Origin of the sequence: Coleofasciculus sp. H7-2 (genome assembly GCF_042747725.1) — a bacterium.
In the GTDB taxonomy this organism is placed as follows: domain Bacteria; phylum Cyanobacteriota; class Cyanobacteriia; order Cyanobacteriales; family FACHB-T130; genus FACHB-T130.
Map to the genome: position 1 here is coordinate 171,678 of NZ_JBHZGO010000101.1, position 57,671 is coordinate 229,348.

General features: G+C 47.4%; 50 protein-coding genes, 1 tRNA gene and 2 pseudogenes (2 of these 53 cut by a window edge). 23 read left to right on the top strand and 30 right to left on the bottom strand.

Features of this window, described 5'->3' with window-relative positions:
• Window positions 1-421 carry the end of a peptidoglycan D,D-transpeptidase FtsI family protein gene (locus ACFW2W_RS20950; protein WP_378183051.1) on the top strand. The gene continues 1,235 nt to the left of window position 1, outside the view, so 421 of the gene's 1,656 nt are visible here — the last part of the coding sequence; its start codon lies off the left edge, out of view; it ends in the stop codon at window positions 419-421.
• Window positions 422-745: 324 nt separating this feature from the next.
• Window positions 746-874, top strand: a complete 129-nt coding sequence (locus tag ACFW2W_RS20955; protein ID WP_378182688.1) for a hypothetical protein — start codon at window positions 746-748, stop codon at window positions 872-874.
• A gap of 110 nt (window positions 875-984) precedes the next feature.
• On the opposite strand, the gene ACFW2W_RS20960 is transcribed toward ACFW2W_RS20955, so the two are convergent.
• The 3 genes from ACFW2W_RS20960 to ACFW2W_RS20970 all read right to left on the bottom strand — a co-directional run bounded on the left by ACFW2W_RS20960 (window position 985) and on the right by ACFW2W_RS20970 (window position 4,501).
• Window positions 985-3,051 (bottom strand): thioredoxin domain-containing protein, encoded by a 2,067-nt coding sequence (locus ACFW2W_RS20960; RefSeq protein ID WP_378182691.1) that lies wholly within the window; start codon window positions 3,049-3,051, stop codon window positions 985-987.
• A 118-nt stretch (window positions 3,052-3,169) separates the two neighbouring features.
• Window positions 3,170-3,979 carry a hypothetical protein gene (locus ACFW2W_RS20965; RefSeq protein WP_378182694.1) on the bottom strand — a complete coding sequence of 270 codons (810 nt, stop codon included), beginning with the start codon at window positions 3,977-3,979 and terminating at the stop codon, window positions 3,170-3,172.
• Between the two features lie 237 nt (window positions 3,980-4,216).
• On the bottom strand, window positions 4,217-4,501 hold the full coding sequence (locus ACFW2W_RS20970) for a hypothetical protein (protein ID WP_378182697.1): 285 nt from the start codon (window positions 4,499-4,501) through the stop codon (window positions 4,217-4,219).
• A gap of 133 nt (window positions 4,502-4,634) precedes the next feature.
• Here ACFW2W_RS20970 and clpP point away from each other — a divergent pair.
• Window positions 4,635-5,246 (top strand): annotated as a pseudogene (gene clpP / locus ACFW2W_RS20975) (ATP-dependent Clp endopeptidase proteolytic subunit ClpP); the annotation flags it as partial.
• 191 nt (window positions 5,247-5,437) lie between these two features.
• Here the strand turns inward: clpP and ACFW2W_RS20980 are convergent.
• Entirely contained in the window at window positions 5,438-6,298 is an 861-nt protein-coding gene (locus ACFW2W_RS20980) for a hypothetical protein (protein WP_378182700.1), read from the bottom strand.
• A gap of 911 nt (window positions 6,299-7,209) precedes the next feature.
• Here ACFW2W_RS20980 and ACFW2W_RS20985 point away from each other — a divergent pair.
• The 3 genes from ACFW2W_RS20985 (at window position 7,210) to ACFW2W_RS20995 (ending at window position 10,991) form a co-directional block, all read left to right on the top strand.
• Window positions 7,210-9,513: a ribonuclease R family protein gene (locus ACFW2W_RS20985; protein WP_378182703.1), complete on the top strand. Its 2,304-nt coding sequence runs from the start codon at window positions 7,210-7,212 to the stop codon at window positions 9,511-9,513.
• A gap of 75 nt (window positions 9,514-9,588) precedes the next feature.
• Window positions 9,589-10,197, top strand: coding sequence for a flavin prenyltransferase UbiX (locus ACFW2W_RS20990; RefSeq protein WP_378182705.1), 609 nt, complete (start codon window positions 9,589-9,591; stop codon window positions 10,195-10,197).
• Window positions 10,198-10,274: 77 nt separating this feature from the next.
• Window positions 10,275-10,991, top strand: coding sequence for a LapA family protein (locus ACFW2W_RS20995; protein ID WP_378182708.1), 717 nt, complete (start codon window positions 10,275-10,277; stop codon window positions 10,989-10,991).
• 111 nt (window positions 10,992-11,102) lie between these two features.
• Here the strand turns inward: ACFW2W_RS20995 and ACFW2W_RS21000 are convergent, their stop codons facing one another.
• Window positions 11,103-11,294, bottom strand: a complete 192-nt coding sequence (locus tag ACFW2W_RS21000) for a hypothetical protein (protein WP_378182711.1) — start codon at window positions 11,292-11,294, stop codon at window positions 11,103-11,105.
• A 382-nt stretch (window positions 11,295-11,676) separates the two neighbouring features.
• On the opposite strand from ACFW2W_RS21000, the gene ACFW2W_RS21005 reads away from it, so the two are divergent.
• Window positions 11,677-13,185 carry an NB-ARC domain-containing protein gene (locus tag ACFW2W_RS21005; protein WP_378182714.1) on the top strand — a complete coding sequence of 503 codons (1,509 nt, stop codon included), beginning with the start codon at window positions 11,677-11,679 and terminating at the stop codon, window positions 13,183-13,185.
• A 91-nt stretch (window positions 13,186-13,276) separates the two neighbouring features.
• Here ACFW2W_RS21005 and ACFW2W_RS21010 read toward each other — a convergent pair whose 3' ends face one another.
• Window positions 13,277-13,513, bottom strand: a complete 237-nt coding sequence (locus ACFW2W_RS21010) for a hypothetical protein (RefSeq protein WP_378182717.1) — start codon at window positions 13,511-13,513, stop codon at window positions 13,277-13,279.
• A 271-nt stretch (window positions 13,514-13,784) separates the two neighbouring features.
• On the opposite strand from ACFW2W_RS21010, the gene ACFW2W_RS21015 reads away from it, so the two are divergent.
• From ACFW2W_RS21015 to argB, 3 genes are all read left to right on the top strand, one after another.
• Entirely contained in the window at window positions 13,785-15,221 is a 1,437-nt protein-coding gene (locus ACFW2W_RS21015) for an NB-ARC domain-containing protein (RefSeq protein ID WP_378182720.1), read from the top strand.
• A gap of 327 nt (window positions 15,222-15,548) precedes the next feature.
• Window positions 15,549-16,121, top strand: coding sequence for a shikimate kinase (locus ACFW2W_RS21020; RefSeq protein WP_378182723.1), 573 nt, complete (start codon window positions 15,549-15,551; stop codon window positions 16,119-16,121).
• Window positions 16,122-16,210: 89 nt separating this feature from the next.
• Complete coding sequence (argB, locus tag ACFW2W_RS21025; protein ID WP_378182726.1) at window positions 16,211-17,116, top strand: acetylglutamate kinase; 906 nt, start codon at window positions 16,211-16,213, stop codon at window positions 17,114-17,116.
• On the opposite strand, the gene ACFW2W_RS21030 is transcribed toward argB, so the two are convergent.
• Entirely contained in the window at window positions 17,113-17,658 is a 546-nt protein-coding gene (locus ACFW2W_RS21030; protein ID WP_378182729.1) for a hypothetical protein, read from the bottom strand. The genes argB and ACFW2W_RS21030 overlap by 4 nt on opposite strands.
• 313 nt (window positions 17,659-17,971) lie before the next feature.
• Between ACFW2W_RS21030 and ACFW2W_RS21035 the strand changes: the two genes are divergently transcribed.
• On the top strand, window positions 17,972-18,496 hold the full coding sequence (locus ACFW2W_RS21035; protein ID WP_378182732.1) for a hypothetical protein: 525 nt from the start codon (window positions 17,972-17,974) through the stop codon (window positions 18,494-18,496).
• Between the two features lie 315 nt (window positions 18,497-18,811).
• On the opposite strand, the gene ACFW2W_RS21040 is transcribed toward ACFW2W_RS21035, so the two are convergent.
• From ACFW2W_RS21040 to hisF, 4 genes are all read right to left on the bottom strand, one after another.
• Entirely contained in the window at window positions 18,812-19,789 is a 978-nt protein-coding gene (locus ACFW2W_RS21040) for a DUF2382 domain-containing protein (protein WP_378182735.1), read from the bottom strand.
• 1,046 nt (window positions 19,790-20,835) lie between these two features.
• Window positions 20,836-20,908: transfer RNA gene (locus ACFW2W_RS21045), tRNA-Ala, on the bottom strand.
• A 75-nt stretch (window positions 20,909-20,983) separates the two neighbouring features.
• Window positions 20,984-21,193 (bottom strand): hypothetical protein, encoded by a 210-nt coding sequence (locus ACFW2W_RS21050; protein WP_378182738.1) that lies wholly within the window; start codon window positions 21,191-21,193, stop codon window positions 20,984-20,986.
• A 102-nt stretch (window positions 21,194-21,295) separates the two neighbouring features.
• Window positions 21,296-22,066, bottom strand: a complete 771-nt coding sequence (gene hisF / locus ACFW2W_RS21055; RefSeq protein ID WP_378182741.1) for an imidazole glycerol phosphate synthase subunit HisF — start codon at window positions 22,064-22,066, stop codon at window positions 21,296-21,298.
• Window positions 22,067-22,170: 104 nt separating this feature from the next.
• Between hisF and ruvB the strand changes: the two genes are divergently transcribed.
• On the top strand, window positions 22,171-23,274 hold the full coding sequence (gene ruvB / locus ACFW2W_RS21060) for a Holliday junction branch migration DNA helicase RuvB (protein WP_378182744.1): 1,104 nt from the start codon (window positions 22,171-22,173) through the stop codon (window positions 23,272-23,274).
• 111 nt (window positions 23,275-23,385) lie between these two features.
• Entirely contained in the window at window positions 23,386-24,207 is an 822-nt protein-coding gene (locus ACFW2W_RS21065; RefSeq protein WP_378183054.1) for a tetratricopeptide repeat protein, read from the top strand.
• A 240-nt stretch (window positions 24,208-24,447) separates the two neighbouring features.
• On the opposite strand, the gene cax is transcribed toward ACFW2W_RS21065, so the two are convergent.
• On the bottom strand, window positions 24,448-25,569 hold the full coding sequence (gene cax, locus ACFW2W_RS21070; RefSeq protein WP_378182747.1) for a calcium/proton exchanger: 1,122 nt from the start codon (window positions 25,567-25,569) through the stop codon (window positions 24,448-24,450).
• A 492-nt stretch (window positions 25,570-26,061) separates the two neighbouring features.
• On the opposite strand from cax, the gene ACFW2W_RS21075 reads away from it, so the two are divergent.
• From ACFW2W_RS21075 to ACFW2W_RS21085, 3 genes are all read left to right on the top strand, one after another.
• Window positions 26,062-28,707, top strand: coding sequence for a DUF3536 domain-containing protein (locus ACFW2W_RS21075; RefSeq protein ID WP_378182750.1), 2,646 nt, complete (start codon window positions 26,062-26,064; stop codon window positions 28,705-28,707).
• A gap of 384 nt (window positions 28,708-29,091) precedes the next feature.
• Complete coding sequence (locus ACFW2W_RS21080) at window positions 29,092-30,429, top strand: TldD/PmbA family protein (RefSeq protein ID WP_378182753.1); 1,338 nt, start codon at window positions 29,092-29,094, stop codon at window positions 30,427-30,429.
• A gap of 56 nt (window positions 30,430-30,485) precedes the next feature.
• Window positions 30,486-31,310 carry a DUF3153 domain-containing protein gene (locus ACFW2W_RS21085; RefSeq protein ID WP_378182756.1) on the top strand — a complete coding sequence of 275 codons (825 nt, stop codon included), beginning with the start codon at window positions 30,486-30,488 and terminating at the stop codon, window positions 31,308-31,310.
• A gap of 65 nt (window positions 31,311-31,375) precedes the next feature.
• Here ACFW2W_RS21085 and ACFW2W_RS21090 read toward each other — a convergent pair whose 3' ends face one another.
• The gene (locus ACFW2W_RS21090) at window positions 31,376-32,743 is read right to left on the bottom strand and encodes a mechanosensitive ion channel family protein (protein WP_378182759.1); all 1,368 of its coding nucleotides are present in this window, start codon (window positions 32,741-32,743) and stop codon (window positions 31,376-31,378) included.
• A 305-nt stretch (window positions 32,744-33,048) separates the two neighbouring features.
• Here ACFW2W_RS21090 and ACFW2W_RS21095 point away from each other — a divergent pair, with 305 nt between their 5' ends.
• The 3 genes from ACFW2W_RS21095 (at window position 33,049) to ACFW2W_RS21105 (ending at window position 37,419) form a co-directional block, all read left to right on the top strand.
• Complete coding sequence (locus ACFW2W_RS21095) at window positions 33,049-33,735, top strand: hypothetical protein (RefSeq protein ID WP_378182762.1); 687 nt, start codon at window positions 33,049-33,051, stop codon at window positions 33,733-33,735.
• A gap of 92 nt (window positions 33,736-33,827) precedes the next feature.
• On the top strand, window positions 33,828-34,730 hold the full coding sequence (locus ACFW2W_RS21100; protein ID WP_378182765.1) for an ADP-ribosylglycohydrolase family protein: 903 nt from the start codon (window positions 33,828-33,830) through the stop codon (window positions 34,728-34,730).
• 235 nt (window positions 34,731-34,965) lie between these two features.
• Window positions 34,966-37,419, top strand: coding sequence for an HD family phosphohydrolase (locus tag ACFW2W_RS21105; RefSeq protein ID WP_378182768.1), 2,454 nt, complete (start codon window positions 34,966-34,968; stop codon window positions 37,417-37,419).
• A 53-nt stretch (window positions 37,420-37,472) separates the two neighbouring features.
• Here ACFW2W_RS21105 and ACFW2W_RS21110 read toward each other — a convergent pair whose 3' ends face one another.
• Together ACFW2W_RS21110 and ACFW2W_RS21115 are read right to left on the bottom strand one after the other, a co-directional pair.
• Complete coding sequence (locus tag ACFW2W_RS21110; protein WP_378182771.1) at window positions 37,473-38,393, bottom strand: alpha/beta fold hydrolase; 921 nt, start codon at window positions 38,391-38,393, stop codon at window positions 37,473-37,475.
• Between the two features lie 113 nt (window positions 38,394-38,506).
• A complete protein-coding gene (locus tag ACFW2W_RS21115) occupies window positions 38,507-38,806 on the bottom strand; it encodes a hypothetical protein (RefSeq protein WP_378182774.1) in 300 nt (99 codons plus the stop codon).
• A gap of 107 nt (window positions 38,807-38,913) precedes the next feature.
• On the opposite strand from ACFW2W_RS21115, the pseudogene ACFW2W_RS21120 reads away from it, so the two are divergent.
• Together ACFW2W_RS21120 and ACFW2W_RS21125 are read left to right on the top strand one after the other, a co-directional pair.
• Window positions 38,914-39,689, top strand: a pseudogene (locus ACFW2W_RS21120) (Rpn family recombination-promoting nuclease/putative transposase).
• An 82-nt stretch (window positions 39,690-39,771) separates the two neighbouring features.
• Window positions 39,772-39,987 (top strand): hypothetical protein, encoded by a 216-nt coding sequence (locus ACFW2W_RS21125; RefSeq protein ID WP_378182777.1) that lies wholly within the window; start codon window positions 39,772-39,774, stop codon window positions 39,985-39,987.
• A 28-nt stretch (window positions 39,988-40,015) separates the two neighbouring features.
• Here the strand turns inward: ACFW2W_RS21125 and ACFW2W_RS21130 are convergent, their stop codons facing one another.
• The gene (locus tag ACFW2W_RS21130; protein WP_378182780.1) at window positions 40,016-40,561 is read right to left on the bottom strand and encodes an HAD-IIIA family hydrolase; all 546 of its coding nucleotides are present in this window, start codon (window positions 40,559-40,561) and stop codon (window positions 40,016-40,018) included.
• A 77-nt stretch (window positions 40,562-40,638) separates the two neighbouring features.
• Here ACFW2W_RS21130 and ACFW2W_RS21135 point away from each other — a divergent pair, with 77 nt between their 5' ends.
• Window positions 40,639-42,150 carry a CIA30 family protein gene (locus ACFW2W_RS21135; protein ID WP_378182783.1) on the top strand — a complete coding sequence of 504 codons (1,512 nt, stop codon included), beginning with the start codon at window positions 40,639-40,641 and terminating at the stop codon, window positions 42,148-42,150.
• 88 nt (window positions 42,151-42,238) lie between these two features.
• Here ACFW2W_RS21135 and ACFW2W_RS21140 read toward each other — a convergent pair whose 3' ends face one another.
• From ACFW2W_RS21140 to ACFW2W_RS21205, 14 genes are all read right to left on the bottom strand, one after another.
• Entirely contained in the window at window positions 42,239-42,895 is a 657-nt protein-coding gene (locus tag ACFW2W_RS21140) for a vancomycin high temperature exclusion protein (RefSeq protein WP_378182787.1), read from the bottom strand.
• A 296-nt stretch (window positions 42,896-43,191) separates the two neighbouring features.
• Window positions 43,192-43,494: a hypothetical protein gene (locus tag ACFW2W_RS21145; RefSeq protein WP_378182790.1), complete on the bottom strand. Its 303-nt coding sequence runs from the start codon at window positions 43,492-43,494 to the stop codon at window positions 43,192-43,194.
• Window positions 43,494-44,372 (bottom strand): carbohydrate ABC transporter permease, encoded by an 879-nt coding sequence (locus ACFW2W_RS21150; protein ID WP_378182793.1) that lies wholly within the window; start codon window positions 44,370-44,372, stop codon window positions 43,494-43,496. The genes ACFW2W_RS21145 and ACFW2W_RS21150 overlap by 1 nt, the downstream gene beginning before the upstream one ends.
• Window positions 44,373-44,615: 243 nt before the next feature.
• A complete protein-coding gene (locus tag ACFW2W_RS21155) occupies window positions 44,616-45,188 on the bottom strand; it encodes a 5-formyltetrahydrofolate cyclo-ligase (RefSeq protein WP_378182796.1) in 573 nt (190 codons plus the stop codon).
• Window positions 45,189-45,356: 168 nt separating this feature from the next.
• Window positions 45,357-46,301, bottom strand: coding sequence for a GDP-L-fucose synthase family protein (locus ACFW2W_RS21160; RefSeq protein ID WP_378182799.1), 945 nt, complete (start codon window positions 46,299-46,301; stop codon window positions 45,357-45,359).
• Window positions 46,302-46,430: 129 nt separating this feature from the next.
• A complete protein-coding gene (gene gmd, locus ACFW2W_RS21165) occupies window positions 46,431-47,510 on the bottom strand; it encodes a GDP-mannose 4,6-dehydratase (RefSeq protein WP_378182802.1) in 1,080 nt (359 codons plus the stop codon).
• 549 nt (window positions 47,511-48,059) lie between these two features.
• Window positions 48,060-48,809 (bottom strand): sugar transferase, encoded by a 750-nt coding sequence (locus tag ACFW2W_RS21170; protein ID WP_378182805.1) that lies wholly within the window; start codon window positions 48,807-48,809, stop codon window positions 48,060-48,062.
• Between the two features lie 161 nt (window positions 48,810-48,970).
• Window positions 48,971-50,137: a glycosyltransferase gene (locus ACFW2W_RS21175; protein WP_378182808.1), complete on the bottom strand. Its 1,167-nt coding sequence runs from the start codon at window positions 50,135-50,137 to the stop codon at window positions 48,971-48,973.
• A 92-nt stretch (window positions 50,138-50,229) separates the two neighbouring features.
• A complete protein-coding gene (locus ACFW2W_RS21180) occupies window positions 50,230-51,213 on the bottom strand; it encodes a prohibitin family protein (protein WP_378182811.1) in 984 nt (327 codons plus the stop codon).
• 132 nt (window positions 51,214-51,345) lie between these two features.
• Window positions 51,346-51,516: a hypothetical protein gene (locus ACFW2W_RS21185; protein WP_378182814.1), complete on the bottom strand. Its 171-nt coding sequence runs from the start codon at window positions 51,514-51,516 to the stop codon at window positions 51,346-51,348.
• Window positions 51,517-51,804: 288 nt separating this feature from the next.
• Complete coding sequence (locus ACFW2W_RS21190; protein ID WP_378182817.1) at window positions 51,805-52,245, bottom strand: hypothetical protein; 441 nt, start codon at window positions 52,243-52,245, stop codon at window positions 51,805-51,807.
• A gap of 93 nt (window positions 52,246-52,338) precedes the next feature.
• The gene (locus tag ACFW2W_RS21195) at window positions 52,339-52,740 is read right to left on the bottom strand and encodes a hypothetical protein (protein WP_378182820.1); all 402 of its coding nucleotides are present in this window, start codon (window positions 52,738-52,740) and stop codon (window positions 52,339-52,341) included.
• The gene (gene galE / locus ACFW2W_RS21200; RefSeq protein WP_378182823.1) at window positions 52,733-53,731 is read right to left on the bottom strand and encodes a UDP-glucose 4-epimerase GalE; all 999 of its coding nucleotides are present in this window, start codon (window positions 53,729-53,731) and stop codon (window positions 52,733-52,735) included. The genes ACFW2W_RS21195 and galE overlap by 8 nt, the downstream gene beginning before the upstream one ends.
• A gap of 253 nt (window positions 53,732-53,984) precedes the next feature.
• Entirely contained in the window at window positions 53,985-56,609 is a 2,625-nt protein-coding gene (locus ACFW2W_RS21205; protein WP_378182826.1) for a filamentous hemagglutinin N-terminal domain-containing protein, read from the bottom strand.
• A gap of 663 nt (window positions 56,610-57,272) precedes the next feature.
• On the opposite strand from ACFW2W_RS21205, the gene ACFW2W_RS21210 reads away from it, so the two are divergent.
• A protein-coding gene (locus ACFW2W_RS21210) for a choice-of-anchor Q domain-containing protein (protein WP_378182829.1) crosses the window boundary here: on the top strand, window positions 57,273-57,671 show its 5' end (the start). The gene runs 1,092 nt beyond the window's last position; the window shows 399 of its 1,491 coding nt (coding positions 1-399); it begins with the start codon at window positions 57,273-57,275; its stop codon lies off the right edge, out of view.

The window sequence follows — 57,671 nt, forward strand, 5'->3', positions numbered from 1 at the left end:
GGTGACTCCCCATCTCGTCCGGGGGCTAATCGACTCCCAAGGGCAGATGTACTGGCAGCCAACGCTACCCACGCCGCGCCCCGTCTTCTCTCCAGCGACTACTCAGACGGTGTTAGAAATGATGGAAACGGTAGTCACGAAGGGTACGGGGAAAGCAGCACAAATCCCAGGTTATCGAATTGGGGGGAAAACGGGCACTTCCCAGAAAGCCAGTTCTACAGGGGGATATTCTAGCTCTGCCAGAATCACTAGCTTTGTTGGCGTTTTTCCGGTGGATGCTCCCCGCTATGTCGTTCTAGCTGTTGTCGATGAACCGAAGGGAAAGGTCTATGGTTCCACCGTAGCCGCACCCCTAGTGAAATCAGTGATGGAAGCCTTAATTAGCCTTGAGAAAATTCCGCCTTCTGAAATTAAAAATTAAGTAGGTGAGTGTAAAGAAACCTATGTTGAGGCTGTCATTAGTTATTGGTAATAATTCAGGGCTAATAACTAAGAACAACCACCCGTTACGGTTAGTTCTGCAAATCTACTGGTTCTGGCATTTTTAATTATGACTGAGGACAACTGCAAGCACAGGCGATCGCGCAAAATTTATATTAAATATTACTTTCTTAATTGGGTTCTTCAAGGTATACTTAAATAATGGAAATATATCCAATAAAATTATCAAAGCCTAGTTCTTCCTTATCAAGTTCATCATAACAGAAATAAAGCAGAAAGTCTATATAGCATTCCTAAATAATTTGTGAATGCAATGCAAGATACCCGACTTCTCCTAGAAGTCGGGTATCTGAACCACTGGCATCTCACAATTAAAACAGGGGAGATGCGCTACATTAACGATCCCCGAACCGCCCCTTTTAAAGGAGGCTAAGAAGTCTATATGTTGCAAACCAAAAACAAAATGGGATAACGACGAAGGTGAAATTAAAAATTAAAAAAGAAGAACTGAATCTTACATTTTTAATTTCTAATTTGGTATTGTTAATTGCGAATTTGACTTCGCTGCACTTGTTCCCACATTTGGTCGCGGCTTTGGGGAGGTTCCAGACAAGATAGGGCTTGGCAAACTAACCCCACCGCCCCCGATGGCAGATTCGACTCTGGCATAGATACGGTTGTAGGCAGATATTGAGCAACCAAAGAAGTAAGGTGGTCAACAGTGGTGCGAACCAGCGTACAGTGATGATACCAATCCAGGGCGGTAAACAAACTGGGACAAGCTTGAGGTGACTGATGCATGACGCTGCTGAAGGCTTGCAAAGCTTGTTCGCTGCGGTCGAGATAGGTAAGATTTTCGGTGAGTAAAGCCAGACGCACCAAGTTAGCGATCGCTACCCCATTCGCCGCTGGTGTGGCATTATCCACATAGCTGCGTTCTCGCACTAACAGATCGCTACTGGCATCGCTGGCGGTGTTATAGTATCCACCCAGTTCCACACTCCAGAGGAATTCGTCAAATTCTTCTTGAAGGGCGATCGCTTTCTCCATCCAGAAACTAGCGTGAGTCACTTGGTACAAATCTAGCAGCGCTTTGATAAACAAAGCATAATCTTCCGACTGCGCCAGTACCAAAGGTTTCCCGTCGTAGTTGAGACGGTGGAAGCGCCCTTCCACCCACTGACAATCCAAAATGAAATTAGCAGCCTTTCCAGCTAAGGACAGATATTCTTCCTTCCCAAATACCCCGTAAGCTCTAGCTAAACCTGAAATCATCAGGCTATTCCAAGCCACAATCATTTTAGTATCCGTCACGGGCGGAATTCGACCCGACCAATTGCCAGTTTTTGCCTCCTGGTTATTGCGGGCAGGAGGAAAGGTTTCTAGGACAGCGGGTGGCGTACCGTAACGGGCTTCAAATAGCTTTGCGAGTGCCGTTTCCACTGTTTCGCTCAAAATCCCCGGATGGCGGCGCTGCAAGACGTTGAGACCTTCAAAGTTGCCCCCCGGCGTCACGGTAAATTGCAGTTGAATTTCCTCTAACTCTTCTGGAGTCAGCAATTCTACTACTTCAGGGTAAGTCCAGACATAAAATGCCCCTTCCTCTGGTTCTGCTTCCTCTGGATGGGTAAAATTATCCGCATCTTGGGCAGCATAGAAATAACCCTCCGGTGCCGTTATTTCTCGCTTTAGCCATTGAAATGTACCTGCGATCGCTCTTTCAAATGCCGGTTCTTGTATGCCAGCACTCCACAAATCAGCCAAATACTCGACAATCTGCCCATTGTCATAGAGCATTTTTTCAAAATGCGGCACCGTCCAGGTGGGATCGACCGTGTAGCGGTGAAAGCCGCCGCCTACATGGTCGTAAATACCGCCCAGTGCCAAATCTAAACCGCGCTGGGTACACGCCTGCTTAGCGTCGTATTTGGATTCAAAATTAAATCGAATTGCTCGCAGCGCCAACTCGGCATAGGGCATCATGGGGAAACTAGCGCCACGTTCGCTAGAAGTCACTACCCCGGTATTCATTTCTAACCCCTGCTGTAGCAAATCCTTGTTTGTCAGGGCAGGTTTTAAACCCGTCCCCAAACCAGTTTGCAGAATGGCTGCTTGCTGAAGATGACTGAGAAGTTCTTCTTTGACAGCGTCCAACTTCGTCTTGTCTGTATCGTAGTAACGACGAATCGCTTGCAGCACTTGTAAAAATCCGGGACGCCCGTAGCGCGGTTCTACCGGAAAATATGTACCGCCATAAAACGGCACCCGATCCTCAGGAGAGAGAAAGACATTCAGGGGCCAACCGCCTTGACCGACCATCATCTGTAACGCCTGCATATAAATACTATCAATGTCAGGTCGTTCTTCCCGGTCTACCTTGATCGGGATAAAGTTGGCGTTCATGTACTCTGCGATCGCCTGGTCGGAAAACGCTTCTCCTTCCATCACCGTACACCAGTGGCAGCTGGAGTAGCCAATTGATAGGAAAATTGGCTTATTGTCACGCTTGGCGGTTTCTAGGGCTTCTTCACACCAAGGCCACCAGTCGATGGGATTTTCGGCGTGTTTGCGGAGGTACAGGCTTTCAGCTTGATTCAGGCGATTGGTCATGGGGCTAATAGCAGAACTCGATATGAGTACGTTTTCACCTCTAGCAGTTTAGCGTGAGGAATAAAGCGATCGCTCCATCCGACGCTAGATTCTGGTCAATCGTGACCTAGCGACTGCATCAGTTAACCGAACCTTTGATCGAAGCGTTATTTTCTTTAATTTCTATATCGTTTATTTTTAAGCGTCCCAGTTCAAGTTCCAGTTTCAATCTTTGTTCAATCTTCTCTTTAGGAATTCCCAGTCGCTGGGAAAGTTCTGATGTCGTAAAACTCAAATTCCCCACTTTAATTTTTGTTTCTTCCTCAAGTTTTAATTGACCGTCTTCTACCCTTGGCTTACCTTCCACGCCAATATAAACTTCCTTGTCTTCTAAGAAGGGGAATGTTTCGATTACCTTTTCTAACAATTCTTTCTCTTGTTGATTCAGTTCCTCTTTTGGAACATCTGAGATATTGAAGACAAGTCCACTTTCTAAATGTCCATTTTTGATAGTTGTATTGATATTGGTAGATGCCAGTAACTTACTATTGTTTTTATCTTTAGCAATTGTTGAAATTACCAAATCATTCACTTCATTTTCGCTCAAATCAATTTCTATATTTTGACTACCTAATTCCGCTTGAGTATTTTCGGGAATTTTATCAATAGCAGTCTTCTCATCGCCTCCATTCCGCCTGCCTAATTTTGGTTGCAACCCTTGGCTAGCCTCAATACTATTTTCTATTTTGGTATCAACCTTGCTTTGCAACCTTGCTTTAACTGTTTTGACTTCAGCTTCATTGCGAAAGTCAATTTGTGTAGTTTGAGTTGTAGTTTTTTCTTTGCTAGTATACCACTCAGGAAGTTGGGTCGCCTGTTTCCAATAGTAATAAACTACTGAGAAAGATCCTAAGGCTAATAGCAAAAATAGAAAAATACTTTTTTTCATGTTAGATCAACTTTCTTTCGTCATAAAATATGACATTGATATAGCAATCCTAAATGATTCGCGAACCCCTGTAGAGACGCGATTAATCGCGTCTCTACACTAAGGCGAATACTCTCGCACAACTTAAATAGGATTGCTATATATAAAAATTATACGATCGTTCATGAAATAATCAGTTGCTCTTTTTTCTTCTTTATCTTTAAATTGCACGGTCAGATCGGGCGACTCCTTTGTTAATCAGGACGCAGTTGTGCAGAAGTCGATCCAAATCGCCTCACCATTGGTGTTGAATTTGGCTGTTGAGAGCGATCGCGCTGGCGTCTGAATTGCTGTCGGTACGCTAAGTGCTGCAAGTACATTGAGCAAAAAGGTAATCGTGACAGCTTGCAGAAGTCTTTTAGACATGACTCGGTTCCCTCCATCCCAGGATAGTTTTAACAGTACGATTTGCTGTAGCGATCGCACTTCGTCCCATTGATTCACCCAGTCGGGCGATTGTTTCCTGACGAGGACAACAAGCAATATGCGATGCTTTGCCCTTTTTCGCTGAAGAAAGTAACAAAAGAGGGCTAGGGTTTTATCGGTAGTATTTCCAGCACCCGGTACTTTCTCCTACAATCGCTAAAATTAAGAAAAATCACCCGAAAAAGCAGACTCCATGATTCCTACCGTTATCGAACAATCAGGTCGTGGCGAACGTGCCTTTGATATCTACTCCCGGCTCCTCCGGGAGCGCATCATCTTCCTGGGACAACAGGTTGATTCCGACCTTGCCAACTTAATCGTGGCTCAGCTGCTGTTTCTAGACGCCGAAGACCCGGAGAAAGACATTTACCTGTATATCAACTCTCCTGGCGGTTCCGTCACCGCAGGTATGGGCATTTTTGACACCATGAATCAAATCCGCCCCGATGTCTCCACCATCTGTGTCGGATTAGCGGCTAGTATGGGCGCTTTCCTCCTCAGCGCCGGTGCCAAAGGCAAGCGGATGAGTCTGCCCCATTCCCGGATCATGATCCACCAGCCTCTAGGCGGCGCTCAAGGTCAAGCCACCGATATTGAGATCCAAGCCAAGGAAATCCTGTACCACAAAAAACAGCTGAACGAATACCTGGCTAAACATACAGGTCAGCCCATCGAGCGGATTCAGGACGATACCGAGCGCGATTTCTTCATGTCATCAGAGGAAGCCAAGGACTACGGCTTGATCGATCAGGTGATTAAACGGAGTCCCTCAGCTATCAGCACCCCCGTCGCCGCTGTATAAATAAAAATTAACGGGATGTGCAACTTTTTGTTAGCCCCTCAATTGATAGGGGGTTGGGGGGAGCGAAATGTCAAGCAAAGTTTGCCAGATCCCCTTAGCCCCCATCAATTAGGGAAGAAATACACAAAGTTGCACATCCCATAAATAAAAAATGGAGCATTCCCCCATTTTTTATTTTCAATTTTGCCCAGTTACTTTTCTGGTGTTGGTAGAGATTCAAGATAACGCAGGAAATCCAGCAATTGTTCCTGATTCAGCTCCGAACGACCTCGCTTACCGTAGGTTCGCTTCAGATAATCTTTTCCTTGCTCGGCAGTCCAGCGCAAGCGCTTAATTTCTACCGTGGTTCTAGCCATCGCTTCCGACAAGTCCATCTCCTCGGCAGCAGAACTCGTGCCACCGATGGTCATATCCATCGGACTCGGCTGAATGACCTCTTCGCTGGCGTGATAACCAGGCGATGCGGTCATTGACTGATTGTACTGACTGCCAAAGAAGCCTCCCGATATTTCCTCTGGTGTCTCGCTTGCAGCATCGTCCCCATAAAGCTCGGTATCGGCAGGGGAATACTCCTCAGCAAACGGGACATCCTGATTCGAGGGCACGACGGGAGGTGGTGAAGCGGCTGCTTTTTGCCCCCGATCTGAGAAGGACATTTCAGCCATGTCATTGAAGCTGGCTGGATCGGAAAACATCCGATTTGAGCTTGGCTGTGGAGAGCTTTCTGACGGAATGACGGTTTCGCGTTTGGGGTTAGCGATCGCCCCCACTGGCACCTCAACCGCAACAGTCTGTGTAATCTGAGCATCAGACTGCGTGACCGGAGCGTTGCTTTGGGTAGAAATTCCTGCTGGAATTCCCAAACAGTTCAACGCTCTGGTTGTTGCCTTGTCTTCTGCCAGCTCAATCTCACCTGCCGCTGCCAAACCTGTCGCCAGGATAACACCTTCGACTTGAACAGCGGCTTTGACCACGTACTTTCCTTCATGAATGGTCAGTAACTCGGTGGTCAGGCTGCCTAAGGGATAACGAACTCGGAATTGAGAAAACATAATACTCCCACCCCCTAAACCTAGTGGGATTTTTTGGCTCCCATCAACGTTAAGTATAGTACGCTCCCTGAAAAACGATTTTAGAGAAGGTACCGCGAGAAACTAAAATAATTAGAGACTGTTCATCGGTATGGTATAAAACCATTCGCTACTGCCCGCTACGCTTGCAAGTCACCGAGTCCGTTTCACAGCGGTTGACTTGAAAAAAGGCAGTAAGACAAAGTGCTTGTCGTCAAGCACCTGAACAGAGAAAGCACTGGTTGCTGCCAGTCGCTGGTTGCATCCGGAGTTCTTGTTCGGGACATCTGCTTGATACTAGCAAAGGCGGGGTGAAGGAGGGATGGTTGCCTGACGATGTTCCCTTGACGCTCAACTGTGGACTGTGGATTCAAGACTAAAAACCGTGGACTAGAGACTCCCAAACGCAGCCGTCTGTTGTCCAAAATCTGTAAAGAGACAAAATTTTGCCTGTTTACAAAGTCTAAAATCGATAGTCCAAAATCTTCCGCTCGCGTAGCGTATGCCGCGATTATCTGCGACTCCTCGCATAGCGTATATCGCCATATGTGTCTCCTCGCGTAGCGCTAAGGCTAGAGCATCGCCGTTCGGTGACGATGACAATGTTTCGCTTACTGTAGGGTGAGAAACGCGCCACCAACGTAGCAGCGAGGCAGCTCTTAAAAAGGCGGCGAATTTGGCGCTGCCACATCAGGGTAAAAATACCCATGCTTTCCGGGCATGGCGTCAGGATAACAAGGAGAAAAGTCGCTTTCAGACGTCAGCAGTCAGCAGTCAGTGGTCGGTGGCAAGAAAGAAGCAACTGTCGTAGAGACAAGGTTATCCCGTCTCTACCAACTGACAAATTTAGACAAACAGAATTGTTTTTATGGTGGAGGCAAACTCATAGCTGCATGGAATTTTCAATCGCTACACTACTTTCTAATTTCACGGATGACAAATTAGTAGCTCCCAAGGTTTTGGAAAAAAAACTGCATTGCCAGGATGAAGAGAGCTTAACTAAACTACAAATTGCCTTGGATGCCTTAGAAAAAATTGGCATTTTGGTCAAAGAGCGCGGCAAGTATCGGCGCGTCCAAGAAGAAGATGTCGTCGAAGCAAAACTGCGCTGTTCAAGTAAGGGGTTTTGCTTTGCCATTCAGGAGGTAGAGGGAGCGGAGGATATTTACGTCCGGGAGAGCCATCTAAGTACAGCCTGGAATGGCGATCGCGTTCTGGTCAAAGTCACCAAAGAAGGAAACCGCAAACGCTCTCCAGAAGGGGAAGTGCGGCTGATTCTGGAACGAGCCAATCCCTCAGTCTTGGCAAGAGTTAAGCAAGCCGAAACCGGCTTTAGAGCCGTCCCTCTAGACGATCGGCTGCTATTTGAACTGAATCTGGTGCCGAACGGTCAAAACTTGGCGGAAGCTATCGATTACCTGGTTCACGTCGAAGTTTTGCGCTATCCCCTGGCATCCCAGCCGCCGATTGGCAAAGTCGCTCGCATTCTCGGTAGCAATGCAGAAGCAGCCGCAGACACCGATATTGTCTGTTGCAAGCACGACTTGCCTCGCAACTTTCCGGCTGAGGTGCTGAGATCCGCAGAGGAATTGCCCAAACAGCCGAGTCAAAAAGATTTCAAGCACCGGCTGGATTTGCGTAATTTGTTAACCCTTGCCTTTATTCCTGAGCCTTCAGGAGCCAGAAGTGAGAACGAAACCACTCAGCACGTTACAGAAAACGCTCTGACTTTGAACAAAACACAGGCTGGACTGTGGCAGTTGGGCGTCCACATCACGGATGTTGCCCACTACGTCGAGCCTTCAGAAGCGCTGGATCGGGAAGCTCGCAAGCGAGGAAACACCGTCTATCTGGGAGACATGGTGCTGCCGATGCTGCCGGATGCCGTTGCAAGTTGCTGCTCTTTGGTACCCGGTGAAGCTCGTTTAGCGATCTCGGTACTGCTAACCCTAGATTCCGCCACCGGACAAATGGTGGAGTATGAGATTCAACCCACCGTGATTCAGGTGGATCGCCAACTGAGTTATGACGAAGCTACGGCAATTTTAGAGCGTCATCAGGATGCCGAACCGGCAGTGTTTGAAATGCTCAGTCAGTTATTTTACGAGCTGAGTCCGGCAGTAAAAGCACAGCGCTTAGGTAGGGGAGGATTTGAACTAAATCTGCCCGGTACTCAATTGCACTACAACGATGAAGGCATCCTGGGAGCGATTGTATTTTCGGGAGGAGTGCGTTCTTTAGTCATAGAGTTGATGCTCCTGGCAAATCAAGCGATCGCTACCCATTTGCAAGCGCTCTTTCTGCCTGCAACGTATCGTATTCAGCCTTCTCCAGACCCGGAGGATGTGCAGGAATTGATGAAGTTGGCGAGTAATCTGGGAATGGAACTGCGCCTAGAGCAGGAAGAAGCGGTGACATCGCGGGATTATCAACGTTTTACCCAAATGTTCGCTCAATCCCAGTCGGAGCGAGTCTTGATGTATCTGTTGCAGTCCACGCTGAGATCGTGTGCTTACAGCACGGCTCCAGGCTCTCACTTTGGTTTGGCTTTGGGGATAGGCGATGACGAAAGCCCCTACACCCACTGTTTATCCCCGCTGCGACGCTACGCAGATTTACTGATGTCGCGGGTATTGCTTGCCGTGTTTGAGAAAGGACGCGATCGCCGGACTACTCGTACCAAAGAAAGTGTGAATCTGCGTCATAGTTCCTCCCACGGAAATATCAACTGGAATGTCTTGCCGCCAGACGTGCAAGAAGATTTAGAAAGCCAGCTACTGGGTATCGTTGTGCATCTCAACGAGCGTGAAAAGCTGACCTCAGATGCACAAGCGGATCTGGAAGGACTCAAAAAAGCCGAGCTAATGAAGGAGCGCACGGGGGAAGTCTTCCAGGGGTTAATTACCGGCGTCCAGTCTTACGGTTTCTTTGTGGAAATTGAGGACTTGCTAGTGGAAGGACTGGTACACGTCAGCTCTCTTAAAGATGACTGGTACGAGTTTCGCTCCCGTCATGCTTGCTTGGTAGGACGGAAAAGCCGCGTTTCCTATCGTCTAGGCGATCGCGTGGAAGTCCAAGTCAAGAGCGTTGATTACTACCGTCAGCAAATTGACTTGGTCATTGTCGGTGGTGGTAGCGAAGCTAGCAATGAGGATATAGAGGCAGATCCTTCTGTTGATACTGAATTGGATGACTAGCTAATGATTAATGGCGAATGGCTCTTGAACAATTCGCCATTAATCATTAGCCAATTACCCATTACCCATTACCTAATGACCAAACCCCTTATCCTCGGCATCACGGGTGCCTCCGGCTTAATTTACGCCGTGCGTGCCTTAAAATTTCTGCTCCAAGCTGAGTACAGCGTCGAACTGGTTGCCTCCAAATCTACTTATATGGTTTGGCAGGCAGAGCAGAATATCCGGATGCCTGTAGAAGCAGTGGCACAGGAACTATTTTGGCGACAGCAAGCTGGAGTGGAAACGAAGGGTAAACTTTACTGCCATCCTTGGGGCGATGTGGGAGCCAATATTGCCAGTGGTTCCTTCCGCACCCTAGGGATGGTAATTATTCCCTGTAGTATGAGTACCGTGGCGAAGCTGGCAGCTGGCTTAAGTTCCGACCTTTTGGAGCGGGCAGCAGATGTACAACTCAAGGAAGGGCGTAAACTGGTTATCGTGCCCCGCGAGACACCCTTCAGTTTGATTCACCTGCGTAACCTGACCGCTTTGGCAGAAGCCGGTGCCAGAATTGTCCCAGCAATTCCCGCCTGGTACCACAATCCCCAAACAATTGAAGACTTAGTGGACTTTGTGGTGGCGCGTGCCTTAGATCAGCTGGATATTGACTGTGTCCCGATTAACCGATGGGAAGGAAAATGAAAAATTAAAAATGTAAAATTAAAAATACAAGCAGAAATTCTGCATTTTTAAGCTTTAATTTTTAATTTTTAATTGATATGCCTGCGATTCGGATTTTACTGCTGATGTTGGTGCTAGGCTCCGTAGCACTACTTGCTTTACAAAATTTGTCGCCGGTGCTAGCGCTGGTGTTTTTGGGCGCGAAGACGCAAGCGCTGCCTGTAGGGGTTTGGATTTTGGCAGCGATCGCAACGGGTGCCCTGACTGGCAGTTTCTGGCAATTGTTGAGCTATCTGCAAAGGCGTCCCTTGCAAGCACGCATCCGCAAACTAGAAGCCGCAGCGCCTCGTTCTAGCCAGTCGCGGCGTGAAACTGCCCAATCTACCTCTACCACTCAACAAACCAGTTACACACCTCCCCCGCCGCCGGAGACAACTAATACCGATGCGGATGGAGATGACTGGGAAGAGGAGGTTGCGGACGACGATGACTGGGATGAATCGGAGGAACCACGCGATCGCACTCCGAGTCCGCAACCGTTGGGAAAAGAATTTGTAGAAGAAAATCGTACAACCTACGAGCGTCAGCAAGAACCGAAAAGCGCCTCTCGATCGGGTTCCGTTTATTCTTACAGCTACCGGGAACCGCGCAATTCTGGGGTTGGAAAAACTGAAGCGGTTTATGATGCCAGTTACCGGGTGATTACACCGCCCTATCAGGAACCTGAACCTGTACGGAAAACCAATCAGGATGAGGACGACTGGGGATTTGAAGACGAGGACGACGAGTTTGACAAGGATTGGAAAGAGCAATAAGCCTAGAGAGTGACTTTTTTTGCTAGGATTTGCCTCAACCCCGCTCCTCAGAACCATTCACACTCTTAATTGTCAAGTCATTGACTCTAAAAATTAACCCCGAACCACTGCTTATAACCGCATCAGTTCGCGCGATTGCTGCTTGACACGACCTGCCATTGCGGCTTGCTGCAAGGTCATGAAGGCATTAAAATCCTCGTGGTCATACTTTTTTCTTAATAACTGTCGCAGTTGATCTTCAGCTTCAACTGTTAAATATCCGATAGTAAGTGCTTGTTCGACAAGTTCGCGGATCAACATCATAATTTTTTATCAACTCGCTCAACGGCAGGAGAAACCATTAGGTTTTGAAATACGGAAATCACTTCAGTTTATTTACGGATGCCTTCTCTGAGGGCAGGGCAATATAATTAAGCCGCAGGGTAGGCAGATGCCGTTAAAACCTTGGAAAACCATTGCTTCACCTTCTTTTCCCTCCAAAAAAACTGTGAAATTTTAATGAAATTTAGATGAAAGTTTCATGAAGTCTTCCTAAAATTTAAGGATAGCCAAAATATTCAGAAAAATTCGCCTAACAATCGTTATTAAATTCGTTATAACTTCATCGTAACTTCGTTAGTATTTCATAATTAATCCGTTAGAATCAGGCGTTGATAGCCTTTATTAGGGATAGCAATGCAAGGGAATGGCATCAACTGTTGAGCGGCAGGACGACGAGTTTGCAGAAGCAGCAAATAATTGGCATTTAGAGAAGCTTTACATAGATTTGGGATCTGCCAAAGGAAGGAGTCTGACACCTGTTGAGAAGAAATTCTTAAGAGGATTGCTGTGTGGCTACAGTCCAGCAGAAATAGCAGACACTGTCTACAAAAGTCGCACTAGCAGTGCCGTTAGAGTTTACTTATCTAATGGGCTGTACAAATACATTCAAGAACTCCTGATTCGCCAGACGGGTGACGTAATAAAAATAAAGAACTGGAGCCGCGTCACCAACTTGCTCTCAAAAGCTGGATATAAAAAAGATTCCGCTAACTTACCCGAAGAAAGTCAAGCTGAGACATCTGCCATCGGGGCAGCGATCGCTTCCCAAGATTGGGAAGAAGTGATTGATGTAGCAGCTTTCTACGGCGGCGAGGAAGAACTGGCAACCTTAGAGCAGTGGATTGTCCACGACAGCTGCCGCTTAGTGGCATTGTTGGGGATGGGGGGAATCGGAAAAACTGCTCTCGCCGTGAAGCTGGCAGAACAGATTCAGCAAGATTTTGAGTTTGTCATCTGGCGATCGCTACGTCATGCTCCATCAGTTCAAGATTTGGTGGCAAACTTGGTTCACTTTCTGTCTCAAGGGCAGGAAATAATCGGCGACGCCACCGCAGATGAGGGAATTTCCCAACTGATGGCTTATCTGCGATCGCACCGCTGTCTGATCATCCTAGATCGAGCTGAGGAAGTTTTGTCCCCCATCCAACACGCTGGGTACTATCGTCCCGAATATGAGGGATATGGGGAACTGTTCCGGCGTCTGGGAGAAGAACGCCATCCCAGCTGCCTGGTTCTCACCAGTCGGGAGAAACCGAAAGAAATTGCCTCCCTGGAAGGAGAAAACTTACCCATTCGTTCCCTAGAACTGAGGGGGTTATCAGCATCCGATGGACAAGAGTTACTGCAACTCAAAGGTTTAGTTGGCTCAGCCGAAGAATGTAGAGTCCTGATCAACCGCTATGCCGGAAATCCGTTAGTTCTGAAAATCGTGGCAACGACGATTCAAGATGTCTTTGACGGGAATATTACCGACTTTTTAGCAGAAGGTCTGGTTGTTTTCGGGGATATCCGCGACCTATTAGATGGGCAGTTCAATCGCCTCTCGGATTTAGAAAAAAAAGTCATGTACTGGCTGGCAATTCGTCACAAGTTAGTTCCCATCCGTTCCTTGCCAGACGAGGGGGTACCGGGAGTATCGAAACGACAGCAGCTAGAAGCAATGGAATCTTTGCGACGGCGATCGCTGATTGAAAAAACCTCGACTAATTTCACCCTGCCGCCTGTCGTCAGGGCATATCTCGCTGACAAATTAGTTGAGCAGATTTGTGAAGAAATGACTACCAAAGACGTGGCTCTTCTATTAAGCTTGGGGCTAATTAACGCTCCATCTGGGAGATACGAAACAAGCCGTCGTCTGAGCTTACCGGGTTAACAGGGGCTGGAAAGGACGATTTTTCGCTGACGCTTGGCTTAGCCGCTAGCATCACGGCTTTTCGCATTCCTGTCCGGAGTAGGCAGCTATATTATAGGGAACTGAAACTCCCACAGGAAAGCCGCTGGGAAAGGGCGAGTTCGCGAGACTCTTGCCTCACTTGGCCCAGCATTGCCGCTTGCTGCAACTGCATAAAGGCCTTGAAGTCTTCCATTCCATACTTAGTTGTTAAAAATCCCCGTAGCTGCTCTTCTGCGGCAACAGTTAGGTAGCCTGTACTCAAAGCTTGTTGGACGACTTCGCGGATATTGCTGAGGTTATTTTTCATGGTAGAACACCCAACCTTGATAAACCTAAGTGAAATTACCCGTGCTTTACAATTTAACCTTATTAGGCAACCGTAGCATTACTGAAATTGAAATAAAGCAATTCTAAGGTAATTTCAAAGTAATTCAAAGCCAATTTGGCCGCTCAAATCAGCAGTTGGCAGGAATTTTTGACCACAAAACTCCAAATTTGGTCTGAAATAAGCAAAAAGGTCTATCGGTATCTATATGGCTGGTGGATTTGAACTCAGAAGAAATAACAGTAACGTTTTTTTGCCCGCAAGCTTAAAGAAAAAGCTACATGAAGAATTCAACAGAAAGTACAAGCCTGAAGGCAAACGTGCCCTAATGCAAGACTTTTTGAGCGCGTGGCGTAAACAACTCCATACACTTGAACCCTCACGCCAAGCTTTACAAGCGATTTTGAACTTGGATAGCCGCCAAACCTGCGAGTATCGGATTGCTAACGGCTTATGTCATCTGTTACTGAACTGTTCCTATGATGAATGGAGCGAGTTTTCCAAGAATGCTCCAGACACTTCTCAGGACTTGCTGTCCTGTCCAACTGTCGGGGAAGGGGTTGTTACTCAAGACTGCTTGTCTACCACTCTTGTCGGATGCTGGGAGGCGAATCAAACCCTCAGCGCCCCAGCCGATGCGCCACCAGATCGGGACGAAAAACGCCATCGGGGCTTATTTATCCCGAATCCTCGCTGTCGGATGGTGTGGGGGCGAGAAAGCTTCATTCAAGAAGTATTGAACCGTCTGGACGATCCCGCCGAACTTTCTATTTTTTCCCTCAGCGGCACTCCGGGGTATGGGAAATCCGAAGCTGCAAGCCAAATCGCTAAACAAGCACTTGACAGAAATCTGTTCGCGGATGTGCTGTGGGTGACAGCGAGGCAAAGCGAGTGGGTGGATGGTTACATCAGCCAGGAAAAGCAGTTTGAGGCGCTGACGTGGAAGAAATTTTTAAATGAAATCGCCCATCAACTGGATTGTCCCCCTGAGCGAGTTCACCAGCGTTTGAGAGCAGAAAAACTGCTCGTCGTCTTAGACAATGCCGAAACTGCACAAGTTGAAGATATTCTGGCGAACCTCGTCAAAATGCTCAACCCCAGTCGGGCGCTGATTACCAGCCGACACCGCACCAAACCTCCCTATGTGGGATTAATTGAAATCCCAGGACTCGAAGCAAGATGGTCGTCTAAATTGTTGGATGACGAGGCAAAATACAACAACATTTCGGTACTAAGACAGGCAAGCAACGAACAGCTCTATCAAATGCATCAATTATCTCGCGGCGCACCCTTAGCACTGCATTTCCTGGCTGGGCGGGTATTCCACGATCAAGCACTTGAGCCAATTTTGTCGGAATTAACGCTTGCCAGCCGACAAGTTGAGACATTCTACCGCTTCTGTCTGGAGGCAGCGTGGCAGCGAATCGATGTGGCAGCACAAAGTATACTGCGTTACATGGGTGGGGTGGATGCAACGATTAGCAGAGCCGAGTTGTCTAAAGTTGGGAAATTGCTAGATTCAGACTTGGACGCAGCACTGGCGGATCTGAGACGATGGTATTTGATTGAAGACGTACAAGATGAGCTAGGCAATCCACGCTACGATCTGCATCCTTGGGTGAGAAGCAGCGTGCGCGGGGGATTGGTGGAGAAGTGGCAATCGTCGCTTGAAGACCTGGAAAAGATATAGCAATCCTATTTAAGTTGTGCGCGAGTATTCGCCTTAGTGTAGACACAAGGGTTATCGCGTCTCTACAAGGGTTCGCGAATCATTTAGGATTGCTATAGCTACCTGGAAATTTGATATCTAGGTAAAGAGTCAATTTCTTCAGTTGATGGCTAAACTAGGACGAATGACACTGACTTAACGAGAATTCAATTCTATTCTTTGGTTGGGTTAAGGTCACGAAATCCAACCAAAACAAGGAAATCGTTGGGTTTCGCTTCACTCAACCCAACCTACAAGTCTTCAGTTGATGGCTAAACTAGGACAGCGATCGCTCCTGCAACTGTAAATATGGAAAATAGCAATCAGAACGTGCGCGACCGACTCAAGGGCATCAATGTTTATCTGATTGGCATGATGGGTGCTGGGAAGACAAGCGTGGGAAGCTTATTGGCACAGCATCTAGATTATCGTTTTTTTGATACCGATGCTGTCATTGAGCAAGTTGCCAAAAAATCGATTAATGATATTTTTGCTAGTGACGGCGAAGAAAGCTTTCGGAAGTTGGAAAGCCAAGTGCTGTCGGAATTGTCGGCTTATACGAAGTTAGCGATCGCTACTGGCGGCGGTATTATCCTGAAGCGAGAAAATTGGAGCTATCTACAAAACGGTCTAGTTGTATGGCTGGATGTGCCGGTGGAACTTTTAGTCGCCCGTTTGCAACACGATACCACCCGACCTCTGTTAAAAAACTCTGACATAGCTACCGAATTCCCAAAGCGTTTTGACCAACGGAAGCCACTTTACGCCCAAGCCGATTTGCACATCACCGTTAGCGAGGGACAAACTCCCGAACAAATTGCTACGCAAGTAATCGAAGCAATTCCCACAGTTCTGAAGTCACGAGGCAATAACGGTCAGTGAATCTTAAAACAGTCGCCGCCAATCGTGCCACAGATGCCAGTATGCACTAAACTTCTAGAAAACCATAACTGGCACCATTCTGCTAAGTAATGTTCAACGATAGCGAATACCTCAAGAAAGCTGAAGCAACTCGCGTTCGAGTGCTAAGCGAAGCACTACCCTACATCCAGCACTTTGCCGGTCGCACCGTTGTCGTCAAATACGGCGGCGCGGCGATGAAAGACGCTTCGCTCAAAGATAAGGTAATGCGCGACATTGTATTCTTATCCTGTGTAGGCTTGCGTCCCATCGTGGTACATGGTGGTGGCCCAGAAATTAACTCTTGGCTGGCTAAACTAGGAATCGAACCACAATTTAAAAACGGCCTGCGCGTGACCGATGCCGCCACGATGGAGGTGGTGGAAATGGTTTTAGTGGGTCGGGTGAATAAAGAAATTGTCTCCTTAATTAACCGTGCAGGCGGTTCCGCCGTGGGACTTTGCGGCACAGACGGCAATTTGATCAAAGCCCGCCCAGAAGGGGCTGAGGGCATTGGGTTTGTGGGGGAAGTCAACAGTATTGATATCAAGCTTTTGCAGTCGCTGGTCAGTAGTGGATACATCCCCGTGGTGTCTAGCGTGGCAACAGACGAAACAGGACAAGCTTATAACATCAATGCTGATACTGTAGCTGGGGAACTCGCGGCGGCTTTGGGGGCAGAAAAGTTGATTTTGCTTACGGATACGCCAGGGATCTTACAGGATTACAAAGATCCATCCACTCTGATTGCCAAGGTCGATATCGCAGAAGCACGGCATCTGATTGAGAAGGGTGTAGTGGGCGGTGGGATGATTCCCAAGGTGAAATGTTGCGTGCGATCGCTTGCCCAAGGCGTTCGGGCTACTCATATTATTGACGGTCGCATTCCCCACGCACTGCTATTAGAGATTTTCACCGACGCCGGTATCGGCTCGATGATTATCGCCTCCGAATATGACTTAGGCGTGCGCCTTTAGCGAATAATAATCCGCCTTGGCTGGTTGAAGTGTCTGCGATACCCTTGCGGTCTCACAATCACTGGATTAATCAGGATGGAATCCCGAATCTGGGGATTGATCAGGGTGGGGTTGATCAGTGTCGAATTGTTTACTCTCCTGTTCGATCCTATCGGGTAGCTGGGATAACTGGGATAGGAGTTGGGATAACCCTGGTAGTAGTCAGGATAACTAGGATAGGAGTTGGGATAACCCTGGTAGTAGTCAGGATAACTGGGATAGGGGTTGGGATTAAGTCGATAGTAATTGCTCGATCCGCGATCGCTCATCCCCGTCGTTGGGTTTATCGGAATCGGACTGGGAATCGGACTGCCATAAATAAAGCTACCCACTGACTGCTGGGGAACTCCATAAGTAGGCACGCCTTGCTGAATGATTAATTGTGCCTTGGCTGGGGAAATCGCCCCAGTTAGTACCGTAACGCCCAGCGTCAAGGGTGCTAAGGCGGTGGCAAGGCAAAACCGCTGAAAACGATGCAGCGACAGAGGTAGTGTTTTGAGCATAGTTTTACATCCTGATATTTTGGATGGTACTAAGTATGAAATTTTGAATTACTTCTTAAGGTAAGCCCTGGCAAAGCGAGGAGAATTCCCCTCGTTGATTCACCTGAAAGGGTGATGTTGAAACAACGAAACCGAAAAAACCCTTTACTGACTGCTGACAACTTCTGTCTTCAGATGCTCGCTAAAACCCTGGAAAAAGCAATTTATCTCAGCCGTCTTGATTTCAGGATAATCCGCTTCGCTAAAATTTAAAAGGGCTGTCGGTGTTGACGTACAGAGCGAAAAAAAGTTCTCTTTAAATTCGATTGGCAAAGTGAATTCAGAAACCCACGACATTATTAAAACCGAGTACCAGACTGGCAAAGCGGCATTTGAGCGTGGAGATTACCGCCAGTCAGTGCAGCATTTAGAGAAGGCGAGTAGCTTGGTTACTCGTAACTCCCGATTGGGAGGAGAAATACAGATTTGGCTGGTGACGGCTTACGAAGCAGCAGGACAAACAACAGAAGCGATCGCTCTGTGTAAACAGCTGCGGCGTCATCCCGATCCAGAAACCAGCAAGCAAAGCCGTCGCTTACTCTACATTATGGAAGCCCCGCAACTCAGCAGGCGTCCAGAATGGCTGACTGAAATTCCCGATCTCACAACTCTCGCTGACAGCGAAGCTGAATTTCGCCGGGGTAGCAATGTTAAGAGTGCCACGAAAACTCCTCAAAAGCGTCCAGAACCGGAACCTATCGATCTGGGCCAAGTAAATACCAAGGACAATTTGTTTATTTGGGTTGCCTTGATTGCCATTGGTTTGACACTAGGCGGATTGGCTTGGTTTAATTTTTGAACGCCTAATTTTATACTTGATTTGGTTTTTGTTTGGCTTCTCGTCAGCCTTTTCTCTATGACCAATATGGCGTGACTGGATGAGCTTTTCTGGCTCGGTTCTTCATGTTGCGTTTAGTGCTGCCAGATTAGAAAACACTTGATGTCTTGGGATGCGACGATTGTGGCGAACCTTGAGGCTAGTGGCATCTTAAATTAGTTGCAGATCAAATATTCAGGGGTAGGCACAAGACCTACCCCTGAATATTTGTAGCGTTTCACCCATTATTTCAGATTTAGAAAGGGTGGGCAATGTCCACCCTTTGTCTAAACGTGGTTAGATGCGATCGCGATCGCTGCGGATATTTTGATCCTGAATTGGAAGATCGTTGTTCTTCACATCCAGCTCTTCTCGACGAAGCTGTTCTTCGGCATTAACCGTGTCACGATCTACTTCTTTTCTGATTCTGACTTCCTCACGCACAAAGGCTTCCTTTTGAATGTTAGGAGTCTCTTCGTAGATTTCCATCCGTGCAGCTTCCCCTTGCTGGAAAGCAGCCTCGCCAGGAGCAACTGCTCTTCCTGCGTCTGTTGGAGTCACGCGCTCAACAATCACTCGCTCCTTTTCAATGGGAACTGAAACTCGTGCCGTTTCAGTTTCAACGCGCTTGCCAACCGCTACCTCACCAGTTTTCTTGCGAGTTTTATTGGCAATCAACCGTTCTTCGTACAATTTCAGGGTTTGATGATCCCGATCGTTCATATCGTACAAAGATGGCTCTTGCTGATAATTGTAGCGATCGCGATCGTAAGCTGCATAGTTATCCTCAGCCGGTACAGCGCCTGTCATCGGAGCCGCGTAACTAGGTTCCACAGCAGGTGCCCCTAAAGGTGCAGATGCGTCCAAAGGTGTTGCTGTGTTGATAGGTGCCGATGTTTCCACAGATGGCTCTACCGCCGAGTTGCGATAAACTCCCCTTACCTGCTCTTCGTAATCGTAATCAACCTTCAGGTCGTCGCCAAACTCCGGTAAATTTTCTACTTGCTCTTTGCTAAGTCCGATAGCGGAAACACGCCGATTGTCATAGTCGATTCGAGAACGACCCACTGGTAGCAATACTTGCTTACCAAAAACCCAGAAGCCCGTATCCACAACCAGATACCGGAAATTTCCGGCTTCATCAACTAAGATATTTTTGACGCTGCCAACCTTGTCATCACTTGTATCTGAATAAACATCAAATCCTTTGATGTCTTCACCGCCAAAAGTGTCCTGATAGTCTGTGTCAAAATCCTCAAGCTTGTAAAGAACCATGTTTTTCTTTTCCTCCAATATTCCTTGCATCTCTTACTATCTACGCTAAAAATCTCTACGTTCGCTCCATCTAGCTAGCGACTGAGTTCAATGAATTAAATACATAACTCCTAAAGAGGATGCAAAATAATGGAGCATTTCCTCAAACTCTGTAAATTAATTGTAAATGTTGATAAAAATAAGTTTTTTGTAACTGATAACCAATAATTCTTGTATATCTGCTATAGCAATCCTATTTAAGTTGTGCGCGAGTATTCGCCTTAGTGTAGAAGACTTGCGGTTATCGCGTCTCTACAGGGAGAGTGCAAATCATTTAGGATTGCTATAGATGTGTAGGCTCTCTTTGAGTTCACGTTCCCCAGCACTGGTAGAGTTTGTCCTAGTTACTCTCCCTTGAAGGCTAAAGCCTTACGGCATGAACGCGCCTACGCTTCCGCTCTACCATTCCCTACGATTTTGCAAGGGTTTCAGGAGTTTTGGATAGTCTTTCAGCTGATAACCAATGATTCTTCTATATCTGCTAGTAAAAACAGCAACTTTTAATTTTTTCTTTCTTCAGATAGGCATTTATATATTTCAAGGGATAGATGTTAAATTTTACAATGAACAACTCATAAATTTAAATTCTTCTTAACCTAAGACTAGCGTCTAAAATTTGTTGAATGAATTACTCTGAGCAATCTTAAATAAGTTGTGAAACCAACAAACTGCTTCTTATCTTTCCTGGAAACTATTTGCGTCTAAAACGAAGATCGCGTATGGCAACGCTTACGCGGTTTTTTGAATTTCACAAGTCGAATAGAATTGCTATCAAGACTTACGCAAATATCACCACATAGTAAGGGCAACCACAGGGGGATTGAACCCGAAAAAACGCTATATGTATAAGCTTTGCGTAAGTCCTGACAATGTTCGTTGTTTGTTCCATGATTCCTTTCTCCAGCCAGAGCGCGATCGCTTCCACTTTATCGCCAAAAAATGCGATCGCTAGACTCTTTCGCCCCTCTCCGTTGACGGACAGGGGTTAGACTTTAGGTTTATGTTTATGGAGTTAAGCGGATTCGAACCGCTGACCCCCTCAATGCCATTGAGGTGCTCTACCAACTGAGCTATAACCCCTTACGGTGCTTTATGATTATGCCTTAAAAATTCGCAACTCGTCAAGTAGAATTTCAGCAAAGCAACTTTAAATTATTAAAACGAGCAGGGGTGTTGAGCAAGATGGCTGATATAACCCATGTAGCTGTTCATCAGGAAATATACGACTAACATGGCAGCTGCCGATAGCGCTACTAGGGTGCCAGCGAGCATTAAGGAAAACTCCTGTTGGTCGAACGCTTCCTGCATCAGGTGCAGCGACCAAGCCACCAGAGCCACATCAAAAATTAAAATACTAACTAACATAATTTACGATTTGTAACACTTCATTTATTCTAATATATACAACCGAACAGATTGATGCTACAAAGCCAAAGCCGCTTCTTCCAGAAGGAAGAAGTTGCCCCTTTACAAGAGCCGTACTGGTACTTGATGCTCTACGAGATAGTTTTTAATTTCTGATACAGTGAGTTCTCCGTAATGCAGGAGGGAAGCCAACAGGGCGGCTTCCGCTTTGCCTTCCGTTAAGGCGTCATAAATGTGACTCGTGTTGCCAGCACCACCGGAGGCAATCACGGGAATTTGTACCTGTTCCGCTATGGTGCGTATAAGCTCTAAGTCGTAGCCTGCCTTGGTTCCATCGGCATCCATACTGGTGACGAGCAATTCGCCCGCGCCGCGTTGCTCGACTTCTTGTGCCCAATTAATCGCATCGATGCCTGTGTTTTCCCGCCCGCCCCGCACGTAAACATCCCAACCAGGATTGCTGGGATCTTGGCGTTTGCGTGCATCAATTGCTACAACGATACACTGATTCCCGAAGCGATCGCTCGCCCGATTTATCAGCTCTGGATCGCGTACCGCCGCCGAGTTAATGCTAACTTTGTCTGCGCCAGCCCTTAACAATTGTTTAATATTTTCTAAGGATTGAATTCCCCCGCCCACGGTTAGGGGAATAAACACCTGCTCAGCCGTGCGGTATACCACATCCAGAATGATGCCCCGGTCTTCGTGAGTGGCAGTAATATCCAGAAACACCAACTCATCCGCACCCGCCTGATTATAAGCTTGTGCCAGTTCCACCGGATCGCCAGCATCCTGAAGATTGACAAAGTTAACCCCTTTGACAACTCGCCCCGCTTTTACATCTAAGCAAGGCAGTATTCTTTTTGCAAGCATGACAATCCTCTAAGTTAGCGATGTAATGATAATGAGAGCCTATACACTCTAAACCTTCTGTGTCTTCCTGCCATAGTGGTTTTTATTAAAATAAATTTTTAATCATGGCAATAATTTCTTCTAAACAACAGCCTCAAGAACCCAACAAGCAACCTCAGGAACGCCGAAAGCCAGCGGGACGCCGCAAGTCTCAGCCAGAAGAGACGGTTGAAGAATTGTTGCAGCCAACTGTGGCGATGGATGAAACCGACAAGCAGGAAGAAGGTCTTCGACCCCAGCGACTGGCTGACTATATCGGGCAAAAAGACCTCAAGGGCGTTCTAGAAATTGCTATTCAAGCAGCAAAAGGCAGAGGCGAGACGATGGATCACTTGCTGCTGTATGGCCCGCCAGGTTTGGGAAAAACCACGATGTCGCTGATTTTGGCGACGGAGATGGGAACTGCTTGTAAAATTACCTCTGCACCAGCTTTGGAGCGTCCCCGCGATATTGTGGGGATACTGATGAGTTTAAAGCCTGGAGATATTATATTTATTGACGAAATCCACCGCTTGGGTCGGATGACAGAGGAATTGCTTTATCCGGCAATGGAGGACTTTCGCTTAGATATTACGATTGGTAAGGGTCAAAGTGCTAAAACTCGCAGTTTGCCGCTACCGCCGTTTACTCTGGTGGGAGCAACGACGCGGGTAGGTTCGCTGTCGTCACCGTTGCGCGATCGCTTTGGTTTAATTCAACGGTTACGCTTTTATGAGTTGGATGAACTGATTTTGATTGTGCAGCGGACTGCTGAAGTTATCCAAGCCCCGGTTACGCCTGATGGTGCTGAAGAAATTGCCCGTCGTTCCCGTGGAACTCCCCGAATCGCCAATCGCCTTTTAAAACGGGTGCGAGATTTTGCTCAGGTAAAAAAGGTTGGGGAAATTACCCAACCTGTGGCGGTGGAAGCTTTAGAAGTCTTCGGTGTAGATCCGATGGGTTTAGATTGGGCAGATCGTTTGATGCTGAGTGTCATGATAGAGCAATTTAATGGGGGACCTGTGGGTTTGGAAGCGATCGCCGCAGCGACTGGGGAAGATGCCCAAACGATTGAAGATGTTTATGAGCCGTATTTATTGCAGATTGCCTATTTGCACCGAACGCCTCGCGGTCGCATTGCTACTCCAGCAGCCCGAAAGCATTTAGGATATGACTCCTCATTATTCTAAGGACAATGAGCTAAAGACGAATGACGAATACAGCAGTAGGATGGGCATTGCCACAGATTAGCTTTCTGCTGGACAGCGCCGATGCTACCAAATTCTAAAAGCCAAAATAATATGATTCGTTGGATTCTGACTTTACTGAGTGTTCTGCTTATTACTGTTTCAACTGGGTTCGTGAATGTGCCGCCAGCGATCGCCCAACAACAACCTTCCACTTACACTGAAGCTGAGTTGCAGCAAGGAGATGAACTAGCGGCTAAAGCGTTTACCGCTACGAATGCCGGTGATTTTGTCACGGCTGAAGGGTTTTGGACTCAGCTGATTGAGCGATTTCCTAGTAATCCGGCTATTTGGAGCAATCGGGGAAATTCTAAGGTAAGCCAAAATAAATTGTCAGATGCGATCGCCGACTTTAATAAATCCATTGAACTTGCCCCGAACGCCACCGATCCCTATCTGAATCGCGGTACTGCATTAGAAGGACAGGGGAAATATTTGGAAGCGATCGCCGATTACAATCGGGTGCTAGAAATCGATCCCCAGGATGCAATGGCTTACAACAACCGGGGGAATGCCAAAGCGGGATTGGGAGAGTGGGAGGACGCGATCGCTGACTACAAAAAAGCAGCCGATCTGGCTCCCAATTTTGCGTTTGCCAGAGCCAATTGGGCGATCGCCCTGTATCAAACGGGTGAGCAAAAAGAAGCGATTCGCAATATGAAGAATATTGTTCGCAAATACCCCCAGTTTCCTGATATGCGGGCTGCCCTAACCGCTGCTCTTTGGGAACAGGGAAAGCGGGGTGAAGCCGAAAGTAACTGGGTTGCCGTTGTCGGAATGGATCGCCGCTATAAAGATATTAACTGGGTAAAAAATGTCCGTCGTTGGCCTCCAGTCATGGTTGCCGCCTTAGAGAAATTTCTGAGTTTACAATAAAGGCGATGGCAATTAGCGCCAAGGTTTGTGCAACAAAAATCAGAAACCCACGCTTCCCCCTCGCTAGCGCCAGGTTAAAAGGAATCACCCATTCAGGTTATCGATCGTGGAGCGATCGCATATTTTCTGCACAATCTTAGAAGCAGTAGATGCGATCGCCTTTTTTAACAGTCGATAGACGCCGGAGGAATCATCAGAAAACTCAAAAGCTCAAAGAAAGAACTTTTACCTTTTGTCTTTCTACCCGATCCCCGCCATGACTGGGTGGAAGTAGAAAGCCAACCCCAAAATTGCATAAGCAGCCAATAGCAGCGTGCCTTCTAACCAGTTCGACTTGCCATCAGAACTAATCGAATTGGCAATTAATACTGACACTGCCACTGCCACCAATTCAAAGGGGTTGAAGTCCAAATCCATTGGTTTATGCAGCACCCAACCTGTCAGAACTAGAACCGGAGCCACAAATAAGGCAATTTGCAAGCTAGAACCCACCGCCACCGAGATAGAAAGATCCATCTTATTTTTCATCGCCACGCTGACAGCGGTGGCGTGTTCGGCAGCATTGCCAATAATCGGCACCAGGATCACCCCCGTAAACAGTGTCGTCAGACCCAGTTGGGAGGTGGCTTCTTCCAGCGAGGCAACCAATAGTTCCGACTCCGCCGCAACCAGTAGCGTTGCGCCTAATAGCACCCCAATCCATAAGGGCAGGTTAACTTTGTGTTCGGGATCTTCTGGAGCGAGATTCGACTCAGCTAACTCAGTGAGTACCTCCTGTTCTGCCACACCTGCATCGTAGAGATAGCTGTGGGTCTTCATAGAAAATAGCAGCGTCAACCCATAGACTCCGATTAACACTACGGCAACGGCGACCGAAAGTTGCTGGACTACAGCTTCGTCGATCCCAGTGGAGGTATAGTCCATCGCAGTTGGTAGCAGCATCGCAATCACTGCTAGATTCATTGCAGAGGCATTTACCCCGGCTATCATTGGCTGAAATTGCTGCTCTTTGTAGCGCAAGCCCCCCAACAGCATGGAAAAGCCCATGACCAGCAGTAAGTTGCTGATAATAGAGCCGGTGATACTCGCTTTGACGACATCCACCAGCCCCGCGTTGAGGGCGACTAGGGAGATAATTAGTTCGGTTGCGTTGCCAAAGGTGGCATTCAGCAATCCTCCCAAGGAGGGACCAAGAACAACCGCGATTTCCTCCGTAGCGGTGCCCATCCAAGCGGCAAGAGGAATGATCCCCAGACAAGCGGTGATGAAGACAACTGACGATCCCCATTCCAGAAAATGGGCCGTAATGGAAATGGGGATAAACAACAAAAGAATGGAAAAAAACGTGTTTAGAGACAGCATCCAAATTTTTCGTATTTAGCTCGTGTCTAGGATAGCCGCTTGTTGGGTGTTCTGACTTCTTTCAGTTTTTGAGTATGTAACGGAATATTTCTTTAGATGCAGGATTCCTTAAGCAAAGTTAATTTACTATTCATTTGCATGAAGTTAGTGTTCCAAGCATGGGAGCATTGCGCTTGAATCATGTAAGTAACAAGTAACTATCCTGGCTTTTCAATTTTGTTCATTGACCGTCACCTGCATGGGGCACAGGCTGTTGCTCATCGGTACGGGCAAAATATTTGGATGTTAAACTGATTGCTTTGATCCCCCAATTCAAGGAGAGAAGGCTTCGCCCCCAAGAGTCTTTGCCATGTTTGGGTGGCTAGTCTTCGCCTTCTCCAGATGGACTGAGTTAACCTGCTTTTTCCCTGGCGTCAAAGTAAACGCTGGGATGTTCAGTCTGGCTGGATAAGTTATTGACCCTAATTTTTTACTAATTTTGGATGCGATCCTATGACTTCTGCTGCTGATAGACCGGCTTCACAGTATTCTGGTGAGGGAACAGCAAACACCAGTGTGGCGACCGATCCCCTGCAAACGGCTACCGGCGTTTATGTCACCGTTCACGGTCATTTTTACCAACCGCCCCGCGAAAACCCTTATCTAGATGCGATTGAACGCCAGCCGAGTGCGTCTCCGTTCCATGACTGGAATGAACGGATTTACCATGAATGCTATCGCCCGAATGCCTTTGCCAGAGTGCTAAATGACCGGGGCGAGGTTGTGGGAATCGTGAATAACTATGAGTATTTCAGCTTTAATATTGGTCCCACATTGATGTCGTGGCTGGAACGCTACGACGTGGAGGTATATCAGCGAATTCTGGAAGCAGATCGTAAAAGTAGCGATCGCCTGAACGGACACGGCAATGCGATCGCGCAAGTTTACAATCACATCATCATGCCGCTTGCCAACGAGCGGGATAAATACACCCAAATCCGCTGGGGCAAAGAAGACTTCCGCTCCCGATTTGGACGCGATCCCGAAGGAATGTGGCTGGCTGAAACTGCCGTAGACTATGCAACCTTAGAAGCATTGGTTGCAGAAGGAATTAAGTTTATTGTTTTAGCACCTTCTCAAGCTGAACGTTGCCGACCGCTCCCCACAGACGAGCAGCCAGTGACTCAGTGGTTGGAAGTGGGCGGTTCTCAGATCGATCCTACCCGTCCCTATCGCTGTTATCTGAAACCCACACTCAGCAATCCAGATTCACCCCTCAGCACTGAGTATTCATTCCCCACCAACCAAACCCCAGATAGCCCTTACATCGATATCTTTTTCTACGATGGCCCCATCTCGCGGGACATGGGATTTAACGATGTACTGGGCTGGGCGGGTACGCTGGCTGGGCGCATCGGTTCAGCAGTGCGCGGCGATCGCCGGACTTCGCAGCTGATCTCCGTTGGCACTGATGGCGAAACCTTTGGACACCACAAAAGCGGTACAGAGAAAACCTTAGCCTTCGCCTTTGTGGAAGAGTTTCCCCGGCGCGGCTGGACTGTCACCAACTATGCCCATTACCTGAGTCTGAATCTTCCCACCTGGGAAGTGGAACTGAAGCCTGTCACCGCTTGGAGTTGCGCTCACGGGGTGAATCGATGGCAGGATGATTGCGGCTGTGGTGGCGAAGGTGGAGTTTGGCACCAGCAATGGCGGCGTCCGCTGCGGAATGCCCTGGATTGGTTGCGGGATCAGTTAAGCAAAGTCTATGAGGAAACGGGACGCCAGTTTTTCCGCGATCCTTGGGCTACACGGGATGAATATATCCAGGTGATTCGCGATCGCTCTCCTGCCAATGTAGAGCGCTTCCTTGCCCGCCATCGCACCCGCAAACTAACACCATCGGAACAGGTAGACGCCCTGCGCCTATTGGAAATGCAGCGCCATAGTCTGCTGATGTACACCAGTTGCGGTTGGTTCTTTGAAGAACTCTCAAGACCCGAAGGAACGCAGATTCTCCGCTACGCCGCTAGAGCCTTGGAACTTGCCGGTGATGTCTCTGGCGTGCAGTTGGAAAAAGGATTTATCAAACGCCTCTCCCAAGCTCCCAGTAATGTTGATTTATTCAAGCACGGTGCTGAGGTGTACCGGCAGCTGGTGGTAAGTGCCCAGATCGGGATGGAGCAAGTGGCAGCACACTATGCCATCAGTTCCCTATTCACCACCTATCCCCAGCAACAGCGGGTCTACTGCTACGATGCCCATCAGTTGGATTATCAGATGCAACGCATGGGGTCGCTGACTCTGGCTGTGGGGCAACTGCGACTGACTTCAGAAATTACCTGGGAAAGCAGTCATTTAGTCTTTGCCGTTCTCCATTTGGGCGGCTGGGATTTCCACTGCTGCATTCAACCGTTTGCCGGTCGCCGCACTTATAGCCATCTGAAGGAAAAGCTGTTTGCGGCGCTGCAACAGGCGAGTGCTGCTCACGCGATCCTGACGATGTCCCAACTGTTTGGGGGTACTTCATTCAATTTGCAGAAATTATTTGCTGAGGAACGGCACCGGATTATGCGGTTGCTGAGTCAGAAAACTTTAACGCGCTTAGACCAGCTTTATACACAGGTTTACCGCGATAACTACGGTATCTTGATGGCATTCCAGCGGGATGAACTGCCGGTTCCGCAAGAGTTGCAAGTAGCGGCAGAAGTGGCAATTTCTAACCGCGCCCGGATGTCTCTACGGGCACTAGAGCAAGAAAACGGCGAACCCCAGCAAGGTTTGAATCAACTGGCAGAACTGGAAGCGATCGCCAAAGAAGCGAATCAGCTGCGCTGTCAGCTGAATATCCCCGATGCCAAGCAAACTTTAGAGCAGTTGATCTTGCGATCGCTCTGGAAGCTTCTACACGACTCTAACCCAGCCACCCTAGAGGCAGATATTCAACGTTTAGAGCGGATGATTTCTGTGGGCAATCAGCTGCACCTTGGCTTATCTTTGCACCGCGCTCAAGAACTCTACTTTAGCTGCCTCCACAGCAAAATTGTGCCTCTATTGGCATCAGAAACTAACGGCAATTTATCTCAGCTACGTCAGTTGCTACTGCTGGGTCAAAAGTTAGCCGTAGATGTCAGTCCTTGGTTGAACCAACTGCCATAAAGGGAACTGGGTCATGGGTAATTGGAAATTGTCTATTGACTAATGACCAATTACCAATACCCAGAAGAAATTAACGTGAGTTCGGGCTAACTCTTTTTTCAGGACTCGCCGCACATCACCACATCTGCCACCGCTATATTCGGGAGATAATCTTCGGCAAAAAGCGCTCAGTACAATACTGGCAAATCACCAGAATTAAGCCATCAGTATCTGAAAGCGATCGCACCTTTTAAAATTTATTTCTCAAGTAGACTTGCTCAAATTTGCTTGGTTCACGGACACTAGAAAATTCCAGCATCAGTCGTAGAACAATTAGCAGCAGTTGGTAAAATTCCTATCTGTATTTACGGCGGTATTGCAACGAGTCCCTCTGGTAGCTTTAAGATGAGTATGGGTGAAGCTGGAGAACCTGAGATGGTGACTGATGCGACGCTGGAGCAGATTCTAAAATTGGCGAAGGGACGAACCGACTCCGCTGAGGTTTACTATCTATCAAGCCAAGACACACCAGTTGAGTTTGAAAACAATCGCTTAAAATCTCTGCAAACCAAAGCCCTGCAAGGAGTAGCGCTGCGAGTGCTACACGAGGGGAGGCTGGGTTTTGCCAGTTCCACTGACTTGACGCGGCTAGAAGATTTGGTGGATGCTGCCGTACAAACTTCAGAAATTGGCGACAAGGCTGAGTTTGAATTTGCTGCTGATGTACAGGTGACGGAACCAGAAAAAAAATACACGCCGCCAGCAACCCAAGAATTAGTGGAAGTTGGCGATCGCTTAATTTCCCAAATCCACGACTACAACTCCGATATTCTGGTAGATGTGGGGTTTCACGTCCGCACGGGTAACGTAAAGATTGCAACCAGTGCGGATGTCTACGCCTCGCGCACCAGCCAAGTTGTCAGTGCCAGCCTTTCTGGGAATTTAGTACGGGGTGAAGATTTTCTCCAGGTTTATAGCTACGATATCGCCCGTGAAGGTGTCCCGGATTTTAATCGCCTGCTTGAAGATTTATTACAAAAATACGCTCTAGCAGAGCAGCCAGCAACCATTGAGAGCGGATATTTCCCCGTTTTATTTAATCCTACCGCCGCTAGTGCCATCGGACGCTTATTTAAGACAGTTCTCTCCGGTCAAAGTATCGTCCAAAAAGCCTCTCCCTTGGTCGGTAAACTAGGCGAAACCCTATTTGACGAACGCTTAAATTTATTTGAAGACCCCAGCATCGGGTCATCTGCCTGTGCTTTTGACGATGAAGGCACGCCCACCCATCGCAAAATGTTTATCGAGCAAGGCACGGTGAAAGGATTTTACTGGGATCGGCGCTGGGCAGCAAGGGCTGGCTGTGAGTCTACAGGGAACGGCTTTCGGGGTGGTTTGTCTCGCCCCAGCCCGGATTTGGTGAATCTCTGCTTTGCGCCTGGGAAGACATCGAAGGCGGATTTGATTGCCAGCATGGATGAGGGTGTGATTGTGGATCAGGTTCTCGGTGCTGGACAGTCGAATCAACTGGCTGGAGAGTTTTCTGTCAATCTGGATTTAGGCTACAAGGTAGAAAAAGGTCAGATTGTCGGTCGAGTGAAGAATACGATGGTGGCTGGTAGTATTTTTGAGGCGTTTAAAAATCTGGTGGATTTGGGAGATCAGCCGGAATGGGTAGGCGGGGGTAGTTTCTTGCCGAGTTTGTTGTTCCAGCAGTTGAGTGTGGCGGCGCGACAAGGGTAACGAACTGCTTCCGGCAAGAGAGAACGCAACCAGAGGAGTAAGGAGGAGACAAAGGCGTGAAGTTAGCTGTTTTGAGTCGGAGTTTGAGGGGATTTTTCGGTGAGGTATTGCCGAAAATGCGGGTTCTCTGGGCGATGCTGTTAGCGGTAGTGTTACTGTCGGGCTGCGTTCAGTATGATGCTGGGGTGAGGTTCGAGAATCCGAACCGTGGCGAGATTGTCCAGCATATCAAGTTGGGCGAACAGCTGACGGCATTGAGCAGCGACCAGGCACAGGAATGGTTAGATAGCCTTCAGAGTCGGGCGCGACAATTGCAAGGGAAAACGAAGCGCATCTCAAACCAGGAAGTTGTGGTGACAATTCCGTTCGCTAGCGGCGCGGAACTGGAGGAGAAGTTTAACCAGTTTTTTAATCCCCCTGCAAAGAAAGGTTCTCAGGCGGCGACAGATACAGATTTACCGAAGATTAACTCCCACCTGAGTCTGAGACAGGGGAATTTCCTGTTCTGGATACGGAATCGCTTAAGCTACGATTTGGATTTGCGATCGCTCGGCGTTCTTTCTACTAACGGTAACGTTATCGTTAGTCCCGGTTCGCTGTTCGATCTGGACTTTAGCTTGAGAACCCCTTGGGGCGCGAGGAGTGTTGAGAAGGCGGAGAATGCTATCAACCCGGTTGTCTCTGAGAAAGGACATCTGCTAATTTGGACGCTCAAACCAGGTGAAGTGAACCATATTGAGGCAGTCTTCTGGCTTCCCAGTCCCCTCGGTATTGGTACTCTCGTGATTATCTTGTTAGTAGTGGCAGGGTTTTATTTGAAATACAACCGAGGCACGGGAAGCGGTATCAGTTCTGCATCTCCATCGGTGCCAGTGCAGTAGAAAAGCGATCGCGCGCGCTTTGTTCGTAGCTATTCTTAGCTAACAGACTGGGACTCTAGGACAGCTTACTTGCCATTAGGAAGCCTCTTCTGGGAATCCCAGTCTGTTAGATTGCTATCAGGCTCAGTCGGCGATTTGCGGACTACCAATGTATAAATTTCGGTGGGTATCTCAATCTCCGCCTTGTGCAAGGCTTCTTTAATCGCCTCATTTGCTTTGGAAGTGGTTTCTAAAAACTCCAGACGCCGGGAACTCACCCAAAAGCGGATTTCCAAATTCACCTTCCCAGCATCCAGTTCCCGCACCAGGACTTCTGGTACTGGTTTTGACTGCACGCCTTTGACTTTGAGAACCGCATCGGTAATTACTTGTTTAGCAGTAGAAATATTGGCACCATAGGCAATGCTAACCGTAACCGAACTGCGGCGGTGCTTGAAAGCCGTGTTATTGATAATGCTGGCGAGGAAAACTTCTTGATTGGGGATATACACCTTCCGCCCATCATAGGTATTTAGAGTGGTTGCCCGCAGTTGAATTTGGGTGACGGTTCCCTCAAAATCTTTGATCGTCACTTGATCTCCTAACCGAAAAGGTCGGGCGGCAAGTAAAATCATCCCGGAAATGTAGTTACTGAAAACCTCTTTGAGGGCGAAACCAATCGCTACGCTGGTGAGTCCCAAGGCTCCCAGCAAAGCTCCAATGTCAAGCCCCAAGACACCTAGAGCGATGACTGAGCCAATGACCCAGACTCCGCCGTATCCCACCCGCCCCATCAGAATTTCAGTGCTGCGATCGCCTTCTGTCTCTTTCTGCGCCCATTTCAAGGCAATGTAACGCACGCCTCTAGCGCCTACCCAGGTGATGCCAACGACTACCAGCGCCCCTAAAATGGAGGGCAAGCTGCTGATGGCGTCCCGTACCAGATCGCGCACGGTAATATAAAGTCGTTGTCCGACATCAATGGCTAGAGGCGGTTTTTTGAAAGCTTGATTTAATTGGTTCGCCCATTTCTCGCCAAGCACCTCTACGGACACACCAAAGTCGCGGGCGTCCTGTTGAGTTACGGTCATTAATACTCGGTTATTTAGTTGTAAGGTGGCTATCTTCCGTGGATTGTCTGGTTTAACGGTAACTTGCCCCAAAGCCTCCGATTGCAGGAGTATGCTGGCAATCCGCCGATTGATAATTTGCGATCGCTCTTGGGCACTGATTCCAGATAAACTACCAACTTGAAAAACTGGACGTCCTCTGACAACAACATCAGCAAAATATTGTTCTTCAGTTGAAATCCTCACGGGTGTAGATTTTGGCGAGGCAGTCTCCTGGGCGAGTCCCGATGGAATGTTAACGAAGAAAATACTTGTGATGACAATTAAAATCTGGACTCGCTGTGAGCCTTGCTGCCAAGTGGAACGATGAAAAAGGGTTTTCATATCCATTCCCAAGGACAACCAAATCTAGCATAATTCGCGCATTTGGCATCTGAATTCTGACTGGAGATAGGTAATCTTACTCTAAATTTCAGTTGTTGCATTTCTCTTACCCATGCTTGACTTGTTTTGCCTCTGTAAAATTTGATGAGCGATCGCGCTTGAGTTATTTATCCATCATGTATCTATCTTTAGGCAGAAAAAACTTGCTAATTAACAATTTCTATTTTTAGTAAACGGCAACACTGAATGGTATTACCAGTTCTGCTACTCTGTTTAAACAAAAATCATTTCAATGGAGAAGAGCAGTGCAAACTTCAACCAAATCCTATCTTCCAGAAGAGTTATGTAAGGCTCCAGATTATCATTTAGCTGAGAATTATCCAAAAGATTTACCAGAAGTTGAAACGGGTTCTACTAAATCTAAATATTTAGATTCCTTAGCACCCATTAGCGCCGTGCAAGTTTTTGAAGACATACCAGGTATAAAAAAATCCACTTTCTCACTTGATACAGAGACTTCCTTTGAAGTTTGGACTATCCTACCCAATCGGGTATTACTTCCAGAAGATTTAGAGTTTCTCAAGCAAGACAAGCATCGGGTAGAGTCAATCGCGAAACAACTGGTTGAGATTGGTGATTCCTGGCTGAATTCACAAATATTCGACAAAAAGCTAAAAGTTCAGAACTGGGAAGATATTCTGAAAATTTTGGGCAAATATGATTACGGCTATGAGTTAATAGATATCGTTGAATTACCTTATAAAATTAGTAAAACAAATTTAACAAACACATGTAGTGAGAAAGCTAAATATTGGAGTGTATCGCCACCGAGTTGGAATATTTCCCTTAAGAAAACTCGCGGTTTTAATGGATGTTATATCGTAGATGACTACAATTCATCTTATAATTTTTCGATAGAAGTTTGGATAGGAATTCCCTTTTTGAGAAATATTCAAACGGGAGAAGTAATTACAAGGGAAAATTTACAGTGAAAGCGCGATTCTCCTGGAGAGACGGTAGACTCCAGCACGGCAGATGTTGAGAGAACACCATCTAAGGCGCGATCGCCTCTACTATAGAAATCATGCGCTACTCTCTCTTAAGTCGGTTTCGCGGCACCTTATTGGGGGCTGCATTCGGGGATTTCACACCTCAGGGCAAAAAACAGTCACATCCGTCTACTAGCTGGGGAAAAATGGCGGTTTGGGGTGCAGAAAGCTTAATTGGGCAGGGTAAATTTGATTTGGAAGACTGGCGTCACCTCACGGAAAAATTCTTAGAGGAAAAATTCTTAGATATAGACGCGAACAGTGCTGACGCGCCTACGCCAGGAGCCATTATTGCCACACTGCCGATTGTGCTGTTCTCCCACGAATATAAAGCCAAACTGCGGCAAAATTTAGAACAAGTTGTCAGCATCTGGCAGGATGAGCCAGAGTTGAGAGATGGGGCGTTAGCAGTGGGATACGCGATCGCCCAATCCCTCCGAGAAAAACTCAATCCCGCCACTTTGATTCCCAAAATCCTTGCCTTCTTAGGAGATTCCCAGACGCCTCTAGTGCAACAATTGGAGCAAGTCCAAATTTTATTAGAAGAAAATGCTGGCTTAGAATTGGCGATCGCTCAGCTATGTCGGAATGCCCAGCCTCAGAGTACCCCCATCGCTCTCAGCTTTTATTGCTTCCTGAGTACGTATGAAGATTTTCGCCTGAGTGTCGCCCGTGCTGCCCGTAGCGGCTATCAACCGCCGATTACCTGCGGCATCACGGGTGCTTTGTCAGGAGCGTATAACAGTACAGTGGGCATTCCTGCGGGATGGCGGCTATCTTGGAATCAACCGAGGTGGGGAATTACCTCAGATGCCCAGTTGTGTCAACTAGCAGACAATCTCCTCGCTGTTTGGTCTGGTGTTTATGATGCCTCAACAGCAAAGCCAGTCCAGCAAATGAGCGCCGTAGCAGCTCCCCATGTAATTCAACCGCGTTAATCTTTTGTTAATGCCTGCGATAGATGCCCATGTCAGCTGGTCAGATAAATTAAATCTAATGGGAGAAATCCCCCAGGGGGGATAGGCATTTTGGGCAGTGTTTTGTAAGGTAGGATGAAGCCAAGAACTGGGTGCCGCCAAGGGTAAAGATTGCTGTAAGGTGCCTTTTATCAATGCCAATCTGCTTTTCGCTCCTATCACTCCTGTCGCCTAAAACGACAGCCATACTATAAACATGAAGACGCTTCAGTCATTGACACACCAGCTTGATCAATGGCGGCGAACGTACCAGCCCCTTCGCAGTCTTTTACCATCCCGACTTTTTGATTCGCCTGCCGCTACACCGGCGCAAGGTCTAAGATTAGGTCTTAATGCGACTCTCCAAAACCGCAGAAACCGTCCCCGGATTGTTTGGCTGCTGGCAGTGGTGTCCCTCACCGGAACGATGGGGCAGCGCTACTACAATGCGCCAAAGCTCGCCGTAGGCAAGATCGCACCGCAGACCATTCGGGCACCGTTTGACGCTAGTGTGGTAGATAGTATCACCACGGAAGAAAAACGGAAAGCAGCCCGCACGGGTGCCGTACCCGTCTTGACGATCCAGCAGGACGTAACCGAACAAGTTTACGAGGATTTGGAGCGATCGCTTCGTACCGCCGAAGACCTCCGACAGCTCGTCGGTTCTTTCCCGATGGTTTCGACTGCCATATTGTCTGCTGCGACTCAGATTGACCTCCGCAAGTGCGCGGAGTGGGAGTGGCGCTCCATATTGGCAGCGGTTGACACCGACATTAAAGTGAATCAATCCCAGTCAGTGTCGTTGCCGGATGCTAACGGGCAAGCGAATATTTCAGCAACACCTGCTGTTGTCGAACTCCAAGCTTACCATCAGGTCGCAAGTCCCCAAGAATTTTCAGCCCTGATTGCCACCATTAACCAAGCCCGCGAGCAATACGCCAAAGCTGTCGCCGCCTTCTCAGATGGCAATCCAGAAAGGCGCTACGATGCCTCCCTGCTTGACTTGTCGAATGAAACTTGGCAGCAAACAAAAACCGGCATCCCCCAGATTGCCGAACGAATGCTCACCCAAGGCATTCCCCCAGGCTTGCCTGACAGTATCTTGCAGGAAGCGCTGAGAGTGCAGATGAATTTGCTCGTTCCCCCGGAGGCTGAGTCGGTGGCAACCCAAATGTTGCTCTGGGGACTGCGCCCCAACTTAACAGAAGATCAAGAACAAACGAAACAACTGGCAGAACAGGCGGCAAAAGCGGTGGAACTGCAAATGATCGCAGTTCGGCAAGATGAGGTGATTGTCGGCGCTGGCGAAACCATCTCTCAGGCAGATTTTGTGCTGTTAGAGTATTTTCAATTAAGTCGCCGGAGCCTCAGTTGGTCTGGATTGCTTGGTTTTGGAATTCTCGTCACGGGTGCCGTGGGTACGTTCTGGCTGGTGGAACGGCGATTTCATCCCCAAATCCGGCAACGAGATCACTTGCTGATATTGCTGCTGACTTTGAGTACGCCGGTGCTAGTGAGTTTGGGTGTTCGCTATACGAATTTGCCAGCAGTTGGTTTATTGGTGGGCAGTTTTTACGGTTCTGCGTTGGGTGTCACCGTTGTGGGACTGCTGAGTGGCGTGTTATCGATTAGCCTGCCCATCACTTGGGATTATTTGCTGGCGGGTGCTGCTGGTGGAATCATGATGAGCTTACTGGCGGGGAAAATGCGATCGCGCGAAGAACTCGCTTTCCTTGGCGTTGGCGTCGGATTAACTCAAGGCACTGTCTACCTGATTGTCAATCTGATTCTTAGTGCCGCAACGGGTTCAATTTGGTACACCGTACTCCAAGAAGCTGCCTTATGCGGTTTTTCCGGTTTAGCCTGGAGTATTGTGGCACTGGGCTTAAGTCCCTATCTAGAACACGTATTTGACTTGGTGACGCCGATTCGTCTGGCAGAACTCGCTAACCCCAACCGTCCCCTGTTGAAACGTTTAGCCGCTGAAGCTCCCGGAACTTTTCAACATACGCTGTTCGTTTCCACCCTAGCAGAAGCCGCAGCGCGGGAACTAGGCTGTAATGTGGAACTCGTTCGAGCTGGTACATTATACCACGATATTGGGAAGATGCACGATCCATTAGGATTTATTGAAAATCAGATGGGCGGTCCCAACAAGCATGATGAAATTGATGACCCCTGGAAGAGTGCCGAGATTATCAAAAAGCACGTTACTGAGGGCATAGTGATGGCGCGGCGATGCCGATTGCCCAAGGCAATTCAGGGGTTTATCCCAGAACACCAGGGAACAATGTTGATTGCCTATTTTTATCACCAAGCGCAGCAGATAGCCCAGAAAGACCCCACTAAAATCGTGCGGGAGGAAGATTTCCGCTATGACGGGCCGATTCCCCAGTCGCGGGAAACGGGGATAATGATGTTGGCAGATTCCTGTGAGGCAGCATTGCGATCGCTTAAAGATGCCAATCCAGAACAAGCCCTTTCCATGATTAACAAAATTCTCCGCACCCGTTGGCAAGACAACCAGTTAGCTGATTCTGGGTTAACACGAGAAGAATTATCCCGCATTGCTGAAGTTTTCGTCCAAGTCTGGCAACAATATAATCACCAACGCATTGCTTATCCCAAATTAACGGTTAGCTCAGAAAAAGGATGTAAAGCATCCGTTTAATAGAAGACTATTCGTGTAGCTGCGCTCTACTTCGCAGACCGAGAAAAACACAATTAGCAATTAGCTGCTAATAAATACCGTTGAAGCAGTCCAATCACCACTTCTGGTTGCTCCAAATGGGGTAGCACTCCCGTTCCCACAATTGGCTGAAACCCGCGAATTGCTTTTGGATTCAGTCCAGCCAAACGCTTCCCCAGATTCACACTGGTAAATTGTGCCTGTTCGCCCCACAGGATAAAAGTCGGCACCGTTAATTGCTGGATATACAGGGCGAGATCAAAATAAAGGTCGCTCCGCAAAAACGCCAGCGCCGCATATTCTGCATTCGGCTGCTGCGCTGACGCCAAATAAGCCTCTACTATCTCTTCAGACAATCGTTCTCGCTTAGCAAATAGGAACCGTTCCAGAAAATTCCGCACCGCCACTTCGTTTGTCGCCCCCAGCGTATAAATTAGCTTATCTAACAGCGGAGTTCCAATTACTTGAAGCGGTAATCTGCGCCCAGCATCTTGCCCAAAATCAGCAAACCCAGAGGGACATACTAAAAACAGCGACCCAAATAACTCCGGACGTTCAATAGCGAGACGAACTGTAAAAGCCGCTGTCAGCAAAGATGCCACCACTTTTACAGGAGTAAAGCTTTGCTCTCCTCCAGAAATAGCAATTTTTTCAATAAACTCCGTCAGCGTCTTCAAATAGTCTGCAATTTGATAATCTCGGACTGGATGATCCGACTCTCCCCAACCAATTAAATCTGGGGCGAATATGCGGTGAGTGGTCGCAAAAGCCGGGTACACCTTCGACCACTCGTATGCCGAGGCTCCGCCACCAAAGCCATGCAGGAAGATTAACGGTGGCAATTCAGCTTGTAGTTGCCCTAACCACGGTTCCTCTACTGCGGTGTAGTAAACCATCGAACCCAGCGAGGTTTCTATAACTTTTTGCCCAAAACCAGGCGGTTGAAACTGAAGCATAGGCACTAACAAATAACCTTAATCTTACATCTTTCTTTGCGTACCATTGCGCTTACCTTTGCACCCTTTGCGTAAAAAAAAACAGCCTATTTTGGGCTAAAAAAAATAGTAGCCTAGAAATCTGCATTTGCTGGAGCAAAATCAATTGTAATTACAGTTGCGTAAGCATCGATAACTGATTTTGGCATAGTAATTGTTAACTCACCCAGCGGATCGGGATTGAAAAGCGAGTCAGCGATCGCACAACGAGTAGTGTAGTCTAATTCGCGTCCGTCCGCTAAAACTTGTACTGATTTCACCTGTTTTATCGGCACCCCACGCACCGAAACCGTTTCATAAGGCTTCATCAGCAAGTGTAGATAAATTCTGTCTCCCTTGCGCGTAGAAGTTCCATAAAACTGCCAAGGCTCCAACCCTGCCTCAGTTAAATTTATGACGCTAATTTTAATGCCAAGCTGGAAGAAGATTTACTTTATTTGATAAAATTCAACTTACAAGTATTTTCATCTACTAAATAAACGTGCGAACTGATAAAATATTTTATAGCCTATTCCAGGCATTTCCCAGAATTTTCTTTGAACTGATTGGCAATATGTGGATGCCAATGTCTATGAATTCGCCTCTATTGAACTCAAAGAAACAGCTTTTCGGATTGATGGGGTATTTCTGCCAAGTCGCAACTCTACCAACCAACCAGTTTACTTCGTCGAAGTCCAGTTTCAGCAAGATTCAACGTTCTACCGACGCTTATTTTCAGAAATCTTTATTTACCTGCGTCAAAACGAATCGGTTAACTTTTGGCGGGGTGTCGTCATCTATCCTACCCGAAGTTTGGAGCCAAGCGACGTAGAGCCGTATCGATTGCTTCTAAACAGTACACAAGTACAGCGGGTGTATTTGGATGAGTTAGGTGAAGCAGCAGAAAACTCTCTGGAAGTGGCAACTGTACAGTTAATTGTAGAAAGTGAAGATACAGCCATCGAACGAGGCAGAGAATTAATTTTGCAAGCGCGACAGGAACTTGAGGATGAAGCAACCAGACGGAAAGTTTTAGAATTAATAGAGACTATCTTGTTGTACAAATTTACCCAGTTAAGCCGCCAGGAGTTAGCAGCAATGTTAGGAATAGACGACGAATTCAGACAGACAAGAATGTATCAATCCATCAAGCTAGAAGGCAAGTTAGAGGCAGTACCCCAGTTATTAGCATTGGGGTTGAGTGTGGAACAGGTAGCACAGGGGTTGGGTTTGACAGTAGAGCAAGTTCAGCAAGCGCAACAGAATCAGTCTAGCTGATGGCAATACGCCTTTTTCCAGTTAAGCCGCCAGGAGTTAGCAGCAATGTTAGGAATAGACGACGAATTCGAGACGGACAAGAATGTATCAATCCATCAAGCAGGAAGGCTTGGAAGAAGGCAGGCAGGAAGGCAAGCAGGAAGGCTTGGAAGAAGGCAGGCAGGAAGGCAAACTGCAAGCTAAGTTAGAGTCGGTGCCTGGGTTGTTTGCATTAGGATTAAGTGTCGAACAAATAGCCGGTGCGTTAGGTTTGACGGTAGAGCAAGTGCAGCAAGCCGCTCAAGATCAGTCTAGCTGATGGCGATCGCATTCTCATTCCCATCCCTTCAAACCTCAGTATCGCCATAGGTTTGTCTCCAGCTTTCTGCTTGCTGAAATTTGATACCTGCGGCTTTTGCTGCATTCCTGTCATCAGAGCGATCGCCAATCATTAAAACCTTGTCTGGCAAGTGCTTTTTTATCGCCAAATTCAGCATTCCTGGATTCGGTTTGCGAAACTTTCCAGATTCAGGGTGCTTGCTGTGGTTAACAACATCGCTGCGAGTTACGCAAAAACACTTTTTTCCTTCAAAGTCTGGACAGAAATAAATTTCTTCTATCTGTGGTAATAATTCCAAAGTGTACTGCTGCTCTTTGATGCAACTTTGCAGAGATTTTTTGCCACTGGCGACACCCGCTTGATTGGTGACGCCGACAATTTTCCAGCCAGTCGCGGAGAAGTAAGCGATCGCTCTCTCCGCGCCTTTAATAATCTGCTGATCGCCGGGACGCTCGATAAACTTATTATCTGAGAGTGGCGATCGCACTGTGCCATCGAGATCGAGGATAAGTAAATTAGTTTCAGCATTGACGGCTGAACGATCTTGCTCCATTAGAGAGTTGTTTGGAAGTCAGTTAGCTATTAAAAAATATAAGGGGAAAAGTAAGATAAAAACGTGGTTACAAGAAGATGACGAATCAAAATAACCGATCTAAATGGGATTTCGGCAGATTTTTGCAAACGCTGACCTATTTCGAGGTAATTCCTTTCTTCAACTGCCTTCAGCGGTTGCTGCAAGGTCGTGCCAAGGATAATAAAGACAAACCTATTGGAGGAAAGCGCGTGGGAGTGATACTGGTCGCTGGGGCAACGGGTGGTGTCGGTAAGCGAGTCGTGCGGCGACTGGTTGAACGGGGATATCAAGTGCGTGCCCTCGTCAGAAATACTCACAAAGCGCGAGAAATGCTTGGCGACAACGTAGAACTCTTTGAGGGAGACATCACCATCCCAGAAACCTTGACTGCGGAAATGATGCCGAACGTCACTGCTGTAATTTGTTGCACTGGCGTTCGGGTGCAGCCAGTCGGGGGAGATACACCGGATCGGGCTAAGTATTATCAGGGTATCAAGTTTTATATGCCCGAAGTTGTAGACAGTCCGGAAATCGTGGACTATCAAGGCATCAAGAACTTAGTGCAAGTTGCTGCTAACTACTTTACCCCTCTTACTGAGGGGGGATCTGACGAAAAAGTGGTATTTGATTTTACTAATCCATCAGATGACATCAAAAATACTTGGGGTGCGGTGGATGATGTCGTTATGGGTGGTGTAAGCCAGAGTGGGATGCAACTGGTGGAAGGCACAGCGCTGTTTGCTGGCAACGTGTCAACCGACAACTCTGGTGGCTTTGCTTCCGTTCGCACCCGCAACTTTGACACTCCGATTGATTTGGCAGGATACAAGGGTGTGGAATTGCGCGTTAGAGGCGATGGAAAGCGCTACAAGTTCTTCATCCGCACAGAAGCCAGATGGGATGGCGTTGCTTATTCTTATTCCTTTGATACCGTAGCAAATACCTGGATGAATGTTCGCGTTCCCTTCGCTGACTTAATTCCCGTGTTTCGCGCCAAAACTTTGCAAGATGGCGAACCAATTAATCCCAGCAAAATTTGCTCGTTCCAGTTGATGCTGAGCAAGTTTGAATACGACGGAGAACTAAATCCAAAGTTTTCACCAGGCGGCTTTGCTTTGCAGGTGGAATTTATCAAAGCTTATGGCGGCGCGATGCCTCAATTTATCATGGTCAGTTCGGCGGGTGTGACTCGTCCCGGTCGTCCCGGCATTAATTTAGAAGAAGAACCGCCAGCGGTGAGAATGAACGATCAACTAGGAGGAATCCTTACTTGGAAATTGCGCGGGGAAGAGAGTGTCCGTGAAAGTGGTATTCCTTACACAATTATTAGACCTTGTGCTTTGACTGAAGAACCGGGAGGCAAGGCGTTAATTTTCGAGCAAGGTGATAATATCCGGGGCAAAGTCAGCCGAGAAGATATTGCCGAATTGTGCGTGCGATCGCTAGAACAACCCAAAGTGTGTAATCTTACCTTTGAGGTAAAAGAGGCAGAAGATACTCAAAGTTCTCCCGACTGGGAAAGCTTATTCTCCAGCTTGCACGATCGCATCGCCGCAATCAAATCCTAAAACAAATAGACTTCTTGCATCTGCGGTTTCATCAGAAAATCAACTGCGTGCAAGAAGTCTACTAATCTTCACAAATATTTGCCTCTCCCTACTTTATTCCCTCAAATTGTCCTAGAAAAGTTGGTTGAGGACGGATAATCTTAACCTCCAAAACGGCTTTCACAGTCGCTAGTGCTTCCCGCGTCGTATAGGATTTCATCACCCGATCTCCATACCGTCCCCAATCGGGTGTGCCCAAGCCGATCGCATTTACACCTAATTGACGGCAAGTATACACGGCGCGTGACAGGTGGAACTGCTGCGTGATGACAACCGCCTGCGTCACACCAAAAATCTCTCGTGCGCGATAACAACTTTCATAAGTGCTGAAACCAGCGTAATCCAGAGTAATATCCTTAGCAGGTACACCGCGATCGCTTGCGTAACGCTGCATCACGCTCACCTCATCGTAGTCGGTGCGACTATTATCCCCCGTCATCAAGAGTTTTTTGACGCGACCCATCTGATAAAGTTGGATAGCAGCTTCCACCCGATCGGCTAGCATCGGCGTTGGGCTACCGTCGGGCAACACTCCTGCACCAAAGACAATGGCGACGCGCTCAGCCGGAACTTGGGAGGCATCGGTGTAGCGATCGCTTCTGGTGACTGCACTCACATAGTAGATCGTCGCGGGAGCGATCGCGGCACTTCCCAACACTAGGAGCAGGAAAACACGACGCCAGTTAGACAAAAACCATTGACGCACGCTCAATCAAACTCCCCCCAAACGTTATCCGAAATCTGTTCTAGCTAGCCTCAAGGAATTGCATCCCAACTCCGGAAAACATCAATAGGTCAAAAAACCCCTCAAAAAGAAAAACCCCTGGCTTGTCTCCAGGGGTAAACATCAGGGTGCATCTACTAATCTTTGTTTTACATCAGCAAGGTAGCTGTATCCGGAAGAAATCTAATTTCTATGCTCCTATGTCTTAAGTTCAGGACTTACGCAGAAAAGATCCCCCAACCCTCGATAAATTGGGGGCTTTAGAGGTTCCCCCCAATTTATCGGGGATCAAGGTTTGAAGGTTTCAGTGCGTAAGTCCTAAAGTTGTTATTCTCATCAGAATCAGGACTTACGCAAAGCTTATACATATAGCGTTCTTGTCGGTTCAATCCCCCTGTGGTTGCGGTGGCAAATGTGGTGATGTTGCATAAGTCCTGAAATCTCTCGTGCGCGATCGCTTTCGGGTCGAATTCAGGAATCTTAGAACTGAAAATAAAGCCAACAGTGGCACCGATCTGTTTCTGGCTGGATAGCGTGTTTTTAGAAATCTTTGCGCGATCGCCCTGTTCCTGAAACGCCACTAACCTTTGACGCCGCTACCTGTATCTGTCGGCACAATATATCGCTGCAAAAACAGGAAAACAAGCAGCACTGGGGTAATGGAAATGACAGAACCCGCTGCAACCAGTCGCCAATCCAGGGATAATGCTCCGGCAAGGGTGGCGACGCCTAAAGGCAAGGTGTAATATTCGGGTCGGTCGAGGACAATCAAGGGCCAGAGGAAGTCACTCCAAGAACCGATAAAAACAAAAAGAGCCAAGCAAACCAGTGCTGGGCGAATTGCCGGAAGCATGACGTGCCACCACAAGCCTAGCTCAGAGCAACCATCCATTCGGGCGGCTTCTTCCAGTTCTTTGGGAACACCCTGAAATGCTTGCCGCAGCAGGAAAATCCCAAAGGCAGAGGCGACGCTTGGCAAGATAACTCCCAAATAGGTATTTCTCAAACCCAGCTGCACGGTCAAGATGTACAGGGGAATCATCACGATTTGGAACGGAATCATAATCGTGGAGACGACAGCTGCAAAAACCATGTCTCGTCCCCGAAAATCTAGCCGTGCCAACGGGTAAGCGGCAAGCGAGCAGAACAGCAGATTTAAGCCCACAGTCAGCACTGCCACCAAGGTACTGTTGAACAAATACTGACCAAAGGGATTGGTTTGCCAAACTGTGATGAAGTTCTGGAATGTCGGCTCTCGTGGCACTAGCTGGGGTGGGAACTGAAAGATATTTTCATTTGGAGATTTTAAGGAGGTACTGATCAGCCAAATTAGGGGAAAGAGCATCACTAGCGCGATCGCTCCCAGTAACCCATACATCCAAAGAGTTTTAACTTTTGAGTTTTCAGTTTTAAAAAGGCGATAAATCGCGTTTGAGTTTTGAGTTTTGGAATTCATCATTTGGCGACAGTAGCTAATTTTTTGTAATTTGAATTAATAAATAAGAAAATAAACAACTATCACTGTTTTTGCCAACCATTTATAATGTTTATTTTGAAAAAATACTTGACTTTAATATTATTAGGTCATATTATAGTAATTGTATTGGTCTAACCAAATGCTTGCTAAAAGTAGGTGGTTGGAGCGCAGAGGACATTGTCCTCTGCGCGGAAATTAAAAATTTAAAATTGAGGATTTGATATTTCATCGCATCATCCTCAATCCCGTTTCTGTACAAACAGCCTGCAAAGATTTATCCCAATTATCAATCGGCAACTCTTGGTAGCAAGCAAAGTCAAAGATAATGCCGATAGTTAATTTGGTCGCCCATTCACCTGAACTGAGCAAGCGATCGTAATAACCTCCACCATAACCTAAACGATATCCCCGCACATCACAAGCTACAGATGGCACAAGAATTAAATCTACCTCAGTTGGCTGTAAAATGGGGGCATCTGGGTGCGGTTCAAGAATACCATAAGCACCCTTTTGTAGGGATTCTCCGGGTTTCCAGAGATGCCAGATGAGAGTATCGCCAACACAGCGAGGAAATCCCCATTGGCGACGATCGGTAATTAGGGGGCTGAGGTCAGGTTCTTGTCGAAAACTGAAATAAGCTAAGACAGTTTTCGATTGGGTAAATAGGGGCGAAGATTCGAGGTAGGTACAGATGCGATCGCTCTTTTCTCTCCATTCTTCCACAGGCATCAATTGCCGTGCTTTGAGAAGCGATCGCCTCAATTTCAGTTTATTCAGTTGATTATCGACTTTGTTCACAAGCCTTATAAATATAGGTTTATTACGAGGTGATGCTAGCGTCTATCCCCTGGTCTCGATATCCTGGGGACTTGTTTTGCGATCGCTAACGCGATTTTCGCTCCTGAAAACACAGAAACCCGTTTTGCTAAACAAAACGGGTTTTTCACACTTGCGAGTTTTTCACATTTACTCAGCGTGTTGCCGATACCAATCGATCGTATTCTTCAGTCCTTGCTTGAAGTCAACTTGGGCAGTGAAGCCAAACTCTCGGCAAGCCCGTTCTGTATCTAAGCAGCGGCGCGGTTGACCGTTCGGCTTATCAGTTTCCCAGATAATTTCGCCCTGATAATCCATCAGTTCGCAAATCAGTTCTACCAAAACCTTGATAGAAATTTCATAACCCGTTCCCAAATTGACGGGTTCTGCGCCATCGTAGTCCTGCGTACCCATGACGATACCCAAAGCAGCATCCGTTGAGTAGAGAAACTCGCGGGTAGGACTCCCATCGCCCCATACAGGTAGATGCTTGTCGCCTCTAGCTTGAGCTTCGTGTACTTTGCGAATTAAAGCTGGGATCACGTGGGAACTATTGGGATCGAAGTTATCTTCTGGTCCGTACAAGTTCACTGGCAACAGGTAAATGCCGTTAAAGCCGTACTGCTGCCGGTAAGATTGGAGTTGCACCAGTAAAGCTTTCTTAGCAACGCCATAGGGGGCGTTGGTTTCTTCCGGATAGCCATTCCAGAGGTCATCTTCTTTGAATGGCACTGGCGTGAACTTGGGATAAGCGCAGATAGTGCCCACACAAACAAATTTTTGAACCCCTGCGTGATAGGCAGCATGAATCAGTTGAGCGCCCATCATCAGGTTGTCGTAGAATAATTCAGCGGGTTTTATCAGATTCAGACCGATGCCACCGACGTGAGCGGCGAGGTGAATCACGACATCCTGCTGCTCAACGGCGCGTTGACAGTGTTCTAAGGAGCGGAGATCGGACTCGCGCGATCGCGGTATTGTAATCTTGTTTTGATCGGCTCCGGCTTTACACAACCGATCTATCACCTGACGTCCCAAAAAACCAGCTCCGCCAGTGACGAGAATCCGTTTATCGCTCAAATCTAAAGTTGCCATATCTCTTGCCATCCTCCACTGGATTCAGGATATCTCCAAAAATTGATGAGTGATGAGTTAATTCAAAACTCATCACTCATCACTCAGTAGGGCACGGGGATCGCCCTTGCCCCTACAATTCAAAACGATTTAATCGTGCATACTACCTACATTCTGGCGAATCGTGGCAAGATCCAGAGGCGAGTGCAAACCGTTGCCATTCGGACAAGTCAAGCCCAAAGCTTGCATATCCGCTTCCACCATCAAGCGAACTAATTCTTCAAAAGTAACCGATGGTTTCCAACCCAGCTTTTGGTTTGCCTTAGTGGGATCGCCAATCAGTAAATCTACTTCAGCTGGGCGCAGATAGCGTTCGTCAAACTCCACGTATTCTTGCCAATCTAGGTTGACGTGTTCAAAGGCAATATCCAGAAACTGACGAATTGAGTAAGTTTCTCCCGTGGCTACAACGTAATCATCCGCCTCCTGTTGCTGTAGCATCAGCCACATTGCTCTTACATAGTCTTTTGCATAGCCCCAATCCCGCTTGGAATCGAGATTACCCAGGTAGATTTTTTTCTGTTTACCAGCAATAATGCGGGCGATCGCTCTGGTAATCTTGCGCGTTACAAACGTCTCTCCTCTCCGTGGACTTTCGTGGTTAAACAGTATTCCGTTACACGCAAATAGTCCGTATGATTCCCGATAATTCACCGTTTGCCAGTGAGCGTAAAGCTTCGCACAGGCATAAGGACTGCGGGGGTAAAACGGTGTGGTTTCCTTCTGAGGCACTTCTTGTACCTTACCAAACATCTCAGAAGAACCCGCCTGATAAAACCGTACCTCAATGCCGGTACGCTGCTGGTAGTCCCGAATCGCTTCCAAAAGGCGCAGCGTCCCCATCCCGACTGCATCAACCGTATATTCCGGCGAGTCAAAACTAACGCGGACGTGGGATTGGGCACCTAAATTATAGATTTCTACCGGCTGGACTTGCTCTAAAATCCGGCGTAGCGTCGTGCCATCGGTTAAGTCGCCGTAGTGCAAAAACAACCGCACACCCTCTTTGTGAGGGTCTTCATACATATGATCGATTCGGTCTGTATTAAACGTAGAAGTCCGGCGAATGATCCCGTGAACCTCATAGCCTTGCTCAAGCAAAAATTCGCTCAAGTAAGAACCGTCTTGTCCCGTAATGCCCGTAATTAGCGCTCGTTTGCGTTGCGTCATACTTAATATTCCCTATAGCCTGTGACGAAACAATCGTCTTAACAGTAACTGGTAATTCTCCTGTGAGTTTTCTCTCGCTAATGTCGCAGCAAAAGTCACTCGCACCCAAATTTATGAAAAATCCCTCTGTAAGCAGAGGAAATTCTTAAGTCACTCCTTACGTTAACTCAAAATCTCTGGCGCAACATCAGGAATATACGTAGATTCTGCTAAGCATCGGCAATAAGACTTACGTATTTCAACGGTGGACTGAATGTTAATCAAACAGGAGGAGAAAAGCTTCTTGCAAGAGTACGTACAACATCTGCTGCATAAGTTCCGAGCCACACACATTGATTAATCGCCATCACGGCAACCCACTTATCTAGACCGTGAAATTAGACATGAAGAGTTTACCCGCTGTCGAGGCAAGCGTAACTCCCACTCTTCTACAACTCATCAAACAATGACTGGCAAAGTACTACAGCTCTCTCCACGCCTGGAGGAAAGCTGTAGGAGTCGTTCAAAGAACTTTATTTGAGGGATGGATTGCCGAACATCGGCTATGTTTCAGTAGGCACCATTGTCTTTGGGAGAAACGACAACGCCAATTGTTTTTACAACCAGCCACAAATCCAGCCAGAAATTCCTGGCATTGACGTAATAGACATCTATCTGCACTCGGCGCGGATAAGGGATGTCATTGCGCCCAGAAACTTGCCACAATCCGGTGATTCCAGGTCGAATCGTCAGCACTTTGTCAATGTGATGCCCGTATTTTGACAACTCCTCGGCAACCAGAGGTCTTGGTCCGACAACGCTCATGTCCCCTTTAAGAACGTTCCAGAATTGGGGAAACTCATCCAGGCTAGTCACCCGTAGGAATTTACCAATCCATGTAATTCGAGGGTCGTCTTTGAGTTTGAAATTATCCTCGAATTCCTGACGCAGATGGGGTGAGGTTGCCATCATTTGCAGCAACACTTCGTCTGCATTTGGCACCATCGTTCTGAATTTGAGACAGCCAAAAGGCTGATGATTTTTCCCTACCCGTTCCTGGACATAAAAAATCGGACCTCGTGTGCTAAGAGCAATCAGCAAGGCCAACAGCAGGTAAACGGGAGAAAACAAAATCAAAACCGATAGCGAAAACAGAACATCAAAACATCGCTTAGCGAAATCTCGGTCTAGACGCTGTAGGGGGAGGTCTCGCTGTTTGCTCAAACCTCTGGGCCTACCTGTCGGCGCGAGTGGTTGAAAACCTCGCTTCACGAACGCCCACAACATCTTGCCGGAGATAAGTTGGCTTTCGGCAGTCATCTTACTCCTTCACTTCACACCACACAGTCCCGATCATAAAGCCACAAGACGCCTGAAGACAGCGAATGGAGTCCCAGAAAGTAGAATTCGGTCATTAGTCATTGACCATTGGTCATTGGTCATGGGTTTTTAGCAACCGGCTAACATACCATGACTGATGATTAGGAACGAATAACTGAGGATGACTGAAATTCTTGATAACAGCGCTCTAGAAAGGCTAGATAGCGCTTCTGGAAAATTTGAGGGGCGAACTGAGAAGCGCGTACTCTAGCAATCTCTGGATTAAACAATCCTTGCGACGCCTCAAAGGTTTTTACCGCTTCTATCAAAGCCGCTTCTGTTTGGGCTGGAAAAAATAAGCCAGTCCCCTGTGTCGGGTGTTCCCGAATATCCAGAACGGTTTCTAGCGCCCCACCAGCACCATAGGCGATCGCAGGAGTGCCACAAGCTTGGGCTTCTACCAACGCCATGCCAAAGTCTTCACAGGCTGCATATACAAATGCTTTTGCTTGAGCCATATACTGCTCAACAACATCATCTGGTTGTGACCCTAGCACTTTTACATTGGGTTTCGCTAGTTGGCGCATTTCGTCAAGTTCCGGACCCGTGCCAATCACCACAAGCGGGCGTCCCAGTTGGTTAAAAGATCGGACAATTAAAGATACTTGCTTGTAACTCACCAGCCGGGAAACGGTGAGGTAAAAATCTTCTTTTTGGGGCTGAAAGGAAAACCGCTCGATATTGACGGGTGGATAAATGACTTCTGCTTGACGCCGATAGCAGCGCCAGATACGACGTGCGGTGTGTTGGGAGTTGGCGATAAAATAATCAACACGGTTTGCGGAGAGGACATCCCACTGACGCAGTTGATGGAGGAGATACCGCGTCAGGATGCCTGGGAGACCCCGTCCTAGTCGGCTACTGTCTAGGTAATCAAAAGTTAAATCCCAGGCGTAGCGCATGGGCGTATGGCAGTAGCAGATATGCAGTTGTTGCGGACTGGTGAGGACTCCTTTGGCGACGGCGTGGGCAGAGGAGAGAATTACGTCATAGTCGCGTAAGTCCAGCTGTTCAATCGCTAGCGGCAATAGGGGGAGATATTTTTGGACGCCATTGCGGGCTTTCGGGAAGTGTTGCAGGAATGTGGTGCCAATGGGGCGATTGAATAGATAACTTTCGGGATTGGTGGATTCAAAGTCAATTAGGGCATAGAGGTCGGCATCAATGTGCTTGAGGATTTCTCGGACAACGAGTTCTGACCCGCCAGTAGCTTGGGGGGTCAACCATTCATGGACGAGGGCATACTTTAATGACAAAGCTGACTTCACAGTTGCGCGTACTTAAGGGCTGAGTGTAAATTTTACTCACTCCTCAGCCAGCGATCGCTCACCAGAAGCGATCGCTTTCGATTTGCCACTAATTATTTCCCTTGCTGGCTTTGCCCTTTGAATAAATCAGCACCGTTGAGCATGGGAATAATCCCGTTGCCGCTGAAGACAGGCAGCTTGCCGTCCCACTTTTGCATTTGTTCGTAACGAATTAAATCGGCAGTGATGCTACGCGATAAAAGTTGGTTGGCTTCCGCCTGTGCCTTCGCCCTTACTTTGATCGCTTCTGCTTCTCCCTGGGCTTCTACTTTTACCTGCTGGGCTTTGATTTTAGCTTGTTCGTAGGCATAGTTCTGCTGTTCTGCGGCTTGTTGCGCCTGAATTTTGGTGTCGAGAGCTTGTTGCAAAGAAGCAGGCAGATGAACTTCTCGAACCCCGAAGGAGACGAGTTCTAGATGGCGTTTGCTAAATTCCCGACTCAGTTGTTCAGAAACTTGTTGGGCAATCTCGCCGCGCTTACTAGCGGTGATTTGTTCCCAGCCATGCTGAGAGACAATAACGGGCACCTGCGATCGCGTGTACTGTCGCACTACCCGATCTTCCACTATTTCGATTGGGGCACCTCCCCAGTCTTGGTACAGTAAGTTGGCTTCGTTCCGTTTTACTTGATACTGAATTACCACATCTAAATTCAGCTGTTGCCCTTCGTTGCTTTGCACTTTAATCGAGTCATCCCCTTCCATCTGCCCCTCAGTACCTTTTTGCACCATTGAATAGGTTTGAATAGTGATGGGATACTCTTGGATATCCTGGGAAAGCGGGTTAATAAAAGCCCAACCAGGCTCTAAAGCATTGGTGACGACTCGGTGGGATGCTTTATCAAACAAAATGCCGACGTAACCGGGGCGAATGGTGCGCCACACGGTTTTTAGCAGCATTAAACCCATAATTAGAGCCAGAAAGGTAAGTCCGGCGACAACGACTGGCCCGGGGGCAATGGGCGTAACAAATCTAGGAGGTTTAGGAGAGCGATCGCTCTTTAACGGAGGAGGAATGTCAGGACTGTTTGACGACATAAAAGTGAAAATCCCAGTTGATTGATTAGGGATGTATTCCGCCGATTGCTACAATTCTGCCAGTTCCAATGCAGTAATCCTGGTAATTTGTAAGGATATTTCAAGAAATTGCCGTAATGGTCAGTGGGTAGGTTAGCCCGACCGTGCTAACCTACTTGTCAGTTGTTGGTTGTTTCTTTCTTTCGCTACTGACCACTGACACTTGAGTGATTCTCCAATCCCCAACACTTTTTCGGGCAAAATCTGGAGTTTGAGGCGGAGGTGTCGGTGGCAGTTGGGGAAGCCTGCCAGAATATAACCCATTCTCACTTGTTTGATGACACCTCCGGGACACTCTTGCTGCCGTGTCTCTACGAGGATTTGTATTGCACGCTCCTAAAAGAACCGCTTCATAGCAATACTAAGTGATTCGCCTTCCAACTAAAAATGTCCGACGACTCGCATTCGCGGCTAAACAAACAAAGCCTGCTCTCGTCAGGCTTCATTCTTCTAGCCCCAGGCTTCTAGCCTGTGGGTGTATATTTGCTGCCATCGGGATGCTCCCGATGGGTTTCGCTTATGCTCTACCCATCCTAAAAATATTAGCTCCATCTACTTACCAGAACAGTAGCTATTAATTGCATTCACTAAATCTTTCTCTGGACTATAGGCTTTTTGCAATTTTTTAAATCCGGCATCAACTGCTGGGAAATCCCTTTTTTTAAGAGCTGCAACATATTCGCGGGTTGCTTTACTACTATCTCGATACATTCTAATAAAATCAGCTTGAAACTTTTTAAGCTTTGCATCGTTGACTCTGATATTTGTCATTCCTTGAGCTGATTTATCCCAAATATCGGCTGTTTTGACTAGCGCTTCGGGAGAGCTATTCTTACCTCCATTGGTAACGGTTTTGGTTTCATTAACCGTTTCGTTGGTAATCTGGAATATCTTTTGACACTGAGTGATTTTGCTGTCGCTGCAACTGACGCTCAAGAAACTGACGGCGGCGATCGCGGGAAGGATGACAGCATACCGACGAAGAAAGTGCATGAAAACTCTCCTGATGAGTTGATGGGTACTTCCACTTTATTTCCCTGGGATTGACAGCCAATCGGGATACGATGGCGGCGCGAGAGACTGAGATTAAGATTCAGTCTCTTCGGTTGCTTCGATGGCATCCACAAGGCGTTGTAAAGCTTCTGTCAGTTGCATCAACCGCACCAGAGAATCATCCTGGGTTTCTGCCAAGGTTTGCACCGCATCGCTTAAGGCAAAGATTTGGTAGTGTTGCTGTTGGACTTGATGCCCCTGTTCTTGTACTTGAATGGTGAGGGCATCCACTCGGTCAGCAAGGCGGTCAATTGTCTCATTGGTGGCAAGTACTGCCTCTCTAAGATTTCCCTGTTGTTGTACTTGAATGGTGAGAGCATCTACTCGATCGGCAAGACGGTCAATTGTCTCAGTGGTAGCGAGTACTGCCTCTGCAATTTGTTCAACAATCGATTCTAAACGACTTAATCTAACTTCCACTCCAGAATTATCCATGACGATGCTGATGCCATTGCCAAGCGTCAGCAACGATTTTACTCAGGTCTGCGTATTGCGGACACCAACTGAGGATTTTTTTGGCTTTGTCGCTGCTGCCGACTAAAATAGGGGCGTCCCCGGCACGGCGATCGCGTTCTACTGCGGAAATCTCTCGACCCGTTACTGCCTTGGCTGTCTCAATCACTTCTCTAACTGAGAAACCGTTGCCATTCCCTAAGTTAAAGACATCGCTCATTCCCCCTTGCAGGAGATACTCTAACCCTAAAACGTGGGCATCTGCCAAGTCGCTGACGTGGATGTAGTCCCGAATTCCGGTGCCATCAGGTGTCGGGTAATCGGTGCCGAGAATGAAGATCGATTCCCGTTTGCCCAAAGCTGTCTGGAGTACCAGGGGAATTAGGTGCGTTTCTGGTTCGTGATCCTCACCTAGCAAACCGTCGGGATTCGCACCAGAGGCATTGAAATAGCGGAACGCCACGGACTTGAAATCGTAGGCGACATCAAAATCCGCCAGAATTTTCTCTACCATCCACTTACTCGTCGCGTAAGGACTGAGGGGATTTTGGGGATGGTTTTCGGTCATGGGAACTTCCTGCGGCATCCCGTAGATAGCGCAAGTAGAAGAAAAGACAAATTTCTTCACGTTTGCCGCCACCATTGCTTCTAGCAGTGTCAGAGTGCCGGTGACGTTGTTGTGGTAGTATTTCGCGGGATCGGTGACGGACTCTCCTACAGCAATATAAGCAGCAAAGTGCATGACTGCCGCAATGTTGCGAGTGGCAAAGAGTTGGTCAAGTAGAGCGCGATCGCTCATATCTCCCACTACCAGCTCTACCTTGAGTACGTCATCCACCAATTCCCGATGTCCGTACACCAGGTTATCCAATACCACCACCCCATAGCCTGCCTCGATCAGCGCCAGTACGGCATGGGTTCCAATATATCCAGCTCCACCCGTCACCAGAATGGTTGGTTTGACTTGCGACACGTTCAATCCCTTCTCAAAACTTTGATATCAATGCTTTATAAGGATAGCTAACTGAGGGCAAAGCGTTCTTCTAAGTAAGAGAGCCTGTTTTCCTCATCAACACTTTCCTTCACCAAACTAGCGATCGCCTACCTCTTTCATCTGAAAATCGCCCAGAAATGCGGAAGCATCCGTATTTCTGGGCGATTCAAAATTATATCTTAGAGATTTTTGAGGCTGGTGAGGTTACAAACAAGCGCTTTAGCGACATTGATTACTTTTGATGGAGTGCGCGATCGCTTTGTGGGTGTCGTGGCAATACCGCTTTAGAGGTTTCTGCTGGCTTGTCAGGGCGTTCTTGACAGCGAGGCAACCTGTGTAAAATCGGCAGCTTTTCATCTTCGAGACTCTCTACCGTACATAAAATCGGTCTTTTATTGTCCGCACCTTCTACTGGTACGGGTGAGAGTGTATTTCCTTGAAAGTCTGTCAGAATTTCTGTCTTGGGTGGTTGGTTCCCGGTTTCCGGTTGGGGATTTGAACTAGGGACAGGGGTAGGAGTTGGTGCGGGAGTTGGCGCGGGAATTGGCGCGGGAATGGGCGGTGGAGGAGTGGTGTTGATGGTAATATTGCCCCGAACAGTTCCACCTGGGAAAGATTCGGGGGGCGAAATCGTAGAAGTGCCCGTGGTGATGGCTTGGGCAGTTCCATTCGTTGTGGGATCGCCAACGACAAAAGGAGTTGCGGGGACTGGGACTCCCCCGTGATGGTTGATATTAATGGCTCCACCCCCACCCGTCCCCGTAGTGTTAATGCTGGGGTTGTTGTAAGTAAAAGTTACGAACTTATTATCTACGGTGAGATTTTGTCCCGCCGCGATATTTACATCACCGCCTTTGCCACTGCCAAGACTCTGAGCATCGATGATTTTGGCGGCGATATCATTGCCAGCAATCAGCGTGATGTCACCGCCATCGCCAGAGGAAGAGCAAGAATTGCACTTAGAACTGGAATCTATCGTTTCAGTCTTGATATTGCTTCCTGCTGTAATAGCGATCGCGCCGCCAGTCCCAGAAGCCGTCGTGCCAAAGTTATCAGAAGAGGAAAATATATCTCCGGTTGTGATATTTCCCGATGGGGCGCTGAGGGTAATTGCACCCGCGTTACCGGGGCGATTCCGGGAGTCTAAATTGTAAACTTGATTGACTGGATCGGCGGCATTGATAGAACCATTAGTGCTAGTGATACTAATATTTCCCCCAGACGACTGAATCGTTCGGACATTAATATCACCCGGTGCTGACAAGGTAACATTTAATGGTTCGGCTGGCCCAAATAAATCATCAGATTTGATAGTTCCTGCAACCGTAATCGTTCCCGGCGAGGCAGGAGATTTCACAAATGTTGTGTAGGAGGGATTTGCGCCTGCGTCGTCAAAATATTCGGGAGATGCACCCGGAATAGGTTCGGTGAAGAGTACGTTATCGGTTGTACCAGCCGCACCCGCTTGTAAAATCAAGGCACGGCTAGAAGGGTCTACCTCTGGATCGATCGCATTAATGACGACATCTCCACTAATCGTAATTTTTCCGGCTGCTATTATCTTGAGCGAAGCACCCGTATAAGAATCCAGCATGACATCGCCATCGGAAGTAATGATGGGATCGTAGATACTTTGAAACTTGCCGCCTGCTCCCGATAAGTTGAGAATTGAGAAATTCCCACCTGCTGAATAGTGAGCATCTCCAGAAATCACTCCATCACTGATTAAACTGAGGTTGCCGCCACTTTGAAAGGGTGTTTCTGGGTGATTCAGCGCCAAAATATCAACCGCTTGATTGCCTTGAACGGTAAGATTACCTCCCGCCTTCGCCACAAAAGGAGTCGCTACGCTATCTCGCACTCGCACGGTATCTTTTGCCAGCAAATTCATATCTCTAGATGTCTGCATCTGGCTTTCAACTAAGGTTAAATTGTGGTTTGCTGAAAGAGTAGCTGTTCCCGAATTGAGTTGACGGACTACCACGTCCCCCGCTTCTACTTTGATACCAGAACCCGTTAGTTCCACCTCTCCTTTGCTATTTGTAGTGAGTCCACTGGCATTTCCCGCTTTGCTACCCGTTAGTAGCTGAGGTAGCGAGGAAACTGTTCCGGTTGAAGACTGACTAGCATTAGGAGAAATGGGTTGAATCTCTAAACTTAGCAATTGTCCGGGTTGACTAATCCGTAATGTATTCTGTCCTGGTACCGCTGCCACAATCAGTTTACCGCCTGGTGCTGACAGAGTTCCCTGACTGACAACAGTGCCACCCAGCAGGGTGAGATTTTGTCCTGTTTTAACAGCTAGTTCTCCAGAGTTGACAATGGCACTCGGTTGAGCAGTATTAAATGAAAAACTGCTGGGTGTTCCCTTTAATGCTGCGTAATTATTATCGCCGATAGCATTAAAAAAATTAGAGCCAAAATTAATACTTGTAGCACTGGTTGCGGTGAAGCTTCCCGGCACATCCAATCTGGCATTGGCACCAAATATAATCCCCGAAGGATTCATTAGGTATAAATTTGAATTTCCTCCGCTGACTTTAATTAAGCCATCAATTGTAGAGGAATTGCCACCTACCACTCTGCCTAAAATATTTTCAATCTTGGGATTAGAAATAAAGTTAGCTATTTGGTCTGCATTAAGGTTAAATTGCTCAAAGCTGTGGAAAAGGTTTGCTCCATCACCAGAGAGTTTTCCTCCGCCAATATCGATTGTATTGCCTTCGGGAACGGCGATAGTGCCTGTACCATCTTGAGCTGGAACAATCGTTTCTGCCTGTGCCGGTTTCACAGCGATCGCTGGTGCAACGGCAAGTAACCCAAGCAATACGCCAGAACTTTTAAAAGCTAATTTCATCTGGTGTTAACCCATCGGAGTCATGATTTATCCTGCTCCTCATTACCAGGATTTATGGAACCATCAGGATTTCAAAAACACCTAATCAATAGATAAATAAAATATTTTTAAAAGCAAAATATTTGAAGATTTATTTCCGTAAATTTATGGGTAAAATTATTTTTACCTACGCATAAATACGAATCTTTTACCCAGTTTACGGTCAATCATTATTTTTGCTTTTGAATAAAAATAAATTTTTGATTCCGCGATACTTTAGCACTATAAATTTTGTGTAAATTTACTGAAAATTGAACTACTTTCCGGATTAACAGCCAAAAACCACGAACTATCTAATAAGGATTGTTCTAGGGCAATTTTGCCAAATAAAAGTTACGTATATTCTCGGAGGATTAAATTGCTCAGTTTTGGTAAAGAGTCTATCTCTGGTTACAACTCTTTTCCTAATTTCAGTATTGCCAGATTTTTTAGGAACCCGATAAATGTTTAATTTGCCAAACATCTAGGTTAGAAGCTAAGCTAACAATCTTTCTAATTCCCGACTCATTTTTGCAATTGCACAATATTTAGTATCTAAAAAAAATAAGTTCATTTAGATACCACTTAGCTGAGAAATTGCCAACACGAGTATCTGCTTTAATTTTGAACAATGAGGTTTTTGGTATGAAACAACCGCTCTATTTTTTCACTCTCGCTTTCTGCGTCGCCTTAACGATCTCCTCCCATCAAAAAGCTGATGCGGCTGGAATTGTCGGGAATGGAACCGCTGCAAGTTGTACTGAAGCTGCTTTAGATACTGCTTTAGTTGGCGGTGGGACTGTAACCTTTAATTGTGGCTCCAGTCCGCATACGATTGTAGTTAAAGAAAAGGTACTTTCCGCTAATACGGTAATCGATGGACGAAGTGTAGTGACTCTCAGCGGAAATGGAACTAATCGGATTTTATCCACTGATAGTCTCGTTCAACTGACACTTAAAAACCTCACCATTGCTAATGGTTTTAGTACCGAAAATGGCGGCGGTATTTATAGTGGCTATAGAGGTAAGTTAGTAGTGCTTAAC

Coding starts and splice junctions, on each gene's coding strand:
- ACFW2W_RS21090 (WP_378182759.1), bottom strand. CDS start 32,743: ATGAAAACCCTTTTTCATCGTTCCACTTGGCAGCAAGGCTCACAGCGA.
- ACFW2W_RS21125 (WP_378182777.1), top strand. CDS start 39,772: ATGTATCAATCCATCAAGCAGGAAGGCTTGGAAGAAGGCAGGCAGGAA.
- ACFW2W_RS20980 (WP_378182700.1), bottom strand. CDS start 6,298: ATGTTTTCTCAATTCCGAGTTCGTTATCCCTTAGGCAGCCTGACCACC.
- ruvB (WP_378182744.1), top strand. CDS start 22,171: ATGGCAATAATTTCTTCTAAACAACAGCCTCAAGAACCCAACAAGCAA.
- ACFW2W_RS21205 (WP_378182826.1), bottom strand. CDS start 56,609: ATGAAATTAGCTTTTAAAAGTTCTGGCGTATTGCTTGGGTTACTTGCC.
- ACFW2W_RS20985 (WP_378182703.1), top strand. CDS start 7,210: ATGGAATTTTCAATCGCTACACTACTTTCTAATTTCACGGATGACAAA.
- ACFW2W_RS21040 (WP_378182735.1), bottom strand. CDS start 19,789: ATGGTTCTTTACAAGCTTGAGGATTTTGACACAGACTATCAGGACACT.
- ACFW2W_RS21005 (WP_378182714.1), top strand. CDS start 11,677: ATGGCATCAACTGTTGAGCGGCAGGACGACGAGTTTGCAGAAGCAGCA.
- ACFW2W_RS21110 (WP_378182771.1), bottom strand. CDS start 38,393: ATGCTTCAGTTTCAACCGCCTGGTTTTGGGCAAAAAGTTATAGAAACC.
- ACFW2W_RS21170 (WP_378182805.1), bottom strand. CDS start 48,809: ATGACTGCCGAAAGCCAACTTATCTCCGGCAAGATGTTGTGGGCGTTC.
- ACFW2W_RS21065 (WP_378183054.1), top strand. CDS start 23,386: ATGATTCGTTGGATTCTGACTTTACTGAGTGTTCTGCTTATTACTGTT.
- ACFW2W_RS21150 (WP_378182793.1), bottom strand. CDS start 44,372: ATGATGAATTCCAAAACTCAAAACTCAAACGCGATTTATCGCCTTTTT.
- ACFW2W_RS20960 (WP_378182691.1), bottom strand. CDS start 3,051: ATGACCAATCGCCTGAATCAAGCTGAAAGCCTGTACCTCCGCAAACAC.
- ACFW2W_RS21010 (WP_378182717.1), bottom strand. CDS start 13,513: ATGAAAAATAACCTCAGCAATATCCGCGAAGTCGTCCAACAAGCTTTG.
- ACFW2W_RS21020 (WP_378182723.1), top strand. CDS start 15,549: ATGGAAAATAGCAATCAGAACGTGCGCGACCGACTCAAGGGCATCAAT.
- ACFW2W_RS21080 (WP_378182753.1), top strand. CDS start 29,092: ATGAGTATGGGTGAAGCTGGAGAACCTGAGATGGTGACTGATGCGACG.
- ACFW2W_RS20995 (WP_378182708.1), top strand. CDS start 10,275: ATGCCTGCGATTCGGATTTTACTGCTGATGTTGGTGCTAGGCTCCGTA.
- argB (WP_378182726.1), top strand. CDS start 16,211: ATGTTCAACGATAGCGAATACCTCAAGAAAGCTGAAGCAACTCGCGTT.
- ACFW2W_RS20990 (WP_378182705.1), top strand. CDS start 9,589: ATGACCAAACCCCTTATCCTCGGCATCACGGGTGCCTCCGGCTTAATT.
- ACFW2W_RS21190 (WP_378182817.1), bottom strand. CDS start 52,245: ATGCACTTTCTTCGTCGGTATGCTGTCATCCTTCCCGCGATCGCCGCC.
- ACFW2W_RS21160 (WP_378182799.1), bottom strand. CDS start 46,301: ATGGCAACTTTAGATTTGAGCGATAAACGGATTCTCGTCACTGGCGGA.
- ACFW2W_RS21130 (WP_378182780.1), bottom strand. CDS start 40,561: ATGGAGCAAGATCGTTCAGCCGTCAATGCTGAAACTAATTTACTTATC.
- hisF (WP_378182741.1), bottom strand. CDS start 22,066: ATGCTTGCAAAAAGAATACTGCCTTGCTTAGATGTAAAAGCGGGGCGA.
- ACFW2W_RS21075 (WP_378182750.1), top strand. CDS start 26,062: ATGACTTCTGCTGCTGATAGACCGGCTTCACAGTATTCTGGTGAGGGA.
- ACFW2W_RS21050 (WP_378182738.1), bottom strand. CDS start 21,193: ATGTTAGTTAGTATTTTAATTTTTGATGTGGCTCTGGTGGCTTGGTCG.
- ACFW2W_RS20965 (WP_378182694.1), bottom strand. CDS start 3,979: ATGAAAAAAAGTATTTTTCTATTTTTGCTATTAGCCTTAGGATCTTTC.
- ACFW2W_RS21030 (WP_378182729.1), bottom strand. CDS start 17,658: ATGCTCAAAACACTACCTCTGTCGCTGCATCGTTTTCAGCGGTTTTGC.
- cax (WP_378182747.1), bottom strand. CDS start 25,569: ATGCTGTCTCTAAACACGTTTTTTTCCATTCTTTTGTTGTTTATCCCC.
- ACFW2W_RS21180 (WP_378182811.1), bottom strand. CDS start 51,213: ATGTCGTCAAACAGTCCTGACATTCCTCCTCCGTTAAAGAGCGATCGC.
- ACFW2W_RS21000 (WP_378182711.1), bottom strand. CDS start 11,294: ATGATGTTGATCCGCGAACTTGTCGAACAAGCACTTACTATCGGATAT.
- gmd (WP_378182802.1), bottom strand. CDS start 47,510: ATGACGCAACGCAAACGAGCGCTAATTACGGGCATTACGGGACAAGAC.
- ACFW2W_RS21105 (WP_378182768.1), top strand. CDS start 34,966: ATGAAGACGCTTCAGTCATTGACACACCAGCTTGATCAATGGCGGCGA.
- ACFW2W_RS21100 (WP_378182765.1), top strand. CDS start 33,828: ATGCGCTACTCTCTCTTAAGTCGGTTTCGCGGCACCTTATTGGGGGCT.
- ACFW2W_RS21195 (WP_378182820.1), bottom strand. CDS start 52,740: ATGGATAATTCTGGAGTGGAAGTTAGATTAAGTCGTTTAGAATCGATT.
- ACFW2W_RS21185 (WP_378182814.1), bottom strand. CDS start 51,516: ATGGGTTATATTCTGGCAGGCTTCCCCAACTGCCACCGACACCTCCGC.
- ACFW2W_RS21135 (WP_378182783.1), top strand. CDS start 40,639: ATGACGAATCAAAATAACCGATCTAAATGGGATTTCGGCAGATTTTTG.